Annotated in this window: 53 protein-coding genes; 25 read left to right on the forward strand and 28 right to left on the reverse strand. The window is 67.2% G+C overall.

Annotated features, from left to right (window positions below; all coding sequences use genetic code 11):
• Positions 1-181 precede the first annotated feature (181 nt).
• Positions 182-979 (reverse strand): cytochrome c biogenesis protein CcsA, encoded by a 798-nt coding sequence (gene ccsA, locus RZA67_RS04145; protein ID WP_317211342.1) that lies wholly within the window; start codon positions 977-979, stop codon positions 182-184.
• Positions 980-1,099: 120 nt separating this feature from the next.
• Here ccsA and ffh point away from each other — a divergent pair, with 120 nt between their 5' ends.
• The 8 genes from ffh (at position 1,100) to RZA67_RS04185 (ending at position 7,209) form a co-directional block, all read left to right on the forward strand.
• On the forward strand, positions 1,100-2,476 hold the full coding sequence (gene ffh / locus RZA67_RS04150; protein WP_317211343.1) for a signal recognition particle protein: 1,377 nt from the start codon (positions 1,100-1,102) through the stop codon (positions 2,474-2,476).
• Between the two features lie 192 nt (positions 2,477-2,668).
• Positions 2,669-3,742, forward strand: a complete 1,074-nt coding sequence (locus tag RZA67_RS04155; RefSeq protein ID WP_317211344.1) for a nitronate monooxygenase — start codon at positions 2,669-2,671, stop codon at positions 3,740-3,742.
• Positions 3,739-4,527: an aminotransferase class IV gene (locus RZA67_RS04160; RefSeq protein ID WP_317211345.1), complete on the forward strand. Its 789-nt coding sequence runs from the start codon at positions 3,739-3,741 to the stop codon at positions 4,525-4,527. Before RZA67_RS04155 ends, RZA67_RS04160 begins: the two co-directional genes overlap by 4 nt.
• Before the next feature lie 92 nt (positions 4,528-4,619).
• On the forward strand, positions 4,620-4,880 hold the full coding sequence (gene rpsP, locus RZA67_RS04165) for a 30S ribosomal protein S16 (protein ID WP_005415733.1): 261 nt from the start codon (positions 4,620-4,622) through the stop codon (positions 4,878-4,880).
• 43 nt (positions 4,881-4,923) lie between these two features.
• Complete coding sequence (gene rimM / locus RZA67_RS04170) at positions 4,924-5,436, forward strand: ribosome maturation factor RimM (protein WP_317211350.1); 513 nt, start codon at positions 4,924-4,926, stop codon at positions 5,434-5,436.
• Positions 5,436-6,194, forward strand: a complete 759-nt coding sequence (gene trmD / locus RZA67_RS04175; protein ID WP_317211351.1) for a tRNA (guanosine(37)-N1)-methyltransferase TrmD — start codon at positions 5,436-5,438, stop codon at positions 6,192-6,194. Before rimM ends, trmD begins: the two co-directional genes overlap by 1 nt.
• Before the next feature lie 153 nt (positions 6,195-6,347).
• A complete protein-coding gene (gene rplS, locus RZA67_RS04180; RefSeq protein WP_317211352.1) occupies positions 6,348-6,755 on the forward strand; it encodes a 50S ribosomal protein L19 in 408 nt (135 codons plus the stop codon).
• An 85-nt stretch (positions 6,756-6,840) separates the two neighbouring features.
• Positions 6,841-7,209: a DUF6404 family protein gene (locus RZA67_RS04185; RefSeq protein ID WP_317211353.1), complete on the forward strand. Its 369-nt coding sequence runs from the start codon at positions 6,841-6,843 to the stop codon at positions 7,207-7,209.
• A gap of 558 nt (positions 7,210-7,767) precedes the next feature.
• On the opposite strand, the gene RZA67_RS04190 is transcribed toward RZA67_RS04185, so the two are convergent.
• Positions 7,768-9,225, reverse strand: a complete 1,458-nt coding sequence (locus RZA67_RS04190) for an MATE family efflux transporter (RefSeq protein WP_317211354.1) — start codon at positions 9,223-9,225, stop codon at positions 7,768-7,770.
• 62 nt (positions 9,226-9,287) lie between these two features.
• Between RZA67_RS04190 and RZA67_RS04195 the strand changes: the two genes are divergently transcribed.
• The 3 genes from RZA67_RS04195 to RZA67_RS04205 all read left to right on the forward strand — a co-directional run bounded on the left by RZA67_RS04195 (position 9,288) and on the right by RZA67_RS04205 (position 11,297).
• Positions 9,288-9,527, forward strand: a complete 240-nt coding sequence (locus tag RZA67_RS04195) for a hypothetical protein (RefSeq protein WP_317211355.1) — start codon at positions 9,288-9,290, stop codon at positions 9,525-9,527.
• Between the two features lie 3 nt (positions 9,528-9,530).
• On the forward strand, positions 9,531-9,938 hold the full coding sequence (locus RZA67_RS04200) for a S4 domain-containing protein (protein WP_317211356.1): 408 nt from the start codon (positions 9,531-9,533) through the stop codon (positions 9,936-9,938).
• A gap of 99 nt (positions 9,939-10,037) precedes the next feature.
• Positions 10,038-11,297 (forward strand): cellulase family glycosylhydrolase, encoded by a 1,260-nt coding sequence (locus RZA67_RS04205; RefSeq protein WP_317211357.1) that lies wholly within the window; start codon positions 10,038-10,040, stop codon positions 11,295-11,297.
• 24 nt (positions 11,298-11,321) lie between these two features.
• Here RZA67_RS04205 and katG read toward each other — a convergent pair whose 3' ends face one another.
• From katG to mutS, 4 genes are all read right to left on the reverse strand, one after another.
• Complete coding sequence (katG, locus tag RZA67_RS04210) at positions 11,322-13,559, reverse strand: catalase/peroxidase HPI (protein WP_317211358.1); 2,238 nt, start codon at positions 13,557-13,559, stop codon at positions 11,322-11,324.
• Positions 13,560-13,752: 193 nt separating this feature from the next.
• On the reverse strand, positions 13,753-14,367 hold the full coding sequence (locus RZA67_RS04215) for a DUF937 domain-containing protein (RefSeq protein ID WP_317211359.1): 615 nt from the start codon (positions 14,365-14,367) through the stop codon (positions 13,753-13,755).
• 86 nt (positions 14,368-14,453) lie between these two features.
• Positions 14,454-15,578 (reverse strand): acyltransferase, encoded by a 1,125-nt coding sequence (locus tag RZA67_RS04220; protein WP_317211361.1) that lies wholly within the window; start codon positions 15,576-15,578, stop codon positions 14,454-14,456.
• Positions 15,579-15,684: 106 nt separating this feature from the next.
• Positions 15,685-18,240 (reverse strand): DNA mismatch repair protein MutS, encoded by a 2,556-nt coding sequence (gene mutS / locus RZA67_RS04225; RefSeq protein WP_317213801.1) that lies wholly within the window; start codon positions 18,238-18,240, stop codon positions 15,685-15,687.
• Positions 18,241-18,800: 560 nt separating this feature from the next.
• Between mutS and RZA67_RS04230 the strand changes: the two genes are divergently transcribed.
• The gene (locus RZA67_RS04230; RefSeq protein ID WP_317211362.1) at positions 18,801-19,181 is read left to right on the forward strand and encodes a hypothetical protein; all 381 of its coding nucleotides are present in this window, start codon (positions 18,801-18,803) and stop codon (positions 19,179-19,181) included.
• 299 nt (positions 19,182-19,480) lie between these two features.
• Here RZA67_RS04230 and RZA67_RS04235 read toward each other — a convergent pair whose 3' ends face one another.
• Entirely contained in the window at positions 19,481-20,203 is a 723-nt protein-coding gene (locus tag RZA67_RS04235) for an SDR family oxidoreductase (protein WP_317211364.1), read from the reverse strand.
• A gap of 109 nt (positions 20,204-20,312) precedes the next feature.
• Between RZA67_RS04235 and RZA67_RS04240 the strand changes: the two genes are divergently transcribed.
• Both RZA67_RS04240 and RZA67_RS04245 read left to right on the forward strand, forming a co-directional pair.
• Positions 20,313-21,206, forward strand: a complete 894-nt coding sequence (locus tag RZA67_RS04240) for a LysR substrate-binding domain-containing protein (protein ID WP_317211365.1) — start codon at positions 20,313-20,315, stop codon at positions 21,204-21,206.
• A gap of 60 nt (positions 21,207-21,266) precedes the next feature.
• Positions 21,267-21,596 (forward strand): hypothetical protein, encoded by a 330-nt coding sequence (locus RZA67_RS04245; protein ID WP_317211366.1) that lies wholly within the window; start codon positions 21,267-21,269, stop codon positions 21,594-21,596.
• Positions 21,597-21,710: 114 nt separating this feature from the next.
• Here RZA67_RS04245 and RZA67_RS04250 read toward each other — a convergent pair whose 3' ends face one another.
• On the reverse strand, positions 21,711-23,480 hold the full coding sequence (locus RZA67_RS04250; protein ID WP_317211367.1) for a YbhB/YbcL family Raf kinase inhibitor-like protein: 1,770 nt from the start codon (positions 23,478-23,480) through the stop codon (positions 21,711-21,713).
• A 165-nt stretch (positions 23,481-23,645) separates the two neighbouring features.
• On the opposite strand from RZA67_RS04250, the gene RZA67_RS04255 reads away from it, so the two are divergent.
• Both RZA67_RS04255 and RZA67_RS04260 read left to right on the forward strand, forming a co-directional pair.
• On the forward strand, positions 23,646-24,563 hold the full coding sequence (locus RZA67_RS04255) for an NAD(P)/FAD-dependent oxidoreductase (RefSeq protein WP_317211368.1): 918 nt from the start codon (positions 23,646-23,648) through the stop codon (positions 24,561-24,563).
• A gap of 96 nt (positions 24,564-24,659) precedes the next feature.
• Complete coding sequence (locus tag RZA67_RS04260) at positions 24,660-25,169, forward strand: ferritin-like domain-containing protein (RefSeq protein ID WP_317211369.1); 510 nt, start codon at positions 24,660-24,662, stop codon at positions 25,167-25,169.
• A gap of 66 nt (positions 25,170-25,235) precedes the next feature.
• On the opposite strand, the gene RZA67_RS04265 is transcribed toward RZA67_RS04260, so the two are convergent.
• Genes RZA67_RS04265 through RZA67_RS04275 form a run of 3 tightly spaced genes read right to left on the reverse strand, consistent with a single transcriptional unit; the run spans position 25,236 to position 27,546 of the window.
• Positions 25,236-25,703, reverse strand: coding sequence for a low affinity iron permease family protein (locus RZA67_RS04265; protein ID WP_317211370.1), 468 nt, complete (start codon positions 25,701-25,703; stop codon positions 25,236-25,238).
• Between the two features lie 59 nt (positions 25,704-25,762).
• Positions 25,763-26,644 carry a methylenetetrahydrofolate reductase gene (locus RZA67_RS04270; RefSeq protein WP_317211371.1) on the reverse strand — a complete coding sequence of 294 codons (882 nt, stop codon included), beginning with the start codon at positions 26,642-26,644 and terminating at the stop codon, positions 25,763-25,765.
• On the reverse strand, positions 26,644-27,546 hold the full coding sequence (locus RZA67_RS04275) for a LysR family transcriptional regulator (RefSeq protein ID WP_317211373.1): 903 nt from the start codon (positions 27,544-27,546) through the stop codon (positions 26,644-26,646). Before RZA67_RS04275 ends, RZA67_RS04270 begins: the two co-directional genes overlap by 1 nt.
• A gap of 137 nt (positions 27,547-27,683) precedes the next feature.
• Here RZA67_RS04275 and RZA67_RS04280 point away from each other — a divergent pair, with 137 nt between their 5' ends.
• Positions 27,684-28,667, forward strand: coding sequence for a DUF1852 domain-containing protein (locus RZA67_RS04280; protein WP_317211374.1), 984 nt, complete (start codon positions 27,684-27,686; stop codon positions 28,665-28,667).
• A gap of 26 nt (positions 28,668-28,693) precedes the next feature.
• On the forward strand, positions 28,694-29,728 hold the full coding sequence (locus tag RZA67_RS04285; protein ID WP_317213803.1) for a methionine synthase: 1,035 nt from the start codon (positions 28,694-28,696) through the stop codon (positions 29,726-29,728).
• A 243-nt stretch (positions 29,729-29,971) separates the two neighbouring features.
• Here RZA67_RS04285 and RZA67_RS04290 read toward each other — a convergent pair whose 3' ends face one another.
• Positions 29,972-32,647: a UvrD-helicase domain-containing protein gene (locus tag RZA67_RS04290; RefSeq protein ID WP_317211375.1), complete on the reverse strand. Its 2,676-nt coding sequence runs from the start codon at positions 32,645-32,647 to the stop codon at positions 29,972-29,974.
• A gap of 91 nt (positions 32,648-32,738) precedes the next feature.
• Positions 32,739-33,131 (reverse strand): barstar family protein, encoded by a 393-nt coding sequence (locus RZA67_RS04295; RefSeq protein WP_317211376.1) that lies wholly within the window; start codon positions 33,129-33,131, stop codon positions 32,739-32,741.
• A 140-nt stretch (positions 33,132-33,271) separates the two neighbouring features.
• Between RZA67_RS04295 and RZA67_RS04300 the strand changes: the two genes are divergently transcribed.
• On the forward strand, positions 33,272-33,631 hold the full coding sequence (locus tag RZA67_RS04300) for a glycine zipper 2TM domain-containing protein (RefSeq protein ID WP_317211377.1): 360 nt from the start codon (positions 33,272-33,274) through the stop codon (positions 33,629-33,631).
• A gap of 82 nt (positions 33,632-33,713) precedes the next feature.
• Positions 33,714-34,670 (forward strand): alpha/beta hydrolase-fold protein, encoded by a 957-nt coding sequence (locus RZA67_RS04305; protein WP_317211378.1) that lies wholly within the window; start codon positions 33,714-33,716, stop codon positions 34,668-34,670.
• A 143-nt stretch (positions 34,671-34,813) separates the two neighbouring features.
• On the opposite strand, the gene RZA67_RS04310 is transcribed toward RZA67_RS04305, so the two are convergent.
• The 10 genes from RZA67_RS04310 to RZA67_RS04355 all read right to left on the reverse strand — a co-directional run bounded on the left by RZA67_RS04310 (position 34,814) and on the right by RZA67_RS04355 (position 45,182).
• Positions 34,814-35,872, reverse strand: a complete 1,059-nt coding sequence (locus tag RZA67_RS04310) for an aminotransferase class I/II-fold pyridoxal phosphate-dependent enzyme (protein ID WP_317211379.1) — start codon at positions 35,870-35,872, stop codon at positions 34,814-34,816.
• A 32-nt stretch (positions 35,873-35,904) separates the two neighbouring features.
• Complete coding sequence (locus RZA67_RS04315; protein ID WP_317213805.1) at positions 35,905-37,029, reverse strand: ABC transporter permease; 1,125 nt, start codon at positions 37,027-37,029, stop codon at positions 35,905-35,907.
• Entirely contained in the window at positions 37,029-38,201 is a 1,173-nt protein-coding gene (locus RZA67_RS04320) for an ABC transporter permease (RefSeq protein ID WP_317211380.1), read from the reverse strand. Before RZA67_RS04320 ends, RZA67_RS04315 begins: the two co-directional genes overlap by 1 nt.
• The gene (locus RZA67_RS04325) at positions 38,186-39,202 is read right to left on the reverse strand and encodes an efflux RND transporter periplasmic adaptor subunit (protein ID WP_317211381.1); all 1,017 of its coding nucleotides are present in this window, start codon (positions 39,200-39,202) and stop codon (positions 38,186-38,188) included. Before RZA67_RS04325 ends, RZA67_RS04320 begins: the two co-directional genes overlap by 16 nt.
• The gene (locus RZA67_RS04330; protein ID WP_317213806.1) at positions 39,195-40,547 is read right to left on the reverse strand and encodes a TolC family protein; all 1,353 of its coding nucleotides are present in this window, start codon (positions 40,545-40,547) and stop codon (positions 39,195-39,197) included. The genes RZA67_RS04325 and RZA67_RS04330 overlap by 8 nt, the downstream gene beginning before the upstream one ends.
• A gap of 175 nt (positions 40,548-40,722) precedes the next feature.
• Positions 40,723-43,035 carry a hypothetical protein gene (locus RZA67_RS04335; RefSeq protein ID WP_317211382.1) on the reverse strand — a complete coding sequence of 771 codons (2,313 nt, stop codon included), beginning with the start codon at positions 43,033-43,035 and terminating at the stop codon, positions 40,723-40,725.
• A 47-nt stretch (positions 43,036-43,082) separates the two neighbouring features.
• The gene (locus tag RZA67_RS04340) at positions 43,083-43,790 is read right to left on the reverse strand and encodes a hypothetical protein (protein ID WP_317211383.1); all 708 of its coding nucleotides are present in this window, start codon (positions 43,788-43,790) and stop codon (positions 43,083-43,085) included.
• A complete protein-coding gene (locus RZA67_RS04345; RefSeq protein WP_317211384.1) occupies positions 43,787-44,224 on the reverse strand; it encodes a hypothetical protein in 438 nt (145 codons plus the stop codon). The genes RZA67_RS04340 and RZA67_RS04345 overlap by 4 nt, the downstream gene beginning before the upstream one ends.
• Complete coding sequence (locus RZA67_RS04350; protein ID WP_317211386.1) at positions 44,208-44,744, reverse strand: prepilin-type N-terminal cleavage/methylation domain-containing protein; 537 nt, start codon at positions 44,742-44,744, stop codon at positions 44,208-44,210. Before RZA67_RS04350 ends, RZA67_RS04345 begins: the two co-directional genes overlap by 17 nt.
• 6 nt (positions 44,745-44,750) lie before the next feature.
• Entirely contained in the window at positions 44,751-45,182 is a 432-nt protein-coding gene (locus tag RZA67_RS04355) for a prepilin-type N-terminal cleavage/methylation domain-containing protein (protein WP_317211388.1), read from the reverse strand.
• 399 nt (positions 45,183-45,581) lie between these two features.
• Between RZA67_RS04355 and uraH the strand changes: the two genes are divergently transcribed.
• Positions 45,582-45,917, forward strand: a complete 336-nt coding sequence (gene uraH / locus RZA67_RS04360) for a hydroxyisourate hydrolase (RefSeq protein ID WP_317211389.1) — start codon at positions 45,582-45,584, stop codon at positions 45,915-45,917.
• Positions 45,918-45,935: 18 nt separating this feature from the next.
• Here the strand turns inward: uraH and RZA67_RS04365 are convergent, their stop codons facing one another.
• Positions 45,936-46,991 (reverse strand): aromatic ring-hydroxylating dioxygenase subunit alpha, encoded by a 1,056-nt coding sequence (locus tag RZA67_RS04365; protein WP_317211391.1) that lies wholly within the window; start codon positions 46,989-46,991, stop codon positions 45,936-45,938.
• Between the two features lie 165 nt (positions 46,992-47,156).
• Complete coding sequence (locus RZA67_RS04370) at positions 47,157-48,275, reverse strand: metallophosphoesterase (protein WP_317211392.1); 1,119 nt, start codon at positions 48,273-48,275, stop codon at positions 47,157-47,159.
• Positions 48,276-48,537: 262 nt separating this feature from the next.
• Between RZA67_RS04370 and RZA67_RS04375 the strand changes: the two genes are divergently transcribed.
• The 3 genes from RZA67_RS04375 to RZA67_RS04385 all read left to right on the forward strand — a co-directional run bounded on the left by RZA67_RS04375 (position 48,538) and on the right by RZA67_RS04385 (position 52,611).
• Entirely contained in the window at positions 48,538-49,521 is a 984-nt protein-coding gene (locus RZA67_RS04375; protein ID WP_317211393.1) for a cation diffusion facilitator family transporter, read from the forward strand.
• A gap of 71 nt (positions 49,522-49,592) precedes the next feature.
• Positions 49,593-50,342, forward strand: coding sequence for a 2,3-diphosphoglycerate-dependent phosphoglycerate mutase (gpmA, locus tag RZA67_RS04380; protein WP_317211394.1), 750 nt, complete (start codon positions 49,593-49,595; stop codon positions 50,340-50,342).
• A gap of 169 nt (positions 50,343-50,511) precedes the next feature.
• Positions 50,512-52,611 carry a M13 family metallopeptidase gene (locus RZA67_RS04385; protein WP_317211395.1) on the forward strand — a complete coding sequence of 700 codons (2,100 nt, stop codon included), beginning with the start codon at positions 50,512-50,514 and terminating at the stop codon, positions 52,609-52,611.
• A gap of 43 nt (positions 52,612-52,654) precedes the next feature.
• Here RZA67_RS04385 and RZA67_RS04390 read toward each other — a convergent pair whose 3' ends face one another.
• The 3 genes from RZA67_RS04390 to RZA67_RS04400 form a co-directional block, all read right to left on the reverse strand.
• A complete protein-coding gene (locus RZA67_RS04390; RefSeq protein ID WP_317211396.1) occupies positions 52,655-53,314 on the reverse strand; it encodes a PLP-dependent transferase in 660 nt (219 codons plus the stop codon).
• A gap of 69 nt (positions 53,315-53,383) precedes the next feature.
• Entirely contained in the window at positions 53,384-54,577 is a 1,194-nt protein-coding gene (locus tag RZA67_RS04395; RefSeq protein ID WP_317211397.1) for a YcaO-like family protein, read from the reverse strand.
• Positions 54,578-55,149: 572 nt separating this feature from the next.
• On the reverse strand, positions 55,150-55,689 hold the full coding sequence (locus tag RZA67_RS04400) for an HD domain-containing phosphohydrolase (RefSeq protein ID WP_317211398.1): 540 nt from the start codon (positions 55,687-55,689) through the stop codon (positions 55,150-55,152).
• Between the two features lie 192 nt (positions 55,690-55,881).
• Here RZA67_RS04400 and RZA67_RS04405 point away from each other — a divergent pair, with 192 nt between their 5' ends.
• Positions 55,882-56,025 (forward strand): hypothetical protein, encoded by a 144-nt coding sequence (locus RZA67_RS04405; protein ID WP_317211399.1) that lies wholly within the window; start codon positions 55,882-55,884, stop codon positions 56,023-56,025.
• Positions 56,026-56,030 lie beyond the last annotated feature (5 nt).

Genomic DNA, 56,030 nt, shown 5'->3' on the forward strand with positions numbered 1-56,030 from the left:
GACGACCGTTGGTCGTCATGCTCCGCTTCTGGTAGGTGACGACCGTTGGTCGTCATGCTCCGCTTCTGGTAGGTGACGACCGTTGTTCGTCACGCCTTTGCCGTTTGATGTCCGGGTCGCTCAAAAGCGTGACGACCAACGGTCGTCACCTACCGAGGGCACGATGCCGTCGTTGCGCGCGTCAGCGCGTGGTGTGGCCAAATACCAGCTCGATGGCGAACTGGCTGCCGAAAAACGCCAGTCCCAGCAGCACCATCGCCGTCAGCGTCCAGTGCACCGCCTTGCGGCCGCGCCAGCCATAGCGACGGCGGCCGACCAGCAGCACGCCGAACACCAGCCACGACAGCACGCTGAGCACCGTCTTGTGCACCAGCTTCTGCGCCAGCAGATCATCAACGAACAGTACGCCGGTCACCAACGTCAGCGTGAGCAGCGCAAAGCCCACGGTGATCACCCGGAACAGCAGCGATTCCAGCTCGGTCAGCGGCGGCAGCGCACGCAGCCAGGGCTGGAACTGCCGCCGGCGCAGGGCGCGCTCCTGCAGCCACAGCATGATGGCCAGCAATGCGGCAATGCTCAGCGTGGCGTAGGCCAGCAGCGCCAGCCAGGCATGGCTGGCCAGGCGCCAGCCCAGCACCTTGCTCGGTTCGTGGCCATACCCGTGATAGGCGGCCAGCAGCAGGGCGGCCATCGGGAACACCACTACGCCCAACGCTGCCATCTGACCGCGGACACCGACCAGACTGGTCAGCGCGGCCATGCCGAGGCCGACCAGCGAGAGCGCGGCGAAGAAATGCATGTCCGGTCCGCCGCTGGTGGTCAGGGCCACCTGCACGTGATACCCCGCATGCAGGGCCATGGCCGGCAGTGCCGCCCACTGCCAGCCGTGCTGGCGTACCCCGGGGTCGCTGCCGACGCCGCGCACCAGCAGGGCCGAGGCGGTCAGGTAGAGCAGGGCAGCGATGAGAACGAGTGTCATCGCTGCAGTTTCTCACAGCGGCCCGGCCGAGGCGACGGCCGCCGTGTCGCATCCCGGCAGTCAGGCCCGAGCCGCTATACTGTCAGTCTCTTTGTTCCCCGTTTGCAGACAGGCCACCGCATGTTCGAGTCCCTGACCCAGCGCCTTTCCGGCACCATCGAGCGCCTGCGTGGCCGCGGCCGCCTCACCGAGGACAACATCCGCGAGGCCACCCGCGAAGTCCGTATCGCCCTGCTTGAAGCAGACGTGGCACTGCCGGTGGTGCAGGCGCTGGTCGAGCGCATCAAAGAGCGCGCCGTCGGCCAGGAAGTGCTCAAGTCGCTCACCCCCGGCCAGGCGCTGATCAAGATCGTCCGCGACGAGCTGACCGACGTGATGGGCGCTGAGGCCAGCGACCTCAACCTCAACGTGCCGGCACCGGCCGTGTTCCTGATGGCAGGCCTGCAGGGGGCCGGCAAGACCACCACGGTCGGCAAGCTGGCCAAGCACCTGAAGGAAAAGCGCAAGAAGAAGGTGATGGTGGTCTCGGCCGACGTCTACCGTCCGGCGGCGATCGAGCAGCTCAGGACGCTGGCCGAGCAGGTCGGTGTGCTGTTCTTCCCCTCCACTTCCGAGCAGAAGCCCGAAGCCATCGTGCGCGCGGCCATCGACGATGCGCGCCGTTCGTTCGTGGACGTGCTGCTGGTCGATACCGCCGGCCGTCTGACCATCGACGAAGCGATGATGGCCGAGATCAAGGCCCTGCACAGCGCGGTCAACCCGGCCGAAACGCTGTTCGTGGTCGATGCGATGACCGGCCAGGACGCGGCCAACACCGCCAAGGCGTTCGGTGAAGCGCTGCCGCTGACCGGCGTGGTGCTGACCAAGACCGACGGTGATGCCCGGGGCGGTGCCGCGCTGAGCGTGCGTTACATCACCGGCAAGCCGATCAAGTTCGTTGGCGTCAGCGAGAAGCCGGACGGCCTGGATGTGTTCCATCCCGAGCGCATGGCCGGCCGCATCCTGGACATGGGCGATGTGCTGTCGCTGGTGGAGCAGGTCGAGCAGAAGGTCGACAAGGACAAGGCGGCCAAGCTCGCCGAGAAGGTCGCCAAGGGCAAGAAGTTCGACCTCAACGACATGCGCGACCAGCTCGAGCAGATGCAGAACATGGGTGGCATCGGCGGCCTGATGGACAAGCTGCCGGGTCTGGGCCAGATTCCGGACCATCTCAAGCAGCAGGTCAGCCAGGGCAAGGATGTGCCGCGCATGATCGCCATCATCGGCTCGATGACCAAGAAGGAACGGCGCAACCCGAACCTGCTCAACGGCTCGCGCCGCGCGCGCATCGCCAAGGGCTCGGGCGTGACCCCGGCCGACGTCAACAAGCTCATGAAGCAGTACATGCAGATGGAAAAGATGATGAGCAAGATGGCCGGCGGCGGCATGAAGGGCATGATGCGCAGCATGAAGGGCATGATGGGTGCCATGGGCGGCCGCGGCCTGCCGTTCCGTTGACCTGCCGCAGGGGTGCGGCCATGCCGCGCCGGTAGACCCGTCCCGACGGTCGGCTCACGCGCGCAGCGTGTTGGGGTCAATCGCCTACGGTATGCAGAGCAGCCGACCATCGGGTCGGCTACCCAGCGCTCGACGTTGCCACGCGCGCGGCGCACCATGGGGGCCCCTCGCTGCACGGGTTGACTGCCCACCATGCACAATCGCGCTGTTGCCTCCCGGATAGACGCATTCTGCCAACGCTTCGGCGTCTCCAGCCCCGTCCTGCTGGCTCCGATGGCCGGTGCCTGCCCGGTCGCGTTGTCCGCGGCCGCTGCCAATGCCGGCAGCATGGGCGCGATGGGCGCGGTGCTTTCCAGCGCCGACGACATCGGCAGCTGGATGCAGCAGTTCCGTGCGCTCTCCACGGGTCCGGCGCAGATCAACCTGTGGCTGCCCGATGCGCCGCCGCAGCGTGACCGTGACGCAGAAGCGGCCAGCCGCGCCTTTCTTGCGCAATGGGGGCCACCGGTAAGCGAAAGCGCGGCCGACGCCACGCCAGCGGACTTCGACGCACAGTTTGCTGCGCTGCTGCGCGCACGGCCGACGGTGGCCTCGACCATCATGGGGGTGCTCCGCCACGACCAGGTACAGCAGCTCAGGGACGCCGGTATCGCCTGGTTCGCCACGGCCACCACGCTGGCCGAAGCGCGCGCCGCACAGGATGCCGGTGCCGATGCCGTGGTGGCGCAGGGCGTGGAGGCCGGCGGCCATCGTGGCGCGTTTGATCCGGCCAACGCCGAGCGCCAGCTGGTGGGCCTGTTCGCGCTGCTGCCGCGCCTGGCCGACAACCTGCAGGTGCCGGTGATCGCCGCCGGTGGCATCGCCGATGGTCGTGGCATTGCAGCGGCACTGACACTGGGTGCCAGCGCCGTGCAGATCGGGACCGCGCTGCTGCGCAGCCCGGAAGCCGGCATCGCGCCGGCCTGGGCTGATGCGCTGGCCCGCGCCGAGCCGGAAGATACCTGTCCGACACGTGCGTTCAGTGGCCGCCTCGGCCGTGGCCTGGCCACCGCGTACGTGCAGGCGGCTGCCGCCGAGGGGGCACCGCCGCCGCGTCCGTATCCGGTGCAGCGTGGTCTGACCGCACCGATGCGGGCGCAGGCGGCGCGCGAAAACGATCTCGATGCGCTGCAGGCGTGGGCCGGGCAGTCGGCCTGGATGGCGCCGGCCGAACCGGCTGCCGTGTTGCTGCAGCGCTGGTGGCAGCAGGCGCAGGCGCTGCTGTGAACGTGCTGACCTGCAACGGCTGCATCGCCAACGGCGCCGACCTGGCTCCGGCGCTGGTCAACTACGGCCACTTCACCTCCCTGCAGGTCCGCGACGGGGCGGTGCAGGGCCTGGCCCTGCATCTGCAGCGGCTCGCCTACGGCACCGAGGCGCTGTTTGGATCCACGCTGGATACCGCACAGGTGAGGGCATGGATGGCGCAGGCGGTCCAGCAGGCAGGGATGCCCGCCGCATCGCTGCGGGTGACTGTTTTTTCCCCGTGCTTCAGCTTCCGCGAGCCCTTGGCGGCGGTGCCGGTGGACGTGCTGGTCGCAGTGGCGCCGCCGGTCACGCTGCAGGCCCCAGCGCGGGTGCGCAGCGTGCGCTGGCAGCGCGAGTGGCCGGCGCTTAAGCATGTGGGCACCTTCGGGCTGTTCGCGCAGCGGCGTGCGGCGATGGCCGCCGGCTTCGACGATGCGCTGCTGCTGGACGCGCAGGGGCGGTTGAGCGAAGGCACCACCTGGAACCTGGCCGTGCAGCGTGACGGACAGTTGCTGTGGCCGCAGGCCGACGCCCTGCGCGGCACCACCGAAGCGCTGCTGCAGGCCGGCTGGTCAGGTCCCTCGCGCTGGCAGGCGCTGGGGCTGGACGAGCTGGACAGCGTGGACGCTGCGTTTGCCTGCAACGCCAGCGGCATCTGGCCACTGGCCGCCATCGACGACCACGTGCTGGCCGGCTCGTCCGCGCTGGCCGGGCAGGCGAGGGCGGTGCTGGCTGCGGTGCCGTGGAACCCCTTGCAGCCCTAGCGGCCGGGGCGGTTGCCCGCCGCGCGGGTCGCCGCTATAATCGCCGGCTTACCGCGCCATCCTGGCGACTGGGCAACAAGGAAAACATCACCATGGTCAAGATCCGACTGACCCGCGGCGGCGCCAAGAAGCGTCCGTTCTACCACATCATCGTGACCGACGTGCGCAGCGCGCGCGACGGCCGCAACATCGAGCGCGTTGGCTTCTACAACCCGGTTGCCCAGGGCGCCGAGAAGCGCATCGAGCTGGACCTGGCCCGCGTTGACCATTGGGTCAAGAACGGCGCGCAGCCGACCGACAAGGTTCGCAACCTGATCAAGGAAGCGACCAAGTCCCAGGCCGCTGCGGCCTGATCCTGAAGGGCCGCGCCCGCCGCGGCCCATCTGGTAGACGCAGATGAAAGATACCGAGCGCCGCATCCTGTTAGGCAGGATTGTCGGCGCTTTTGGTGTGCGCGGCGAAATCAAGCTCGAGTCCTGGACCGAGCCTCGTTCCGCCATTTTCCGTTATCAGCCGTGGATCCTGCGCAGCCCGTCGGGCCAGGAATCGACGCTGACCGGTGCCCGTGGCCGCGATGGTGGCAAGGCGCTGGTGGCCACCTTCCCCGGCATCGACGACCGTAATGTGGTCGAAGCGATGCACGGCACTGAAATCTACGTGGCACGCAGCGCGTTGCCGCCGCCCAAGCCGGACGAATACTACTGGGTCGATCTTGAAGGCCTGGATGTCCGCACCGTCGATGGTGTGGCCCTGGGCCAGGTGTCGCACCTGTTCTCCACCGGCGCCAACGACGTGGTCGTGGTGCGCGGTGACCGCGAGCGGATGATCCCCTGGCTGCAGCCGGACGTTGTGGTTTCGGTGGATTTCGACGCCAACCTGATCGTGGTCGACTGGGACCCCGAGTTCTGATGCGCGTCGACGTCATCACGCTGTTTCCCGAGTTCATCGCCCAGTCCGCAGGACTGGGCGTGGTCGGGCGTGCGCAGGAGAAATCGCTGTTCAGCCTGCATGGCTGGAACCCGCGCGACTACGCCGAAGGCAATTACCGCCGTGTGGACGACCGTCCGTTTGGCGGCGGCCCGGGCATGGTGATGCTGATCGAACCGTTGCAGGCCTGCCTGGACGCGGTGCGCATGGCCGACCCGGCGCCGGCACCGGTGATCTACCTCAGCCCACAGGGCCGCCCGCTCACCCAGAGCCGGGTGCGTGAACTGGCCGCGCTGCCGCGGATGATTCTGTTGTGCGGCCGCTATGAGGGCATCGACGAGCGCTTCCTGGCCAGCCAGGTCGATGAGGAAATCTCGCTCGGCGACTATGTACTTTCCGGGGGCGAACTGGGCGCGGCGGTGATCATCGACGCGGTGGCCCGCCTGCAGGAAGGTGCGTTGAATGATGCTGAGTCGGCCGCCCAGGACAGCTTTGAAGGCGAACTGGGGCTGCTGGACTGCCCGCATTACAGCCAACCGGCCCAGCATGCGCTGGGTGAGGTGCCCGAAGTGCTGCGGTCGGGCAACCATGCAGCCATCGCCCGCTGGCGCCGCCAGCAGTCGCTGCTGCGCACCTGGCAGCGCCGCCCCGAACTGCTGGACGAGGCCCGTCTTTCCAAGGCCGACCGCCAGCTGCTGGAGCAGGCCCGGCAAGGCCTGCAGGGTACGCCCACCCCCTAGCACCCCGCTCCGGAGTGGGCTATCATTGCCTGCTTGACGCCAGCCCACGGCTGCGCGCGCTGTATCCATAACAAACGTGCAGCACAGTCCGGTGACTGCATGAGCCCACGTTGTCGAACGACACAACCACCCGAACGAGAATCGGTGTAACCCATGAGCAAGCTGAACAAGTCCATCGTCGCGGAATTCGAATCCGCCCAGATCACCCGCGAACTGCCGAAGTTCAGCCAGGGCGACACCGTTGTTGTCAACGTGAAGGTGAAGGAAGGTAACCGCGAGCGCGTCCAGGCCTATGAAGGCGTTGTGATCGCGACCAAGAACGGCGGCCTGAACTCCTCGTTCACCGTGCGCAAGATCTCGCACGGCTACGGCGTCGAGCGCGTTTTCCAGACCCACAGCGCCATCATCGACTCGGTCGAAGTGAAGCGTCGTGGTAAGGTCCGCGCCGGCAAGCTGTACTACCTGCGTGGTCTGGAAGGCAAGGCTGCCCGCATCAAGGAAGATCTGGCTGCTGCTGCCCAGGCCAAGGCTGCCCGCCTGGCCGAGAAGGCTGCCCAGTAATTTCCAACAACCTCGGTTATTGCCGCAGCGGCCACCTTCGGGTGGCCGTTTGCGTTTGTGCTGCCGACAGCGTTACGTTCGCCTTATGAACGACGCACACCACCGTTATCCGCCGCGCGTGCGCGCGGCGCTGCAGTACCTCGATCAGGCCGGTATCCCCCGCCGGCATTCGGCACCGTTGCTGCATCGCCTGCTGTGGCGGTGCGGGGTGAACCTGCCGCCGCCGATTCTGGCCGGCATGCTTCCCAATGCATTGGTGATGGGCAGCTTCTTCGGCATCACCTGGGGCGCCTTCATGTGGCTGGCGTTCTGGCAGCGCATGCAGATGCCGCCGATGCTCGCGGCCGGCTCGGCGCTGATGGCTGGCGTGCTGTTCGGTGCAGCGATGGCGCTGTACATGCATTTCTGGCGCCGCCGCCGTAAGCTGCAGCGCTGGAGCGATCTGCCGTACTGAGGACCACGCATTCTCACCGACGCCCGGCCAACAGCGGCGCAGCCGTGCCCGGCATTACGTGGCGGGCGCGCAACGCCGCGAGCAGATGCTGTGACGACCAACGGTCGTCACCTACCGGTGCAGATCCTCGCGATATGGCCCCCGCACGCTCGGCTAGCGCTGTTGGTAGGTGACGACCGTTGGTCGTCACGCTCCAGCGGCGCAGCCGTGCCCCGGTAGTGCCGGGCTCTGCCCGGCAAGCGCGCAGAGCGGTCTGGTCGCGATCTGGCCGGAGAGCAGCCGGGCAGAGCCCGGCACTACGCGCCTGGCGCGCGGCGCGCGGCGCGGTGAGCAGATGCTGTGACGACCAACGGTCGTCACCTACCGGCGCAGATCCTCGCGATATGGCCGACGAGCGGCCGCCCGCCGCTGGTGGTAGGTGACGACCGTTGGTCGTCACGCTCGAGCGGCGCAGCCGTGCCCGGTAGTGCCGGGCTCTGCCCGGCAAGCGCGCAGCGCGGTCTGGTCGCGATCTGGCCGGAGAGCAGCCGGGCGAAGCCCGGCACTACGCGCCTGGCGCTACCGGGTGACCGGGTCCGGGTCGGCCACCGGCGAGGGCGGGCACGCCGGCACTTCCGCGGGTGCGGCCAAGGCCGGCTCCGGCGTGGCAGGGGCCAGCATACGCGCGCGGCGCCAGCCGCCCCAGCGGTAATACGCCAGCGACAGCAGCATCGACACCAGCGAGCTGGCCGGGAAGCTCCACCAGATGGCGTCGGCACCCAGATACGGCTGCAGCGTTTCGGCAAACGGCACACGCACGCCCCACAGTGCGGCGGCCAGGATCAGCAGCGGCGGCAGCACCGCGCCGGTCGAGCGCACCACGCCGGAGATCACAAAGCTCACCCCGAAGAACAGGAACGACCACACCGCGATGTGGTTGAGGTGGCGCGCCACGTCCAGCGCCTGGCTGCCGTCGGGCAGGAACAGGGCCAGGCTGTAGCGGTCCAGCAGCACGATCGGCAGGATCAGCACGCCGGTCAGCAGGAAGTTGAACAGCACGCCCTTGCGCGCGGTGCCGCGCACGCGGTCCCACTGCTGGGCCCCAACGTTCTGCGCGGCCATCGAGGAGCAGGCCGCACCGATGGCCATCGCCGGCATCTGCACGTAGGTCCACAGCTGCAGCGACGCCCCGTAGGCGGCCGCGGTGGCGGTGCCGTACTGATTGACCATCGTCATCAGCATGATCATCGACAGCGAGATCAGCACCATCTGCAGGCCCATCGGCACGCCCTTGACCACCAGCGCCTTGAGAATGCGCAGGTCCACCTTGAACAGCGCCATATCGGCACGGCCCAGCCACAGCACATGGCGCTTGTGCCGCATGTACAGCAGCAGACCCAGCAGCGACAGCGACTGGGCCACCAGCGTGGCCCAGGCTGCACCGGCAATGCCCAGCTCGGGCAGCGGGCCTACGCCGAAGATCAGCAGCGGGTTGAGCACGATGTCCAGCGCCACCGACAGCAGCAGGAACCGGAACGGGGTGCGCGAGTCACCCACGCCGCGCAGTGCCGAGGACAGAAACGCAAACGCGTACAGCGTTGGCGTGGCCAGGAAGATGATGCGCAGGTAGGCCTCGGCCAGCGGCAGTGACGCCGCCGGGGTGCCCATCGCTTCCAGAATGGGGTGGGCGATGAACCAGCCCACTGCCGCGATGACCACCGACAGACTGATGAAGAACGTTGCGCTGGTGCCCATCACCCGCCGCGCCTGCGCGATGTCCTGCGCGCCGATGGCCTGGCCGATCAGAATGGTGGCGGCCATGCCGATGCCGAACACCGAGCCGATCAGGAAGAACATGATGTTGTTGGCGTTTGCGGTGGCGGTCAACGCCGCCTCGCCAAGGAAGCGGCCGACCCAGATCGCGTTGACCGAGCCGTTGAGCGACTGGGCGATGTTGCCGGCCAGGATGGGCAGCGAGAACAACAGCAGGTTGCGCCCAATCGGGCCGTGGGTCAGGTCGAGTGGCGCTTTTGCCATGGGCTGGAGATCGGGCGGGGGTGGGCGCACACTAGCACCAAGCCCGTGCGTGGAGTGTGCCAATGCCCGCCAACCTTTTGCTGAAGCGGCTGCCTGCGCTGGCCTTGATCGCGCTGGCGTTGGCCGCATGTTCCAGCACAGGCCGGTTCGATGATCCGCAGGCGCGGCCCAGCGATCGCCCCGAGTGCCAGGTGGGCAGCCAGCGACAGGACCTGTCGGCCGGCGTGCCGTCTCTGCCGGGAGGCACCGGCTGCCGCACCGACCCGGCCAATCCCCGACCCTTGAACAAGCGACCTTATTGATAGATGAGTGATCTGACCCTGCCAACGGCAAGCGTGCGCCTGGATATCTGGCTGTGGGCCGCGCGGTTCTTCAAAACACGCAGTCTGGCCAAGCAGGCCATTGAAACCGGCAAGGTGGCCGTGGCCGGGCAGCGACCCAAGTCCTCGCGCGCGGTACGCGTGGGAGAGCAGCTGGAGATCGACCGTGGCGAAGAGCATTTCCAGGTGCAGGTGCAGGGCCTGAGCGACCAGCGCGGGCCGGCGCCGGTGGCGCAGCTGCTGTATGCGGAAAGCGAGGCCTCCAAGGCGCGGCGCGCAGAGGTGCGTGCGCTGCGCATCGCTGCGCGCGATGGCTTCCAGCCGCCGGAACACAAGCCGGACAAGCGCGCACGGCGGTTGATCCGTGCGCTGGGTGATATCGACGCGCTGTGATTTGCCGATGCGGCTGCAGCCGCGTCCTGTTTACAGTTTTTCGCATTTACCGCCGCCTGCAGCGGCCGCCAGACTTGCGCTTTACACGTGGGAGTCATCATGGAGCGCATGTTCAAGGCGGTCGCCGCCGCGCTGCTGCTGTTGGCCGTGGCCGCCTGCAGCCGCCCGTCGGAGCCGGCGCAGGTAACGGCGGTGCCGTTGAGCGCGCCGGAGGGCAACCTGCAGCTGGCATTCTGGACCCTGCCGCAGCGCGGGGCCAACAGCATGAACGTGCAGCCACCGGACCGTGCCTACTTCGACGCCCTGCGCGCTACCGGGGCCACCTGGGTGCGTCTGGCGCCGGACAAATGGAAGGGGCATGGCGGACGCGACTTCCTGATCGGCAATGCGGACCACTACCAGGGTCTGGTCGCACCGGATCTGGCGGTGCTGCGCCGGGTACTCGACGACGCGCACGCAGCGGGCCTGCGCGTGGTGCTGGTGCCGCTGTCGCTGCCGCTGCTGCGCTGGAAACAGCTCAACGATGACCGCCCCGACCAGCGGCTGTGGCAATCGCTGGAGAACCAGCGGCCCGCGCAGGCCTTCTGGCGCGACCTGGCCCGGGCGCTGCGCGGCCACCCGGCGCTGGTGGCCTACAACCTCATCAACGAACCAGCGCCCGAACTGGGCAGTGGCCTGGCCGAGCATGCGTCGGCTGCGGCCATGCAGCAGTGGTACCAGCGCGAGCAGGACGGACCGCGTGACCTGCGCCGGTTCTATGCCGGCCTGATCGCGGCGGTGCGCAGCGTCGACGCGCAGACGCCCTTGATGCTCGATGCGGGCTGGTACGCCGCTGCCGATGCCTTCGACTACTGGCCCGAACCGCTGGACGACGCCGCGTTGCTGTACGCGGTGCACATGTACGAGCCGTATGCGGCGACCAGTGCGCCGAACCAGAAGCGCGAGGTGCCCTGGCGCTACCCGGCGGTGGTGCCCTATGCCGGTGGCGAGCAGCGCTGGGACGCCGCACAGGTGGCGCGCTACCTGCGCCGTCCCGTGCAGTGGGCCCAACGCCACGGGGTACCGACGAACCGGCTGGTAGTGGCCGAGTTCGGCTGCATGCGGCAGTGGCCGGATTGCCCTGCCTACCTGCGCGACGTGCTGGCGGTGGCCGAGCAGGAGCGGCTGCACTGGGCGTTCTATGCCTTCCGCGAGGACGGCTGGGACGGGATGGACTACGAGATCGGGAACAAGCGCCTGCCGTGGTCGTACTGGCAGGCACAGGCGCAGGGTGAAGTGCCACAGGCTCCGCGTGGCCCCAACCCGGTGTTCGCGCCGATTCTGGAGCGGCTGCAGGCAGGCATCGCCGCCGGCGAGTGAACCTCGCCGGCGGAGCCAGCGTGCTTATGCGTGCAGGTCGTAGCGGTCCAGTTCCATCACCCGGCTCCAGGCGGCGATGAAATCCTGGACGAACTTCTTCTGGCCATCGGCGCTGGCGTATACCTCGGCCAGCGCCCGCAGGATGGCGTTGGAGCCGAACACCAGGTCGGCGCGGCTGGCAGTCCAGCGCGTGGCACCGGTGCTGCGGTCGATGCCAATGTAGCCATCGCCTCGCACCTGCCACTGCGTACCCATGTCCAGCAGGTTGACGAAGAAATCGTTGCTCAACCTACCCACGGTGTCGGTGAGCACGCCCTGTGCGTTGCCATCGACCGTGGCGCCCAGCACGCGCAGGCCACCGACCAGAACGGTCATCTCCGGCGCGGTCAGCGTGAGCAGCTGCGCCTTGTCCACCAGCAGCACCTCGGCGGGGACGCTGTAGCGGCCTTTGACGTAGTTGCGGAAGCCATCGGCCACCGGCTCAAGCACCGCGAACGAGGCCACGTCGGTCTGTTCCTGCGTGGCATCGGTGCGTCCGGGCGTGAAGGGCACGCTGACCTCGAAACCGGCCGCCTTCGCTGCCTGCTCCACGCCGACGCCGCCGGCGAGCACGATCAGATCGGCCAGCGACACCTGGAGACCACCGGCCGCGTTGAAGTCCTGTTGCATCTTGCCGAGTACGGCGAGCACGCGCGCCAGCTGCTCTGGCTGATTCACCGCCCAGTGTTTCTGCGGAGCCAGCGCGATGCGTGCACCGTTGGCGCCGCCACGCTTGTCCGAGCCGCGGAACGTTGAAGCCGAGGCCCACGCGGTACTCACCAGCGCGCTGACGCCCAGGCCGGTGGCGGCAATCTGCTGCTTCAGCGTGGCGATGTCCCGCGCATCGATGAGCGGTGTTGCGGCCTTGGGCAGCGGGTCCTGCCAGATGAATTCCTCGGCAGGCACTTCCGGGCCGAGATAGCGCGAGCGCGGCCCCATATCACGGTGGGTCAGCTTGAACCACGCGCGGGCAAACGCATCGGCAAATGCCTGCGGGTCGTTCAGGAAGCGGCGCGAGATCTTTTCATAGGCCGGGTCCATGCGCAGCGAGAGGTCGGTGGTGAGCATGGTGGGGCGGTGCCTGCGGCTACTGTCGTAGGCGTCAGGAATGATCGCCTCGCTGTCCTTGGCCACCCACTGGTGGGCGCCGGCCGGGCTGCGGGTCAGCTCCCACTCGTGGCCGAACAGAATCTCGAAGAAGTCGTGGCTCCATTGCGCCGGCGTCCGCGTCCAGGTCACTTCCAGACCGCTGGTGATGGTGTCGGCACCCTTGCCGCTGCGGTAGGCGTTGGCCCAGCCCAGGCCCTGGCTTTCCAGCCCCGCCGCCTCAGGCTCCACGTCCACATTGTCGGCCGGACCGGCGCCATGGGTCTTGCCGAAGCTGTGACCACCGGCGATCAGCGCGACGGTTTCCTCATCGTCCATCGCCATACGACCGAAGGTGTCGCGGATGTCGTGTGCGGCCAGCAGCGGGTCCGGGTTGCCGTCCGGGCCTTCCGGGTTGACGTAGATCAGCCCCATCTGCACGGCGGCCAAAGGGTTTTCCAGCGTGCGCGAGTGCACATCGCCGTCGGCAACATCGTCGGCCACCAGCACGCCGCCGGCCTTGGCCACGCCCTCCGAACCATGCCGGTAACGCGCATCGCCGCCCAGCCAGGTGGTCTCCCGCCCCCAGTACACGTCCTGGTCCGGTTCCCAGGTATCGGTGCGGCCACCGGCAAAGCCCAGCGTTTTGAAGCCCATCGACTCGAGCGCCACGTTGCCGGTCAGGATCAGCAGGTCAGCCCACGAAATCGCCTGCCCGTACTTCTGCTTGATCGGCCACAGCAGGCGGCGCGCCTTGTCCAGGCTGACATTGTCCGGCCAGCTGTTGAGCGGGGCGAAGCGCTGCTGGCCACGGCCACCACCGCCGCGGCCATCGCCGATGCGGTAGGTGCCGGCGCTGTGCCAGGCCATGCGCACGAACAGGCCGCCATAGTGGCCGAAATCGGCCGGCCACCAGTCCTGCGAATCGGTCATCAGCGCGGTCAGGTCCTGCTTCAGCGCCGCGTAGTCCAGCCCTTTGAAAGCAGTGGCATAGTCAAAGCCGTCATCCAGCGGATTGGAGCGCGACGAATGCTGGTTGAGCAGATCCACGCGCAGCTGCGTGGGCCACCAGTCCTGGTTGCGCGTGCCTTCACCGGCGGCGGCATGGTGGAAGGGGCACTTGGATTCGCTTTTCATGGGTGTCTACCTGTGGACGGACGCGAGGTGGCGATGTGGGTTTCTGCCCACAGTAGAGACCGCAGTTACAACGGTAAATTCGATTTATCCAACTATTCTGATAGTCAAGGGCTATGGCGAGGCGCAGGCTTAGGCGCTCCGATAGCCTGCCTCAATGCCAAGCGCCGCGACATCGCGCAGCGTCCCAGGCAGCTCAGCGCCGTCCACCCAGCAGGCTGCCGCCAAGCTTGATCACATCGCCCAGGCCCAGCTTGCCGTCGCCGTCCTGGTCGAGCAGGGCAGCCAGCCCGCCGCCGGCCATGCCCGCGCTCTGCGCTTCCTGGCCCAGCGCCTGGCCCAGCTCGCCGGCATTGCCCTGCTGGGCGAACCGCTGGGCCAGGAACGACATCACGATCGGTGCCAGCAGCGTCAGCAGTTCGCCTGCCTTGCCGCTGCCCAGCCCGGTCTTGTTGCCGAGCAGCTGCGCGGCCTGCGCGTTCTGGCCGCCGAAGACGTGACCGAGGATGCCGGCACCGTTGGTGGCACTCCCGCTGTCACCGCCGCCGAGCACGCTGCCCAGCAGCCCACCCAGGTCGAAACCGCCGCCCGCAGCGGCGCTGTGGTCACGCTGCAAGGCGTTGAGCAGTGACTGCGCACCCTGCGGCTGGCTGGCGTTGTTGCCCAGCGCGCCCAGCAGCAGCGGCAGGGCGGCGCCGACGGCCTGCTGGGTCTGGGCAGTGTCCAGCCCGAGCTTCTGCGCGACCTGCTGCAGGCCCTCACCCTGCTGCAGCTGCTGGAACAATGAGGCGGCAAGCGATGATGTGTTCATGGTCGGCTCCGGTTGGGTGATGACCGGCCGAGCATAACGCTGCATGCAGAAACAAAAAGAGAACTGCATGTGCCGATTGGCGCAGCCTATCCGACGTCGAGCAGCCCGATCAGTGCCAGACTCACCGCCACGGCGGCCAGCGTGGCCCCGAACACGCTCCAGGGGGCGCGTTGCCAAGGCCAGTGCCCGTAGCGCAGCGGCTGTTCGATGAGGTGATGTCCCAGCATGGCCAGTCCCAGCACCAGCGGTACGTAGACCGGCAGTGCCGAAAGCGGCAGTGGCTGGTCGCCCCGCATCAGCACCAGCACCGGCCAGTGCACCAGATACAGCGCGTAGGCGAGCCGGCCGAGGTAGCGCAGCGGGGCACAACCGAGCCAGCGCACCAGCCGGGGCGCAGCGCCGTTTGCCGTCGTGCAGGCGGCCAGCAGCAGCGCTGCGCCCGCTACGACGATCACCCCGTCCGGGAAGGGCAGCGTGGTCGGCCGCGCCATCGCCAGTCCGGCCAGGACCAGCGCCAGACCGGCCCAGCCCTGGTGGCGGCGGCCACCCGGCAGCGTGCGGCGGTGCAGATGCTGGTACAGCAGGACGCCAGCAGCGAACTGCCAGAACCGCGCGGGCAGCAGGTAGTAGGCCGAGGCCGGTGTGGCCTGGGTCTGCCATGCGGCTAGCAGCAGCGAGGCCAGTGCCAGCACCGGCAACGCCCAGCACGCCGGGCGCCGGTGCAGCCAGGCAAAGATCAGCAGCGGCAGCAGCAGGTAGAACTGCGCCTGCACCGCCAGTGGCCAGGTCTGCAGGAACGGGTTGGCGTCGGCAAACGGGGTCAGGTGGCTGGCCAGACTCCAGGCAAGCACGAGATTGCTGGCCCCGGCCATGGCGGCAATGCCCGTGTTTTCGTAGGTGCCGTCAAGGATGCCGCGGGGCAGGTGCCAGCTCACCGCAGCGAAGGTCGCCACCACCACGACCAGCAGCAGCGGCAGCAGGCGCAGCAGGCGGCGGCGCAGAAAATCCAGCAGCCAGGGCCACAGTTGCGGGCAGGGCACGGCGGCCAGCGAGCGGCAGATGACGAAACCGGAAATCACGAAGAACAGATCCACCCCGGCCAGCCCGCCGGGCAACCAGCGCGCATCAAGGTGGAACAGGATGATGGCGACCACCGCGACGGCCCGAAGGCCATCGATTGCAGCGTTGTAATCGGGGGGTAGACGGCGCATGGACAGGGCCCAAGGCACGGGGGGCCAGCATCAGGTGCTGGCGGTTGTGCCGACAAGCGGCATCAGCGGCAGCGCGTGTCGCCCGCGCGCGAACCGCCCGGCGTGCCTACAACAGCGCCTTGAGCCGATACAGCGCTTCCAGTGCCTGCTTGGGGGTCAGCTCGTCCGGGTCGATGGCTGACAGGGCCTCCTGCGCCGCGCTGGAGGGGGCGGTGAACAGCCCGAACTGCTGCGGCGCGTCCAGCGCCTGCGGGGTGCCGGAAGCGGCGTGGCTGTGCTCGCTGCGGTGCTCCAGCTCGGCCAGACGACGCCGCGCCTGGGCCACCGTGGCCCGCGGCAGGCCAGCCAGCGCGGCCACCTGCAGGCCAAAGCTGCGGTTGGCCGGGCCGTCTTTCACCGCATGCATGAACACCAGATTCTCGCCGTGCTCCACCGCATCCAGATGCACGTTGGCGATGCCGCTGGGGCCGCCCTCATGCTGCTCGCCGGCCAGCGCGGTCAGCTCGAAATAATGGGTGGCAAACAGCGTGTAGCAGCGGTTGTGCCAGGCCAGATGACGCGCCACCGCATCGGCCAGCGCCAGGCCGTCGTAGGTGGAGGTGCCACGGCCGATCTCATCCATCAGCACCAGCGACTGCGCGGTGGCGTGATGCAGGATGTAGCTGGTCTCGGCCATTTCCACCATGAAGGTGGACTGCCCACGCGCCAGATCGTCGCCAGCGCCAATGCGGGTGAGAATGCGGTCGATGGGGCCGATCACCGCGCGGCTGGCCGGCACGAAACTGCCGATGTGGGCCAGCAGCACGATCAGCGCGTTCTGACGCATGTAGGTGGATTTACCACCCATGTTCGGGCCGGTGATGACCAGCATGCGGCGGTCGCTGTGCAGGTCCAGGTCGTTGGGTTCGAAGGGCTGCTCGCGGACCGCTTCGACCACCGGATGGCGGCCACGTTCGATCTTCAGGCAGGGCGCGTCCTGCAGCTGCGGGCGCGACCAGTCCAGCGCCTGCGCGCGTTCGGCAAAAGCAGCCAGCACGTCCAGTTCACTCAGCGCGGCCGCGCACTGCTTGAGCGGCTCCAGATTGGCACCGAGCTCATCAAGCAGCTGCTCGTACAGCGCCTTCTCGCGCGACAACGAACGCTCGCGTGCGGAAAGCACCTTGTCCTCGAAGGCCTTGAGTTCTTCGGTGATGTAACGCTCGGCGTTGGTCAGGGTCTGGCGGCGGGTGTAGTGCACCGGCGCGCGCTCGGACTGGCCCTTGCTGATCTCGATGTAGTAGCCGTGGACGCGGTTGTAACCGACCTTGAGCGTGGCGATGCCGCTGCTTTCGCGCTCGCGCAGCTCAAGGTCGACCAGGAACTGGTCGGCGTTGGTGGAGAGCCGGCGCAGTTCGTCCAGCTCGGCGTCGAAGCCATCGGCCAGCACGCCGCCATCGCTGAGCTTGAGCGGCGGCATCTCGGCGATGGCCGTGGCCAGCAGATGCGCACATGCATCGTGCTCGCCCAGCCGCTGATGCAGCTGCTGCAGGCGCGGCGAGTCCAGCGGGGCGAGCACCTCGCGCACGGCCGGCAGCAGTGCCAGACCATCGCGCAGGGTGGAAAAATCGCGCGGTCGCGCCGAGCGCAGCGCCACGCGGGTAAGAATGCGTTCCAGATCACCCAGGCGACGGAACTGCTCGCGGATGTCGGCATCACTGCCGCGGTCGATCAGCGTTTCCACCGCATGGTGACGCTGCACCAGCACCTCGCGCAGGCGCAGCGGGCGGTGCAGCCAGCGTCGCAGCAGACGCCCGCCCATCGGCGTCACCGTGCTGTCGAGCACACCGAGCAGGGTGTTACGGGTATCGCCATCAACGCGGGTGTCCAGTTCCAGATGGCGGCGGGTGGCCGCGTTCATTGCAATGGCCTCGCTGGCCGTCTCCATCGCGATCGAGGTCAGGTGCGGCAGGCGCTGCTTCTGGGTTTCCTCGACGTAGCCGAGCAGGGCGCCGGCCGCTGCGGTGGCACGCGGCTTGTCATCGATGCCAAAACCGCTGAGGTCATGCAGCTTGAAGAAGGACAGCAGCTGCCGGCGGCCACTGTCCGCATCGAACAGCCACGGCGCGCGACGGCGCACACCGCTGCGCTGGCGCAGGAACGCGGGCCAGTTGTCCTCGTCGGGCACCAGCAGCTCGGCCGGCTCCAAGCGGGCCAGCTCCGCTTCCAGCGCATCCTCGCTGTCCACTTCGTTGACCAGGAAGCGGCCACCGGCCAGGTCGGCCCAGGCCAGGCCATAGCCATTCTTGCCGCGCGAGAGCGCCATCAGCAGCGTGTCGCGGCGCTCATCCAGCAGCGCCTCATCGGTGACCGTGCCGGGAGTGACGATGCGCACCACCTTGCGTTCGACCAGACCCTTGGCCAGCGCCGGGTCGCCGATCTGCTCGCAGATGGCCACCGACTCGCCCAGCGCCACCAGCCGCGCCAGGTAGCCCTCGTAGGCGTGCACGGGCACACCGGCCATCGGAATCGGCGCCCCCCCGGAGCTGCCACGCTGGGTCAGGGTGATGTCGAGCAGGCGCGCGGCCTTGCGCGCATCGTCGTAGAACAGCTCGTAGAAATCGCCCATGCGGAAGAACAGCAGCAGGTCCGGGTACTCGGACTTGGCTGCGAAGAACTGCTTCATCAGCGGGGTGTGTTCGGGCTGTTTCTGGGTCACGCGGCGGCCATCATCTTGAGCGGCGCGCAACGCAGCGCCGGGGCCGCCCATTGTAGCCGGAGGGGTAGGGCAGGGGCCGCGGTCGCCAATGCAGCGGGTTTGCCGCGGCCTGGCCGGAGAGCCTCCGACCCCACGCAGCGCGTACCGCCTGGCGCTATCATGGATGTCGTTAATGGCATCCCGGTTTGCGCCACGCCAGCCTCACCCCTACGGACTGACGGCTGTCGAGGTCTCGCAACCGCGCTGCTCTTTGACGCTGGTGAAGTCGCTCCCGTAGCGTTCTGGCTGTCGCCGACTCCTTCGGCGACCGGGTTTAGCAGCCCGTTGAGTAGGCGCACCAGCGGCCATCGGCCGATATCCGGCATTTCGGTGCCGGGTATCGGCGATGGCATGGCTTGCCATGTTCCATGGCGGGCGGTGCGCGGAGGCCGCAAGGCCTGCCGGTCCTATTCCCGGTCTGCTAACCGCGCATCGTCCGCCGCCTTGGTTTCCGAGGTGGCACTCATGCCTGCCTTCGAGGACCTTCCATGCGCCCAGCGCTCGACCTGCCTTGCCTCTCTGTTTCTTCGCCGCAGCGCCAGGCGGTATACCGCGCGCTGGATCAATGTGCGCAGGTAACCGCCGCGTTGCGCGCGGTGGCTGGTCTGCTGGCACCTGCCGAGGCGTTCTGTCCGGTCAGTCGCGACGATCTGGCGATGCTGCTCACCCTGTTGGCCGAGCCGCTGCTGCCGCTGCATGACAAGACGCCGGATGTGGCAGCAGCGCGCAGTGCGGTGACCGACATCATGGGCTGCAGGCAGGAACTTGAAGGTTTGACCCGGCAGGACCTGCGCGCGCTGTTGGGGACCTTGGCTGAGCTTCAGGCGAGCAGTGTGGCGACGCTGTCGCGGTTGTTGGCGGAGCGGTGATGCCGCGAAGGTGCGGCGCGCGAAGAGCCGCGTAGTGCCGGGCTCTGCCCGGCAACGCGCGCAAGCGCGGTAGGTTTGCCGCGACGTGGCCGGAGAGCCGCCGACCATGGGGTCGGCGCTACAAGGGCGGCGCGCAAGCGCGGGTGGGGTGTCGCGATCTGGCCGGCGAGCCGCCGACCGTGGGGTCGGCGCTACAAAGGCGGCGCGCGAGCGCGGCAGGTTTACCGCGATCTGGCCGAAAGGCCATGTGGGCGGCGTGCAAGCGCGGCAGGTTTGCCGTGAATTGGCCGGTGAGCTGCTCAGTTCGGAGACCGGGTCGGGCGAATCGTCACTTCGGTGGTGTCCACACTGTCCGGCGCTTCGATCACGTGCCTGACCGCGACGGCGATGTCGTGCGGTTTCAGCGCGATCGCGCGGTAGGCGTCCATCGCCTCGCGTGTCGGTGCATGGGTGATGGTCGCGGCGAGTTCGCTCTCGACCACGCCGGGGTTGAGGCAGGTGACGCGGATGCGGTCGCTCTCCTGGCGCAGTCCGTCGGAGATGGCGCGCACCGCGAACTTGGTCGCGCAGTACACTGCCGCGGTGGGGACGACCTGCAGCGCGCCGATCGAGGCGATGTTGATGATCTGGCCGCTGCCCTGCTGCTCCATGATCGGCAGCGCCGCGCCGATGCCCCACAGCACGCCCTTGATGTTCACATCCACCATCTGCTCCCACTCGTCGAGCTTGCCGGCCGACAACGGCGAGAGCGGCATGACGCCGGCGTTGTTGATCAGAACGTCGACTCTGCCCCAGGTCTCCAGCGCCGCGTGAACCAGAGCGTGCACTGCGTGGCGATCGGTGACGTCCACGTCGCGGCCTTCGGCGATGCCCCCGGCCTGCCGGATGTCAGCGACCACCGCGTCGATCTTCGAGCGTCGACGCGCGCCCAACATGACCTTGGCGCCTGCGCGGCTGAGCTCCCTGGCGATGGCTTCGCCAATGCCACTGGATGCGCCGGTAATGACTACGACCTTGTCCATAGCTGCTGCCTCTCGTTGGTGTCCAACAAAGATAGGCACTGTCGATCGGTTATGACATTCTCCTGCGATTGGACAAACTGATTAGCGCTGGTAACCAATGGCGATCGATATGAACCTGGTGCCGCTGTTCCTGGCGGTGGCTGAAGAGCGTAATTTCCGCGCGGCGGCGGATCGCCTGGGGGTCACCCGCTCGGCCGTCAGCCAGGCGGTGCGGAAGCTGGAAGATGCGCTGGGGGTCGCACTGTTGACCCGGACCACGCGGTCGATGCACCTGACGGAGGCAGGCATGGCCTTACGCGATTCCCTGTCGCAGCCGTGGGCCGATATCCAGAGTGCGATGGAGCTGACCGCGCTCGACGATCGCCCCAAAGGGCTGCTGCGGATCGCCGTATCTTCCATCGCGGAGAGTTTTCTTTCCGGTCCGCTGGTTGCCTCGTTCGCCGCTGCGCATCCGGGCATCACGCTGGACATCACGGTGACCGACGAGGAAATGGACATCGTGGCGGCCGGCTTCGATGCGGGCGTCAGGCTGGGCGAGGTGATCGAGCAGGACATGGTGGCGGTGGCCGTGACCGGCGAGCAGCGCGAGATCGCCGTTGCCTCGCCCGCCTACGTGGCCACATATGGCCGGCCCAGCCATCCGCGTGAGCTGATCGGTTTCCGGTGCATCGGCTGGCGGCCGTCACCCCACGCGGCGCCGTACCGGTGGGAGTTTGTCGAGAACGGAACACCCTTCAGCGTGGCAGTTGATCCGCAGATCACCACCAATGATCTGCGGTTGATGATCCGCGCCGCCCTGGCCGACGGCGGGATTACCTTCGCACCGGAGTCCACGTTTCTGCCGTACATCGAAAGCGGCGATCTGGTCCCTTTGCTCACCGACTACCTGGCCCCGTTTGCCGGATTCTTCCTGTATTTTCCGCAGCGCCGCAACATGGCGCCGAAACTGAGGGCGTTGGTTGAGCATGTCCGCCAGCGGCAGGAGATGGATCGACGCGCGTGAGCCGGTGCCAGACGTAGCGCATCCGCGCGACGCTCACCGGCATCGCGCTATCGTCGGTGCATGCCTGCTCTTCTCACTCCAGATCGCCGTTACCTCATAGTGCGGGCCCGTCTGTGGCGCACGTCCAATCCCGAACTTTCCGAAGCGATGAGACAGCACTTGGTCAATGAGCTGATGGATGCGCGCCGGGCGGTAAAGGACGCCAAGGCCTCGGGCGACGCGGAGGCGATGGTCGCGGCCCGCAAGGCCGTGGACCGTGCGAAGAAGGGGTTGGGCGAGCGCGGCCCGGTGTGGTGGACCGATGGCGCGCCGGACTACAACCGTCATATGGTGAAGAACACGCCGTATGCGGCATGGTTTGCTGCGCTGTCGGATGACGAGGCTGCGTGACGCCGACCGTGGGGGCGGCGCCGGAACAAAGCGCGGCGGGGTTTGCGTTGATCTGACCGAAGGGCTGTGACGACCAACGGTCGTCACCTACCCAAGGCATGGCGCTGAGGCGCGCTACTTCAGCGGGGCGTCGGTCTGCTGGTAGGTGCCGATGGTTTCGCCTACCGCAAGGATGTGGCCTTTGGCGGCGTCCAGCACCTCATCACGGGTGGCGCCAGGCTTCAGGTCCAGCACCGTGTCCAGCGCCAGCAGCTGGAAGTGATACGGGTGCGGAGGGTCGCCCACCGGGGGCCTGGGACCGAAATAGCCGACCGAGCCGCGGCTGTTGCTTCCCTGCAGCATGCCCTCGGGCTTCAGCAGACGCGGGTCGACGGGAAGACCTTCAGGCAGTCCGAGCGTGTCAGCGGGGATGTTGTACGCCACCCAGTGCACGAACGGTTTGACGTTGGCCGCGTTCGGGTCTTCCATGATCAGCACGTAGGAGCGGGCACCGGGTACGGTGGCCCAGGTCAGCGCCGGCGAGGCATTGTCGTGGTAAGCGCTGAAGCGGGGCGACAGCGGCTGACCGCTGCGGAACGCGGGTGAGCTCACCTGCAGCGCAGCTGCCGGGCCGATGCGTTCGCGCACCAGTGGCACGCCATTGCCCCGGGTCACCTGCGCCTTCAGCACATCATCGGGTACGGCCGGTGCGGGTACGGCCGAGGCTGGCGCTGCGCCATGGCTGACCCGGTAGATGACCCCGTTGGCATCGTCGCCCACCAGCAGTGCGCCGCCCATGGTGATTGCCAGGCCGACCGGCCGCGCGATGTGGGCGCGTCCATTGTCGACCAGAAAACCGCTCAGGAACGGCTCAAAGGCTACTGGCCTGCCGTTGTCAAAGCGCACGCGGACCACTTCGTAGCCGGAGGCCGGCTTGCGGTTCCACGAGCCGCGCATGGTCACGAAGGCATCGCCCCGGTAAGTAGCCGGAAACTGCATGCCGGTGTAGAACACCAGCTGCATCGGCGCGGCATGGGCGGTGTAGCCCAGCACCATGGGCTCGCTCATCGCTGCCCATTGCTGTTTGGTGATCTGGCCAGGCGGGGTGCTCTGCGGGTTCACCCCGTCCTTGCCCCAGATATGCGGCCAGCCGTACTGCCTGCCTTTCTCGATGCGGTTGAGCTCTTCGGGCTGCTCGTCGTTGCCAAGGTAGTCGATGCCGTGGTCCATGCCCCACAGTTCACCGGTGCTCGGGTCCCATGCGAAACCGATCGTGTTGCGAAGACCGCTGGCGAAGATGGAGCGGCTCTTGCCATCGGGCGTTGCGCGCAGCAGCGCGGCATGCTCGGGATTGGTTTCGTTGCAGGCATTGCAGGACGAACCGACGCTGATGTAGAGCATGCCGTCGGGGCCGAAGGCGAGGGTGCGGTTGGGGTGCTGGCCGCCGTCGGGCAGGTCGTTGATGATCCGCTCGGCTGGCCCCAGCGTGCCATCCGGGCGCATCGGCGCGCGGTACACCTCGGTGGCGGTGGCCACATAGAGCTGTCCGTTGGCGATGGCCAGGCCATGCGCGCCCGGACGGGAAAACACCACCTTGGGCGCGCGATCCAGATTGCCATCCTCGTTGGCGTCCTCCAGCAGCAGCACGTCCCCCTGGTCGCGGCGGGAGACATAGATGCGCCCGTCCGGTGCCACCGCGATGATGCGCGGGTTCTGCAGGCCCTGGACCAGCGGCCGTACCTGGAAGCCGTCCGGCACCTTGAGTGCGGCCATGCGCTGCGGGCTGGCCTCGACCCTGGCCGGTTTGAACGTATGCACGTTGGCCTGCACATCGGTTCCGTCGCCCTGTTGGGCTTGGCCGAAGCAGGGCGTCAGCAGAAGGAGCAGCAGGGCTGATCGGGACATGGAGCGGCCTCGCAGGTTGGGCAGTCAGCGTGTGCGCGGCCAGATCAAGGTGCCGCGAACAAACTGCATGCACAATGTCAGTGATGCGGTCGTCCGCGTTGACGCGCCTGTGCCGCTACAGCGGCCAGAAAGGCGTTTCACCGACGCTTTCATCAAGAGGTGCAGATGGTTTCCACCACAGCAACGCCGGCCCGCGTGGACGTGGCTGTGATCGGCGGCAGTTTTGCCGGCATGTCGGCTGCGCTGCAGCTGGCGCGTGCCTGCCGATCGGTCACGATCATCGATCAGGGGCGGCCGCGCAATCGCACGGCCGAGCGGGCGCATGGCTGCCTGGGCTGGGATGGCTGTGCGCCCGATGCGCTGCTGGCAACCGCGCGGCGGCAGCTCGATGCTTATGAGGGCGTGCATTGGCTCAGCGATGAGGCCATCGCAGCAGAAGCGATGACCGGCGGCGGCTTCAGAGTGCGGTGTGACTCAGGTGCGCAGGTGGCGGCCAGACGGCTGATTCTGGCACACGGCGTGGTCGACCAGCTGCCCGATCTTCCGGGACTGGCGCAGCGCTGGGGAAAAACGGTGCTGCATTGCCCGTATTGCCACGGCTACGAGATCTGCGGTGGACCGCTCGGATTGCTCGTGGGCCCCGATGAGGACGCAGTGGCGCATGCCAAGGCGCTGTCGCAGTGGGGCACGATTACCGTGTTCCACCGCAATGATCGCGATGCGCGAGCACTGGATGCGTTGGCAGAACAGCTGAAGGACGTGGGTGCTCAGCTGCAGCGTTCTGCGCTGGTGGGCGTGACCGGCGAAGCCTGCGCCGAGCTTGCCGACGGGCGCAGCGTGGCGCTGCGTGCGCTGTTCCTGCACCCGACTACGACACTGTCGGCGCCGATGGCGCAGCAGCTGGGTTGTGAAACCGAAGCCGCCGGTTGCATCAGCACTGACTCGGCCAAGCAGACCACGGTGGAGGGAGTGTTCGCCTGCGGCGACGCCGCGCGGTTTGCGGGCAACATCGCCTTGGCCATCGGCGAAGGTGCGCTCGCCGGCGTGGCCGCGCACCGCTCGTTGCTGGGCCTGCTTGACTGAGCGGGCACACGCGTTCGCCAGACCTTCACGAAGGCATCGCTCCCCGCGCATGCGCGCGCCGATACGGTGGACGTCCATTCACCAACGGAGCTTCCCATGGCGGAAATCAAAGAAAACCTGCTGGACTGGCTGCGCGATGCGCACGCGATGGAGCAGCAGGCCGAGACCATGCTGAAGGGACAGGCCTCGCGCATCGAACATTACCCTGTGCTCAAAGCGCGTATCGAAGAACACATCCAGGAAACCATCGGACAGCGCGAGCTGCTCGAGGGCTGCATCACGCGTCTTGGCGGCTCGCCTTCGACGTTCAAGGACGTCATGGGCAAGATGGCAGCCTTCGGCCAGGCCGTTGGCGGCATGACCGCCTCCGATGAGATCGTCAAGGGCGCCATGGCCGGCTATGTGTTCGAGCAGTTCGAGATTGCCTCCTACACCGCGCTGATCGCTGCCGCCAGGACCGCTGGCGACGCGGAGACCGCACGTGTATGCGAACAGATACTGGTGCAGGAAGAAGCGATGGCCGATTGGCTGGCCGCGCACTTGCCGGAAGTCACCGAAGAGTTCCTGGTACGTGACGCCACCCCGGGCGTGGAAGCGAAGAAGTAACGCGGCGACCTCGCGCGAGCAGGCGCCGGCCTGTCCGCGCGTTCAATGCTGCCTGGTTCCAGCAGCTCAGACCTTCGATCTGGCATCAGGCGGCATTGGCGCAGCCGCAACCTCATCGGCATGGTCCGGCGTAGCAGCACACGGCATGCAGCGTTCTTTTTTCGACTTGAGGTCGGCTGCGGTTCTGGCCAGCGCCTCGTAGCGCTGGCGGATCTCCTCCAGGTGCGCCGGGTCCATCGACTCAAGGTTCAGCAGTTCCTGGTTGGCGCCCTTGCTCACCCGGATCAGCTCGTCGAGTTTGATGTGCAGGGCGGCGGTATCGCCGTTCTGTGTGTGCTGGATCAGGAACACCATCAGGAAGGTCACGATGGTGGTCAGTGTATTGATGACCAGCTGCCAGGTGTCGTTGAACTGGAAGAACGGTCCACTGCTGGCCCAGACCAGCACAACCAGCAACGCCGCAACGAAGGCGCCGAGACTGCCTGACGCGCGTGCGGTGATGGCGGCGATGCGCGCAAATGATGGGGCGGGCATGGTTGCTCCTGTGCACTGAAACTGCGTCCCAGCCTAGCGGCCGCGCTGCGCCCGTGCCGTCAACGTCGCGGAGCTGCCACGTCAAGGTGCTGCTCGATCCAGGTCAGGCAGGGTGCGATGCCGCCGAACGGAAAGAAATGCAGATGTACGCTGCCCTGCATCTGCGCAGTCTGTGCACCCACCTGCGCAACAAAACGATCCGGTCCTGTCCTGTCCAGCAGTCTGCCCAGTGAGACGCCGTAGCGCGCCAGAATGGCACTGCTGGCGCTCACACCGCACAGCGCCGCATAGCGCAGAAGTGCGGCCATGGTTGCCGGGCCGGGCACACCAATCCGTACTGGATGGGCGAGGCCACGTTCGCGCAGCGCACGCAGCCAGGCCAGCACGAGTTCCGCGTCGAAATCGAACTGGGTGAAGATCGTCGGCGTCATGCCACGGCTCTGGATACTGCTGCACTTGCGTTGAAGCACTGCCCACTGCTCAGCGCTGTCCATGGCCGGGTGCTGGCGTGGGTGGCCGGCAACACCCAGCGTCCGCACCCCGTGCCGCTCGAACACACCTGTCTCGATCAGAGCATGGCTGTCGGTGAATGGACCCAGCGGCTGGCCGGCGTCCCCCGCGATGAGCAGGAAGGCCTCGACGCCGGCGGTACCGGTGGCCTGCTCGACGAACCGGTGCAGGACATCGAGCGAGGTCACACGCCGCGCTGCGAGATGGGGCATCGGCAGGAAGCCGAGCTGCTGCACGGCCTGTGCAGCTGCCAACCGCTGCGCGTCGCTCTGGCCCGGCAGCCACGGAATGGAAACGCGCGTGCCCGGCGCAATGCGGTGCGCGACCGCAGCCAGACGTGGCAGATCACGCGCACTGATCTCCATCGACCAGTCGCTGCCGATAGCGGAGGTACGGGCCCGTGCGCCCACGCCGTTGTCGATTGCCTCCATCACTGTGCCGCTGCGACCATTGCGGGCGAACGGGCGAGTTCGATGAAAGCGCGCAGATAATCGATGCCGGTGTCGGCCTCGCGCGCACCCAGGAAGATCTGCTTCTGGATGCCGCGCGCGCCCAGCCGCACCGGCACCACCGCCATCCGCGCCGCGTACTCGTCGACCAGCCAGCGCGGCATGGCGGCCACACCGCGACCGCTGGCCACCATCTGCATCATGATGTCGGTGGTCTCGATGGCCTTGTGGCGGCGCGGCGTGACACCCGCCGGCAGTAGAAACTGGCTGTAGATGTCCAGCCGCTCCAGATCGACCGGGTAGCTGATGAGTACCTCGCGGGTGAGCTGCGTGGGCTTCACGTAGGCCGCGTTCGCCAAGGCGTGGTTGCTTGCCACCACCAGTACCTGCTCGTAATCGAACACTGGCTCGAACTGCAGCCCCGGCTTGAACAGGGGATCGGGCGTGACCAGCAGATCGATTTCATAGCCGAACAACGCACCGATGCCGCCGAACTGGAACTTCTGCTTCACGTCCACATCCACGTCCGGCCAGCGTGCCAGATAGGGCGAGACCAGCTTGAGCAGCCATTGGTAGCAGGGATGGCATTCCATGCCGATGCGCAGTTCGCCACGTTCGCCCTGGGCGAACTGCTGCAGGCGCGTTTCAGCCAGGTCCAGCTGCGGCAGCACGCGATTGGCTACCGCCAGCAGGTAATGGCCGGCCTGCGTCAGCCGCAGGCTGCGCCCCTCGCGCAGCCACACCGCCGTGCCCAGTTGCTGCTCCAGCTTTTTCATGCTGTGGCTCAGCGCCGACTGGGTCAGGTTGAGCACGCCTGCAGCGGCGGTAAGCGAGCCCTGCTGCTCGACCTGCTTGACAATGGTGAGGTGGATGCGCTCAAGCATCGGTATGAGCCAGATTCATGGAATGGTGAAATATAACCATTTTACGTCATTGTTGCGGCCGCCTAGGATCGAAGGTCAAAGCCTTGCCGCGTGCCGACGCGTCGGGTCGATCATTCCGTATCACAGGCCTTTGAACCATGAGCCCAGCGTTTACCTTCAGCCTCACCCGCCAGCGTTTCGATGAGCACTACTGCCCGGCGGACAATACCCGTGTCACCACCAATTTCGCCAACCTGGCACGCGGCGAACACCGCCAGCAGAACCTGCGCAACACGCTGCGGATGATCGACAACCGTTTCAACGATCTGGCGCACTGGGATAATCCCCGGCGCGACCGCTACGCGGTGGGTCTGGAGATCATTTCGGCCGCGCTGACGGTTGAGCACGGCATTGATGAGGAGGCATTTCCGCTGATCGAGGTGCTCAGTACCGAGATAACCGACCGTCGCACCGGGGAACGCATCGACGGTATCGTGGGCAACAACTTCTCCTCCTATGTTCGCGATTACGACTTCAGTGTCGTGCTGCCAGGTCACAACCGCGACAAGGCCGGCTTCAGCACGCCGGCCGATTTTGGCGAGCTGCACGGCAAGCTGTTCAAGCACTTCATCCGGTCGCCGGCCTACACCGCCAGCTTCGCCAAGCCGCCGGTCATCTGCATCAGCGTTTCAACGGCCCGCACCTACCATCGCACGGGCAACCAGCACCCCGTGCTGGGCATCGAGTACCAGCAGGATGCATTCTCGTCCACCGACGAATACTTCGCCAGAATGGGCATGCAGGTGCGCTTTTTCATGCCGCCCAACAGCGTTGCACCGCTGGCGTTCTACTTCATCGGCGACCTGCTCGGCGATTACACCGACCTGGAGCTGATCGGCACCATCAGTACGATGGAGAGTTTCCAGCGCATCTATCGGCCGGAGATTTACAACGCCAACGCAGCAGCTGGCCATGTTTACCAGCCCAGCCTGACCCATCAGGATTTTTCGACCACCCGCATCGAGTATGACCGGCGCGAGCGCAGCGAGCTGGCGGTCAAGCAGGGTCGGTTCACCGAGGAACACTTCATCAAGCCCTACCAGCGTCAGCTTGCCCAGTGGGCGGCCGGGTGCGCGCTGTGACCAGCAAGGACAAACGGAACCGGACCATGACACCTCTGCTACCCACCTCAACCGCGGGCAGTCTGCCCAAGCCGGGCTGGCTTGCTACGCCTGGGCAGCTCTGGTCGCCCTGGAAACTGCAAGGCGAAGCACTTGCCGAGGGACGGCAGGATGCGTTGCGGATCGCGTTGCAGGAACAGCAGCAGGCTGGCATCGATATCGTCAGTGATGGTGAGCAGACGCGGCAGCACTTCGTGACCACCTTCATCGAACATCTCGGCGGCGTTGACTTCGACAGGCGCCGTACCGTGAGAATCCGCGACCGCTACGAGGCCAGCGTACCCACGGTGGTGGGTGCGGTGGATCGCCCCAACGCTGTGTTCGTGGACGATGCCCGGTTCCTGCGCGCGCAGACCGCACAACCGATCAAGTGGGCCCTGCCGGGCCCGATGACGATGATCGACACGCTCTTCGACGCGCACTATCGGAGCCGGGAGAAGCTGGCGTGGGAGTTTGCCCGCATCCTCAACGAGGAGGCGCGCGAGCTGGAGGCAGCCGGGGTGGATATCATCCAGTTCGACGAACCCGCGTTCAACGTGTTCTTCGATGAGGTGAACGATTGGGGCATTGCCGCGCTGGAGCGTGCGGTGGAAGGGCTGAAATGCGAGACCGCCGTACATATCTGCTATGGGTACGGGATCAAGGCCAACACAGACTGGAAACAGACGCTTGGTGCGGAGTGGCGGCAGTATGAGCAGTCGTTTCCGAAACTGCAGCGTTCCAGCATCGACATCATTTCGCTGGAGTGCCACAACTCGCAGGTGCCGATCGATCTGATCGAGCTGGTGCGTGGCAAGAAGGTGATGGTGGGTGCCATTGATGTGGCGAGCGATGAGGTGGAGACGCCGGAGGCAGTGGCCGCGACCCTGCGCAGGGCGCTGCGCTTTGTTGATACGGACAAGCTGTATCCCGCGACGAACTGCGGCATGGCACCGCTGTCGCGCGAGGTAGCGCGAGGAAAGCTCGCGGCCCTGAGTGCAGGCGCTGCGCTGGTACGCGCCGAACTTGCCCAAGGGGCGTGACGACCAACGGTCGTCACCTACCGCGGCAGGGCAGGGTGAACTTGCTTTAGTTAAGTGACGACCGTAGGTCGTCACGCTCTTGCTTTGGCCTGGTCGGTGGCCTGGAAGCGTGACGACCAACGGTCGTCACCTATCGGGGCAGAGCAGCTTGCTTTTGCTTTGGGTAGGTGACGACCGTTGGTCGTCACGCTCTTGCTCTGGTCTGGTCGGTGGCCTGGGAGTGTGACGACCAACGGTCGTCACCTACCGGAGCAGGGCCGGGGTGCGGGGTTTGTATTCGCAGCGCGGGTAGCTGGAGCAGCCGACGAACGGGCCGTACTGGCTCTGCCGATGGACCAGCACACCGGTGCCGCAGGCCGGACAGCGCTGCTCCACCACCGGCTTGCCATCGCCACGGGTAACCTGCACGGCACCATCGCGTACCAGCTCGTCGAGGAACGGCGAGTGCCGCCCCTGTACGGTGAACAGCGCCACGCTCTGTCGCGCGCGGGTGAGCGCGACGTAGAACAGGCGGCGTTCTTCGGCCAGCGGGAAGGTATCGCCTTCGGGCATGGCCAGTGCAAGTACTGGATCATCGGCGCGCAGATTCGGAAAGCGCCGCTCGAGCAGGGCGGGGATGATCACGTGATCGGCTTCGCACCCCTTGCTGCGGTGGATGGTCAGGAACTGCACCTGCATGCTCTGGCCGAAGCGCGCCTGCCAATCGTCCGGCAACAGGCTGCGGTCGCTGTTGTAACGACCCAGCACGAACACCTGCAGCTTGCCACCATCGCGTGCACTGCGCTGCCCCGCCAGCAGTTGCCGATGCAGGTCGGCCAGATGCGCGGCAATCACCGCACCCAGCTGCTCGCGGTTGCCGGCCTGCACGGCCTGCAGCACCGGTACGTGTTCGGCAGCCAGCGAGCGGACCTGCTTGGGCAGCTGGGCAGGGTTGCGGCTGATGAAGCGGCTGGAGACATCGCACAGCGTCTGCGGGCATCGGAAGGTCTGCTGCAGATGCAGGCGCTGTCCGGTCCTCCCGTCGTCGAAGAAGCCCGCCATCACCGACAGGTCGGCGCCGGCAAACCGGTTGATCGACTGCCAGTCGTCGCCGACCACGAACAGGTGGCGACCGGGCGGTGCCGCCAACGCATCACACAGGCGCGCGCGGGCCCGCGAGGCGTCCTGGAACTCGTCGGCCATCACCAGCTGGTAGGGCGAGCGATAATGCCCCTGCTCGATCAGGTCGGCGGCGCGGTTGAGCATGTCCTCGAAATCAATGCCGCCGCAGGCATGCAGCGCGTCATCCCACGCCTGCATGACCGGGGCGGCCAACTGCAGGAAGCGCCGGTAGCGTTCCTTGAACCGGTCCTCGGGCAGCTGCCGCAGCCGCGCGGCCATGGCGTCGAGGTCCATCGCGTTGCTCTTGGCATGGGCGATGAAGCTGCGCATCAGCCCGACCAGCTCTTCATCCGGCATGGGTGCGGCAGCCTGCGCGGGCAACTCGCGGTCGGGGTTCGGGTCAAGCGCGATCCCGTGCTCGTCCAGCCTGTCGGCCAGCAGCTGCAGCGCCTGACCATCGCGCAGCTGCGCCGAGGTGGTCTGCAGTACACCGCCATGCGCGCGCGCGATGGTTTCGCCGCGCGCCCGATGCTGGTGGCGCAGGCCGGCCTGCGGATAGTGGAACTCGGCCGCCTCGGCGTGCACGGTGTCATCGGCGGTGCGCAGCTGCACCGCCTCACGGTACTGGTAATCCACGCCGTTGTAGAACAGCCAGTCGGCGATCACCCGCTGTTCGGTACAGCGCATGCGCTCGCCCTGCAGCGTGCCCACCCACGGCCGGCCGTCGCGGTCGTGACCTTCGGCAGGCAAGGGCGCTTCCAGCGGCGGCAGGTCGCGGCCAAAGACCAGCCGGAACATGTCCCACTGTGTGCGGAACGCCACGGACCGGTCCTTGAGGTCATCCACCAGTTCGGCCAGACGCTCGATGCCGGCGGCGGCGTCGATGGCCCAGCCAGGCACGTGCGGCCGGTGGCCACTGGCCTCGCTGATGATCTGCAGGCCCAGAGCGTGGAAGGTGCGGGCCTGGATCTGCACACCCTCCATCTCCAGCCGCTCTAACGCCTGCGTGCTGCGCGCCTGCAGCTCGTTGGCGGCATCCTTGTTGAAGGCCAGCATCAGCACCTGCGCCGGCGTGACGAAGCCGCGCTGGATCGCGTAGGCCGCCTTGGCCACCAGCGTGGAGGTCTTGCCTGAGCCCGCTGCGGCCACCAGCTGCACGCGGTTGTCGAAGCAGACCACCGCCTGCACCTGCTCGTCGGTCAAGGGGCGACGTTCGACCCGCGCAAAGAACTCCGCTGCCAGCGCGCGCTCCTCAGCGGCCATCTGCTGGTTTCCCTGCGCCCATTCGCTGGGCCAGTCCAGATTCCAGTCGTGCAGGTCCCGCTGCGCGTCGTCGTCGCCGAAGCGCGCAAACAGCGCCTCCAGTGCGGGCGCCTGGTCCAGCAGTGCCTGGCGTCGTGCAAGCAGCCGCGCCTGCTGCTGCGTGGTGATCCAGCGGCGCTCTGCGCCACCTGACTCGAGCAGACCGGCAGCGTCGCGCAGCCACTGGCGTAGCTGCGTATGCAGTTGCTCGAAGGGAAGTGCGCCCGGTGAAGGCATGGGCGGCAGGCGCAGGTCGTGCAGAACGTCCCGCAGATGCCGACCTTGGGCGGCGGGCAGGCCGCCCAGCGCCAGTGAACGGCCATCATCGAAATGCACCTGCAGCGATGACCACGCCGGACCGCGCACCACCTGCAGTTGCCGGTCGTGGACGAGCTGGAACGGCACACGTTCGCCGTCCACACCCAGTTCGGCCTGGATGCCATCGAGCCTGAGCCACCAATGTGGGCTGCGGGTCAGCAGCCGCCCCCAGCTGGAGGGGTACCACTCATCTGCCATTGTTGCGTTGTGCCGGTTGCCATGGAACGCGGCGCCGGGCCGCTGCCCGCCCGAGCGGGGCGACCATGATAGGCCAGCGCTGGACTTCGGGTCAGGCCAGTTGCAGCGTCACGCGCGTGTGGTCGGCGAACACCTGCACAATGCGCTCGAAATAGGTTGGGCCGCCGTGCTCGAGCAGCGTCTGCAGCTGCCGCTGGATGTTTTCGGTGTTGAATACCGCTGGTTGGGCCAGCTTGGCGCGCAGCCACTGTGCGGTGGTCTCCACGCCCAGTGCCCGGGCGCTGGCGGCGCTGTGCTGCCAGAGCAGGGTGGCGTGGTCGATGCCCGCCAGCGCGCCGTGGCCTGCATGCAGCAGGTCATCAAGCGCGTCGAGGCTGGCACCCAGCTGCCATGTTTCCTGTTGCATGAAGAGCTGGTTGAGCTGCGCGTAGAAGCTGGTGATGTCAACGACGGCGCGCCCGTCGAGAGTGAATACGGTTGTCATGCCCCATCATCGCGCTGCGCGACGACCAACGCCAACCTGAACGCATGGCGGGGGCTTCATCTGCCTTGCACGTGTTTTCACCCGTGCTTGCCGCCGCAAGGCAAACACTGAGGCCACAAAGCATGAGACAGGAGCCACCGATGAAAAAGTCGATTCCATTGTTTGTTGCCGTCGCCCTGCTGGGCAGTGCCGGGCTGGCAACCGCCCAGACCTACGGGCCGCAGGACGAGGGCCGACGCTTCAATGATGGCACCCGGGTTGTCTGCGAGAACGTGGAAGTCCAGCGCAACAGCCGTGATCCCAACCGCGTGACCGGTACGGCTACCGGTGCGGTCGTGGGTGGGCTGCTGGGCAATCAGGTGGGCGGCGGTAACGGTCGCAAGCTGGCAACTGTTGCCGGTGCTGTTGCCGGCGGCGCGGCTGGCCGACAGATCCAGGGTAATCACCAGCAGAAAAGCGGCGACCGCGTGGTAGAGCGTCGCTGCGTTCGTCGCCGCTGATCCCCGGGCCTCTGCATTGCCGCGAGGGCGCGTGTCGCTATGATGGTCGCCATCATGTGCGCACGCGCCCTTGGAGCAAGCAGTGATCAGGAAGATATCAATATGGGCAGCCGCGCTTGCGTTGGGCGGCTGCAGCACAGGCAGCGTCGTCCACCACGGCGTCGGTGCAGCCAATAACCAGCGCATTGCGGTCTCCACGCCGGCGGCTGCCACCCCTCTGGGCGGTCAGCGCGGTGGTGGCACGCCCTACGAGGTGGTTGGCAGCGAGGTGTGGAATGTCCCGGACCCGGCCAGCGGCCGCGATTACCAGATATTCGTGGTCCTGCCTGCCAGCTATGCGGATCAGCCCGACAGGCACTACCCGGTGCTGTACGTGACCGATGCCGACTATGCGTTTCCGCTGATCCGGCAGATGGCCCGGCGCTTGAACGGTGAGGGGCCTGCCATCGAGGACTTCATTCTGGTCGGGTTGTCCTACGCACTTGGCGAGGATGGGGTCACCAGTCGACGGCGCGATTACACGCCGACACCGGCGGGCACGGGCGGCTCGTCCCAGGCCGTACACGGACAGAGCAGGCAGTACACCGCGTATCTGCGTGACCAGCTGCTGCCCTTCGTAGCGTCGCGCTACCGCAGTGACGAGACGCGCCGACTGTTCCTGGGCCATTCCTACGGGTCACTGCTGGGCACGCAGATTCTGCTGGAGCAGCCCGCGTTGTTCTCTGGCTACGTGCTGGGCAGCCCGTCGTACTGGTATGACGACAAGGTGCTGCTCAGGCAGGAGCAAGCCCAGGCGTTGCGACGCGCTGACCTGGCGGCGAAGGTCTATCTGTATGTGGGCGAGTACGAAAGTCCGCAGCACGGCATGAGCGTGGACATGGTGGCCGATACCCGGGCAATGGCCGCGTCGCTGCAGTCGCGGCCGTTGCCCTCGTTGCAGATGAAGCTGGACGTCTTCAACGACGAGGACCACCTGAGTGTGGCACCGCGCGGTTTCATGCACGGCTTGAAGTATCTGCTGGGTGTGCCGAAGGGCTGAGGGCTGCCACGGGCAGCAAGTGCGTGACGACCAACGGTCGTCACCTACCGGAGCAGCGAAGGGCTGAGGGCATCCACGAGCAGCAAGTGCGTGACGACCAACGGTCGTCACCTACCGGAGCCGCGGCGGTTGGTCGCGCGCGCTCATCGCTGCAGCAGCGCTGCTACGGCCTGCACATCGGCGGCAGTGGAGGCCCACGAGGCGACAAAGCGCACCGGCAGTTCACCTTCGTGCAGTTCAAAGCCAGGCGCCAGGCTGGAGGGGTACCAGTCGTAGCACTGCACGCCTGCCTCGTTGAGCTGCGCAAGCAGGGCCGCCGGCATCACCGCGAAGACCTGGCTGGCCTGTACCGGCCAAGCCAGGCGGATGGAAGGGTGCCCCTGCAGCACCTGGGCCAGCTGTTGCGCGATGGCGTTTGCGTGGGCGGCCATGGCTACACCGTGGTCGTTCTGCAGCCAGGCACAGAACTGCGCGCCGAGCAGGCGGCTCTTGGACGCCATGTGACCGGCCCGCTTGACGCGGTGCTCGAAGTGACGGGCCAGTTCCAGGTTGAAGAACACGACGGCCTCGGCGTTGAGCGCGCCGCTCTTGGACGCGCCCAGCGAGAGCACATCAACCCCGGCCTGCGCGGTGATACGGGCCGGCGAGCAGCCCAGCGCGGCGATCGCGTTGGCCAGCCGTGCGCCGTCCATGTGCAGGTGCAGGCCGTGCTGATGGGCCAGCGTGCTCAAGGCACTGACCTCGTCAACGCTGTACACCAGGCCGTTCTCGGCGGACTGGGTGATGCTCACGGCAGCGGCTGACAGGGTATGCGGGGGTGCACTGGGCAGGTGCGCCAGCGTGCGCTCAAGATCCTCGGCCAGCAGCTTGCCACTGGCCGTTGGCACCGGCAGCAGACGCGCGCCGCCGGTGAAGAACTCCGGCGCACTGGATTCATCGGTGGCCAGATGGGCCTGGGCGTGACAGATCACCGCCTGCCATGGCTGCGCCAGCGCAGAGAGCGAAAGACAGTTGGCGGCGGTACCCGTAGTGAGGAAGAACGCGCGCACCGGCTGCCCGAACCAGTCCGCCAGCTGCTGCTCTGCGCGCTGGCACCACACGTCGTTGCCGTAGCTGCTGGCCACGCCGCTGGCGCAGGCCTCGGTGATCGCGGCCAGGATCGGGGCTGAAACGCCAGCCTGGTTGTCACTGCCAAAGTTCATTGCGCGCGCGCTCGCTTCTGCTGTGGAGCCGATCAATCTAGCGCAGCCGTCCGCGGCATGTCGCGCAGCCGCCATGCCGCCAGCGCGCCGTAGAGCAGCACCAGCCCTGCCAGCGTCCACAGTTGCGGGGCAACGTCGGCCAGGCGGGCGTCCATCTGGTTCAGGCGCACCATCACATTGATGCCCGCCGTGCTTGGCAGCAGCTGCGACAACACGACCAGCAGCGGTGGCGAACTGACCGCTGGCCAGGACAGGTTGGCCAGGAAAAACAAGGGGATGGAGCTGGCAATGACGTACTGGAAGGCGCGCTCGCGGCTGGCCAGGAAGCTGCCGATGAACAACCCGAAGCAGACCGTGGCGGCAATGAAAAGACTGCCACCGAGCAGCTGGCCCCATGGGTTGCCGCCGCGCGGGTAGTCCTGCACCCACGCGGTGAAGCCGGCATAGTAGAGCAGGCCGAGCAGGCCGATGGCGCCAAAGCCCAGCGCCATGCCGAGCAATGCGGGCAGGTCGAAGCGCAGCCGCCGACCCAGTGCCAACCGGCGCGTGCCCAGCAGCACACCGATGCCCATCAGCAGGGTCTGGTGCACGATCAGTTCGGCCACGCCGGGCACGATGGCACTGCCGTAGCCTTCGGCGGTGTTGAACAGCGGTCGCTGCACCAAAGTCACCGGTGGTGCCTGCGGCGGCCCCATGAAGGCCGACTGGGTGACTGCGGCCTCGCGGGCGAAGGCGGTCAGCGCGTCGGCTACGCCGCTGAGCACCCAGCTGGCCCGCCCGAGATAGGCGCCATTGCCGAGCAGCACCAGCTGCCCGGCGCGGCCACGCAGGATGTCGCGTTCCAGATGGGCCGGAATGAGCAGGATGCCCTCTGCCTGACCCTGTTCAAGCGTGGCGCGCGCGCTGGCCAGGTCCGGCGGCTGGCCGACCACCCGCGCGGCACGCAGGCCGTCGAGCCGTCGCAGCAGTTCGCGGCTGGTGGCGCTGTGGTCCAGATCCACCACCAGCAACGGCAGGTTGCCGGCCACCTGATGACGGTAGGCGGCCGGATAGAAGAACGAGTACAGCACCACGGCGCCGATCATCAGCACCACGGCATAGCGGTCACCGAGCACGGCACCGATGGTGGCGCGCAGGCTGCTGAAAATACGCGCGATCATGGCGCCCCCGCAGGAGCTGGAGAGCTGCGCATCAGCCGCCACCCGCCAACCGCGCAGGCTACCGCGACCATCAGCAGCAGCGTGAGCAGCGGCCACAACGAAACATTCCAGGGTGCACCGACGAACAACTGCTGGGTCTGCAGCTTCACATAGGCGGTGAGCGGCAACAGCAGGTTCCAGACCCGGGTGAACAACGGCGCGTCGATGACCGGGAAGGTGGCGCCGGAGAAAGCCAGCGCGGTACCCAGGGTCAGGCCCACGGTGGACAAGGCCGTGCCCATGTCACGGGTGAGCCCGACGAACAGCACGGCATAGGCCGCGCTGGCCGCGTGCAGCAGGGGTTGGGCCAACACCAGCAGCACCAGGCTGCCGGCCACACCGTCACCCCGCACAAAGGACACGTAAAACAGGCCCAGCAGGCTCCACAGCGAGCCCGCCACGATATAGGGCAGCAGCTTGCCGAGCAGCGCCGCCCACGGTGCATGGCCCAGCCAGCGGCGCACGGTGCCATCGCGGACTTCGCGCCCCACTGCGCAGGCGCAGGCCAGCGCGGTCAGCAGAGAGAGCAGGGCAGGGAAGATCAACGGCAGCAGAAACAGCTCGTAGCTGCGTGCCGGGTTGTAGAGGATGTCCGATTGCACGGCGATGGGCGCGGCGCGCAGCCGCCCCGGCCCGACCTGCAGACCGATGCGTTCGGCGAGCAGACGCGCATTCCATGCGGCCACTGCGTCGGCGATATCGCGCGCGGCCGATTGACCGGTGGTGAGGTAGGTGGCGTTGTAGAACGAAAACACCGTGGCCTGCTGGCCGCGCAGTGCCTGGCGGGTGGCATCCCGTGGCACCAGCACCACGGCGAATACCTCCAGTCGGCGCAGCTGTTGCTGTGCCTGCTGCAGCGTGGCCGGTTGGCTGGCCACGCTCACCCCGGCGCTCGCATCAAGCATGCGCGCCAGCTGCCGGCTCTGTGCACTGTTGTCCAGGTCGACCACGGCGATGGGGACCTCGCGCATGACCGATGCGGAGAACAGCCAGGCCATCACGGCCAGCATCAGCAGCGGCACCAGCGTGATCAGCAGGCGGTCACCGCGGTCGCCACGCAGATGGTGCAGCTCGCGCCGCAGCGCTGCAGCTGCGGCGCTGCCATGTCGGCGCGTCAGTCCTGCGGCCACGGCAGCAGCACACTCATGCCGGGACGGAAGCCTTTGATTGCCGTCACCGGACGCAGGCGCACTTCAAAGCTGCGCACATCATAGCCGGACGATTGACGTGTGCTGCGCCAGGTCGCGTAGTCGCCAGCGGGATTGATGAAATACACCTCCAGCTCGATCTGTGCGTCCAGTGCAGGCACGGTGCCGCGCACGCGCTGGCCGACCTGCAGGCCGTGCATCTGCGACTCGCGCAGATTCACGCCCACCCACATGCGGTTGATATCCACCAGGGTCAGCACCGGATAGCCGGCCGGCACAAGTTCGCCGATATCGGCCATGCGCTTGTTCACTTCACCGTCCAGTGGTGCGCGGCCATTGACCTCCTCGCGTGCGGCATCGACCTCGGCCACCGCACCGCGTGCCTGTTCCACCTGGCCCTGTGCCGCCCGCTGGTCCTGTTCGCGCGCGCCCGCCTGGGCCATGTCGTACTGCGCGCGCGCGGCCTTGGCCAGCTCGCGCGAACTGCGTGCCTGGGCCAGGGCTTCATCACGCTTCTGCCGGGTCATCACCCCCTCGGCGAACAGATTCTGCACACGCTGGTACGTGGACTCGGCCAGTTCGGCCCCGGCCTCGGCGCGGCGCCAGTTGGCCTCGGCGGCGCGTATTTCTTCGCTGCGCGCACCGGCCACTGCCTTGTCGGCCACCGCCTGTGCCGCCTGCAGCGCGCCCTGCGCCTGCTGTTCCTTGGCGTTCACCTCGGGGCTGTCGAGCACGAACAGTACCTGGCCGGCACTGACGCGCTCGCCTTCGCTGACCTTCAGCTCGGCCAGCCGCGCGGTGATCTTGGCCGATACATTGACGGTGTCCGCCTCGGCCATGCCCTGCAGCTGATCGTCAGGCGTGCGCCAGGCCAGCCACAGGCCCAGTGCGACCACCACCGCCAGTGCGGCCAGCAACAGCAGCCCGAGCCGACGCCGACGCGGCGGTGGCACATCGTCAGGCGATTGCAGACGGTCAGTCATGGGTGATCACCTCGTCGGCACGCCGCCGGAATTCGTCGAAACGGTCCATCTGTCCACTGATCTCCAACAACTGCGCCAATGCCACGTCGTACTGGTAGGCGGCCTGTGCGCGCTCCACCTGGGCGGCGCCCAGCGACAGGCGCGCGTCAATGACATCCAGCGAGGTCGCCTGGCCCTCACGATATGCCAGCTCCTGCAGACGCAGGTTCTCTTCGCTCTGGCTGATGCTGCTGGCCAGCAGCAGATACTGCTGGCGCGCACTGTGCAGCTCGTTCCAGGCCTTGCGCACCCCCAGGCTGACCTGGTTCTGTGCTTCGCGCAGGCCGGCTTCGGCCTGCTCCTGCTGTGCACGTGCGGCACTGATCTGCGCCGGGCGCGAACTGGGCGAGAGGAAGGTGTACTTCAGCCCGATGCCGAAGGCCCAGTCGGGGTCGTTGAGCAGTTCGTCGCGGCGGCGGAAATCGTACTGGCCGAACAGGTACACCTGTGGCTTGAGCTTGGCCTGCTGCACACGCACGCCCTGTTCGGCCTGCTCGACCAACGCGCGCAGGCGGGCGATCTGCGGCTGCCGTCCCTGCGCGGCGCGCTCGAAGGCATCCAGCTCACCCGGTGCCATGCGGTGCACGAACAGCGGCGAACTGGCGCGCACCTGGCCGCCGCTGCGCAACAGGGTGGACAGGGCGGCCTGCAGCGTGGACAGATCGTTGAGCGCCTTCTGATACTCGCGCTCGGCCTTGTCGCGCGCCACCGTGGCCTGCAGGCGTTGGGCGCGGGTGGCAAAGCCTTCGCGTTCAAGCTTGCTGGCATCGTCGAGGTGGCGCTGCAGGCCGTCGCGGACGTTGGCCCGTACCGCCAGCGCCTGTTCGGCCAGCTGCTGGCCGAAGTAGGCCTGCACCAGCTGCACGTCAAGCGACTGCTTCTGCAGGTCGCGCTCGGCGCTGGCCTGCGCGGTTGCCGCGGCGGCGGCCTGTTGTGCCGCAGGTATGACGCCACCGGTGTACAGCGGCAGCACCGCGGTGACCACCGGGCGGGTACGCCAGTCCCGTTCTACGAACTCCAGCGGCGAGCCGATGCCAAACGCTTCGGCAACCGGCGCGAGCGAGCCAAGCGGCAGGGTGAGCGTCTTCTGGAACTGCATGCGGCGCACTTCGCCGGTGATTTCCGGCAGTCGCAGCAGCGCGGTGGCGTCCTGCAGGTCCTGTTTGTTGCGCACCGAGGCATCGGCGGCCTGCAGGGCATCGGACACCTGCTGCAGGCGCTGCTGGGCCTGTGCCCATTCCAGTGCGGGTGCGGGTGCAGGCGGTGCAGCGGCTGCGGTGCTGATGGCGAGGCTGGCGGCCAGCATCACACTGCATGCGCGCCACGCGTGCACAGGACGGAACTTCAGGGGGGCGGTCACGGCGTCGCCGGTCCTTGGTAAAGACGTCGGCAAAGCCTAGTGCGCAGTACGTGAAGCCGCAGTGGCGACGGCGCGCTGGACAGCAGCGGGCAGGCCTGCCACGGGCGCCGCCCGGCGGTATTTACAGGTAGCGGCTCCAGCGCACGCTTGCCGAGGCCGGGCCGCCGGGCGTCGGCGTGGGCGCTTCGCAGATGCCGGGCAGGTAGGTCTGGTCTTCGTTGGTCGGCACATGCACTTCGGCACCGCCCTGGCTGATGCTGGTGGTACTGCCGCTCTGGTTGGTGCCCACGGTGAGACTGCCGTGGATGACCGTAGCGTTGGCGTTGTTGCTCAGCTCGCGGCCCAGGATCACGTTGCCGCGGATGTTCCAGCCGCCGAGCGACCCCAGACCTTCGGCCACCACCGCCATGTTGCCCACGGGCAGGCCGCGACGGGTGACCCCGTTGCTGTCTTCCCAGCTGGCGAACTGCGGATTGGCGCCGGTGGTATCACACAGGTTGGTGGGTCGGAAGGCGCCGCTGCACAGCAGCCCGAGGGTACTGAAGTTCGGTGCGGTCAGGTCCTTGTCGCTGCTGCCGGTGGTCAGGGTGATGTTGCCTCTGGCTACCAGGGTGTTGACCAGGGCACGGCTGCCGTCGTTGCTGCCAAGCTGGATGCCGTTGATCGACACTGCGTTGTCGAACCATGCCACACCCCGCGGGAAGGCGGTCAGGCCGGTGACGCTCCATGCCGCGCCCGAACTGGTCTTGTTGCGGAAGCAGTGACCGCGGTCCTGGCCGCCGTCCTGCCAGTCACAGACGAGGAAGCGCTCGCCATTGGCCGGAAGCCGACGTACGTCGCTGGTGGCCAGGTTGTAGGTGCCGTCCAGTGCGGTGCCGTTGGCCGCTCTCACATTCTGGATGGTCAGCTGCGGAGCGTTGTCGACCCACTCGAAGATGTAGTTGGCTGCAGCGCGGTAGCTGCTGACATCGATGCGGTTGACGCGGGTGTCGCAGAACGGAATGCCCGGCAGGCCCGGGGTGGTGCCGGTCTGTTGCTGGCGCAGCCCGGTGGGCGCGGCCTGGGTGCCGGCGGGCACCTGCTGGCCGTTGCCGTAACGGAGCACATTGGCGATGGTGCCGCTGACGATGTTGGGGAAGTTCGACCACTGGTTGGCCTGGCGTGCGATGACGTCGCGACCGCCGACCAGGCGACCGACGCGGCCGCTGACCATGTCCAGATCACCGTTGGCATAAAGCAGTTCGTAGCTGCCGTTCCAGCCGGCAACCACCACCGTGTGGCCCCACATCAGCCGGGTGGTGGCATCGGTGACGCCGACCCGCCCGCCGGCAATGCCGGTGGCGGCGAAGGACAGCGGGGTGGGCAGGGCGGTGGTGCTCTGGCCAGCAAGATGCTCGGCGCCGCTGGTCGGGGTGAAGCTGCCGGTGGCCGCGTCGACATCGCCTTTGGACAGGTCGACCAGCCAGGTGTCGCCCGAGGCCAGGGTGATGGTGATGCGCCCGGCAGTGGCCGGTACCACGGTGCCGACCGTCCACGGCAGGCCACCGCTGACCGAACCGGCCAGCAGGTGCCCTCCGACCTCGGTGGTCCCGATCAGCCGGCCGTCGCCGAAAACGTTCGCGGTGTAGGCACCGCCCTGGATCGCGTTGTAGGTGCCGCCATGCTGGTTGACCGTCACGTTGCGGCCCCACAGCGTGGTGTTGTCCGGCGGGGACATGTTGCTCACCGTGATGTCGCCCTGCGAGTGCAGATGACCGCCGGCGACGATGCCGCCGCCGCTGAGGGTGACATTGCCTTTCGCGCAGCCGGAGATGCGCGCGCTGCTGGCACTGCTCAGGTCGATGTTGCCGGTGACGGCGATCTGCTCGAAGCCGCTCGCGTTGCTGACCGACAGGGAGCCGCCGCGGATCACCAGGTCGCCGTTGAAGATCATCGGTGCGGCCGGGATGACCGCGCAGGTGGGGCCGCCACCGCCGCCGCTGCCCCCGGCGGTGAGGTCGTACAACACTTCCACCGTGGCCTGGGTGAGCGTGCTGCCACTGCCGGCCTGCGCGGTGACCAGCGCACCGATCTGGAAGCTGCTGCCGCTGCCGGCGATGCTGGTCAACCGGGCGTCGCCGTCGGCGATGCCCAGCGCTTCCATGCCGCTGACCGCAGCAGGCAGGGTCAGTCCGCCGCTGCCATCTGCCCAGCTGGCGAGCGTCGCCTGGTCTACTTCCAGCAGGTAACGGCGCAGCACTTCCACCCCGCGCCATGCCGCCGCCTGTGCGGCAGTGACCGAGTGCGTGGTGATCTGCCGCTGCTGGTCGCCGCGCAGGGCGTAGAACGAGGCAGCCACGGTGACCGACACCGCCAGACCGACGGCGAGGACGATGTACAGCGTGGCCATGCCGCGTTGGCGCGATGGCGCCGACCAGGAGCGGTTCTTGGGCATCGTTGTTCCCCGGGCTCGACGAGGCGGCGTGGAAGCGTGGCGTGCGGTCATGGTGCGGCGACCTCGACCAGGTTGGGCAGACAGACCGAGAACAGGACGTCCTGGCTGGACTGGCGCAGACTGACCCGACGCCCGCTCTGCAGCACGTCGTCCTGCTGCTGGAACGGCATGCAGCTGGCGCTGCTGGCGACGAAGCGGTAGCCACTGCCGGCGCCGGCAGGGGCGAGGGTCAGTGCACCCACCTCGCGGTCGTTGCCGGCATAAGCGCTGCCGTCTTTCTGTGTGGGTTCAAAGAACGCCGCATCGGCGGCGATGGGTTGCATCTCACTGGCATCCCAGGTCACGCCGGCAGCGCTGGTGCAGCTTCGCGGCGGCAGGCGATACAGGCCGCGACGCTGGGTGCCGCTGGGCTGGTCGAGCAGGTGCAGGCCCGCGCACTGGTCGGCCTGGTCCAGCGCCGGCTTGAAGCGCCAGACCAGCCGACGACCTGCTTCGTCAATGCGCAGGCGGCTGTTCAAGGTGTCAGTGGCGGGGATGCCGAAACCGGCCTGCTGCATCTCGATCTGTGCGGCCAGCAGGGCCGAGGCCACCTGGCCGTCGCGCAGAGCCGAGCGCGACGCATTGCCGGTGGCTTCGATGATGTTGCGGTAGGTGACCAGCATCGCGGCAATGGTGAGCAGCGAGATCAGCAGGCCGATCATCATGCCGACCAGACTCTGGCCGCGCTGCAGGTGGAGGGAGGCGGGCGGCTTCATTGGTGGCTGGATACCAGCAGGTCGGCCGCGCGCTCACCGGGGCTGTCGCCGTCGAGCTCGAGGTCGGCCGCCGTGACACCCAGGTCGACCCGCAACGGTGCGGTGACCGAGGCGGTGACGCCGGCCACGCCGACGTTGAGCTGTTCCACTGCACCGCAGCTCACGCTGGCGCTGCGGGTGAGCGTATCGGTCAAGGCCAGCTCCACGCTGTCGGTGCTGCACAGGGTGGTGCCATGGGTCTGCATCCGGTCACGCAGCTGGGTGACCACCAGGCGTTCGACCTTGGTCGCGCGCTGGGTGGCCATTACCCGTGCCTGTACATGCGCCAGGCCGCCGGCGATCAGCCCGGTGATCAGCACGGCCACCAGCGCCTCCAGCAGCATCTCGCCACGTTGCCGACGGCGCGGCACGCTGCGCTCAGAGCAGATCGACATACAGCAGGTCCTGGGTGGAAACGCCCACCGCGACGCGGTCCAGCGCAGGGTCGGTGTCGCTGCAGCCTTCGGCGCCGGGCAGGCGGATGCCGGCCGGGTCGAAGTTCACGCAGTCAAAGCCGGGGGACGGGCTGTCGGCCATGGCTGCGGCATCGGCGAAGCCATTGCCATCGCTCAGCTTGAGACGGACATCGCTGCGCAACGCAGTGCTCCACAACGGCGTGGTATCACCGGGCACAAGAACCTCCAGCTGGCCGGCGCGCAGCTGCAGGCGCGCGGCGGGGCTGCCGATGCGCTGTGCGGCGGGATTGCGCAGCGCGACGGCACGGGCCTGCGACACGCCCTCCCAGAGCAGGCTGCGTGCATGCATCTGGCGGTTGCCGTCGACCCAGCGCGCCCCGAACGGCAGGGCCGCCAGCAGCAACAGCACCATGATGAGCAGCCCGATCATCAGTTCGATCAGGGTCACACCGCGCTGTCGGTGCGCGGAAACAACGACGTTGGGGGGCAGGTGCGGCATCGCCGATTACCAGCTGTCCACGCCTACCGTGCCGCAGGCACTGCCGACCGTGCGCTGATTGGCCGCATCCAGCTGCAGCGTGCAGCCGGCCGCCTTGCCCAACGTGTCACCGCCGGTCGCAGTGAGCGCGTAGCCGGCGCTGGTGGCTTCGTAGGTGAAACTGAAATCGGCCGCCGACGCAGGGCTCCAGCCGCGCTCGGCCTGGTCCTGGTCGTCGGGGTAGGCGAGGGTGCGCTGTCGGAAGTTCTCGATGTTGGCCGACAGTGCCAGCAGGTCACTCTGCGCAAGCCGGATCTTCGACCGCAGCACATGGTTCTGGTACGCCGGCAGGGCGATGGCAGCGAGGATGGCCACGATGGCCACCACGACCATGACTTCGATCAAGGTGAAGCCACGCGGGTGACGCGACAGGCCAGCAGCGGTTGCGGTAGAGCGCATCGTTCTGATTCCCCGTGAACCCTGTCGCCGCTCGATGGCGGAGAAAGAGCGTCGGATCGATTCCCTTCGACCGAACGAAGCACCTGACGTCAATGCAAGACATTGATTTCAAGGAGAACGCGTCGACCCATCCGCGTTCCATAATGTGAAGTCTATCACGCTACATTCACAATTCCATCACGTGGCGCTGGCGCCGTCGAAGCCCGGTTGAGCCCCGTCCGATGGTTCTCGCCGCATCCCGTCGCCAGCATGGTCCTCCTGAACTGTGATGGAGGTCCCATGCGAAAGCTGCGCAACACGTTTTTTGCCGTCCTGGCAGGTGTGGCCTTGCCTTGGGTGGCAACTGCCTCAGCGCCCAATCCCGGGTCCGCGCCAGCGGAGTCGCCCGCCCGCAACCCGATGAGCGTCCACGTGCTGGACATGCAGACGGGCTTGCCGTCGGTCGGCGTCGAAGTGGAACTGGAACGGCGTCAGCCGGGCGGGCGGTGGGAGCGGATCGGCAGCGGCGTCACCAATCACGACGGACGCATCGAGGCGCTGTATCCGCAGACGCAGCCGCTGGAACAGGGCGAGTACCGCGTCACCTTCCAGACCGGTGCCTGGTACCAGCAGCAGCATGTGGATGCCTTCTATCCTGTGGTGCAGCTGGTGCTGCGGGTGGACGGCAGGCTGCCGCATTACCACGTGCCTCTGCTGCTGAGTCCGTTCGGCTATACGACCTATCGGGGCAGTTGAGGCGGCGGCGGGGCGCGCTCAGTCGTCGAAGAAACGCAGGTAGCCCTGCGCCCTGAGGGCGCGGCGGTAGGCCAGCCCGTTGCGGTCGGCGGGAAAGTGCGCCTCCTCCCTGGGGTCCAGCGGCAGGCGGCGCGGACGCTGGCCTTCCATGAACGGTTTGTCCTCGCCGAACACGCGCAGATTGAACGCGTGGATGTGCTCGTCGCTGACCGGCGGGTCGAAGCGACGTGCCACTGGTACGAACATGTGAGTGCGGTTGGCCGAGACCGGGCTGGCCAGGTTGAGGATGACCAGTTGCTGGTCGCCCGGGAAATCGATCGTCAGCCGCGCCGAGAACGGAAGGTGGACGTGGAAGCTGCGCGTCCACAGGAAACCGGGCGGCGAACGCAGGGTTGACTCGAGTGGATAGTTGGAAATCGGGCTGCGGTAGGACGAGGTGAAGCCGTTGCGGCACGGGTGGACGCTGTAGTCCGCTACCGCGTGCACGCTGGCGTCGGCGAAAGTGGTGTTGTGCACCCATGGAAAATGCGCAACGTCGAGAAAGCCCTCCATCTGCCGGCCGGCAAAACAGTCCAGGTCGTAGCGCGGGCAGACCGTGGCCTGGAAGGCGGGGTCGTCCCAGGGTGGCATCGGCGGCAGGTCAGGCGCCTGGCCAGGCTGCGGGTCCAGGCACGTCCAGTACAGGCCGTATCGCTCGATGACAGGAAAGGTGGTGAGGTTGAAACGGCTGCCGATCGGGCACCCGGGTACGCTGGGAACCTCAGTGCACTGTCCCTGCGCGCCAAAGCGCAGGCCGTGGTACGCGCAGCGCAGGCCTTCGGGGTCTGGCAGGCCCTTGCTCAGGGCCATGCCGCGATGCGGGCAGCGGTCGGCGGCAATCACCACCTCACCGCCCGCGCGATACACCACCAGCGGCTGGTCCAGCAGGCGGCAGGCGACGGGCGCGTTGCCGAGCCGGCTGACTTCCAGGACCGGAAACCAGCAACGGGCCATCAGGTACCAATCGTGTGCGTCAAACGTGCAGCCGCTGGGCAGTGAAGCACCGCGCGGTGCGCTGGTGTCTTGGGCGTGCATGGGGTGTGCTCCGTCCGGGATTCCAGTCTCGCCATGGGTGCGGATCGGTCGCCATGCAGAAAGCTGCAACATGGCGGCAGCCGTGCCTGGGTGCATGGTCGATGACGGGCTTCGAAGGGCGTAATGACGGGCATGGCCCGTCACTACCGGTGCTGCGGCGTGGTGTCAGGGCTCGATAACACCGGGCGCCAAGGGGTGACGGCTGCCATCGATCAGGCCCCGGCTGAGCTGGCCGTCCTCGATGAAAAGCAGTTCGCCGTTTTCACCGTTCTTGATGCTGCTGTCGATGGCGATCACCCGGTCATCGTGGAAGCTGCTCACGTGGGGCATCGAGGTGTGTCCGACAACGATGCGCTTGATGCCCAGTGCTTCAAGCACCTGCTGCACGCCGGCCGTGTCGAGCTGGCCGTTGAAGTAGCCGCGGTACCAGATCGGGCTGGTCTTGCCGTCGTACAAGGGCGCGATGGCCGGGTCGGCCTTGACCTGCTCACGCGGGGTGCCGAGCGAGGCGTGGTAGGCGGCATTGGTCTGGTCCGGCGCAAGCGCCAACGCCAGCGCCTGCGGCGCGATGCCGCCGTGCAGGAACAGCGTATCGCCAATCTGCAGCAGCACCGGACGCGTGCGCAGCCATTGGCCGATTACCGAGTCCGGACCATACAGCTGTGGGTAGCTGCGGCCGAGCAGCTGTGCGCTGCGCAGGTACTTGGGATTGACGTAGCGCAGGTCGTCGTAGAGCACCATGGTTTCATGGTTGCCCAGAACGAAGTGCACCGCACCCCCGGCGGCGGCAGCCTGCTGTTGCAGGCTGTACAGCAGCCAGAACGCCTCGGTGACCTGCGGCCCGCGGTCGAACACATCACCGGCCACCACCAGCGTGGCAGTGCCCAGCGCCCAACGGTTCTGCGCGTCGATCACCCCGTTGGCGCGCAGCAGACGTACCAGCAGACCGTACTGACCGTGGATGTCGGAAAGGGCGACGATGCGGTCGGCCGCTGGCAGTACGGCTGCTGTCGGGTGGGCCGGCGGCAGCACGTTCACCGCAAACGGGAAGCCGCACTGCGGTGCGATGGTGGCCGTCGCGTCCGGGGCTGCCGCAGTGCTGCGCCGGACCTTGTCATCGCAGATCCACGCGGCCTGCAGATGGCCGCCGTCGCGGAACACATATGGACCGTCCGCATCGACATGCGAAGCCGGTCGCGGTATCTCGCGGGCATGGGCCTGCGGCAGGCTGGAAAACAACGGCAGCAGCGCAAGGGCAGTGCAGAGATGCAGAAGGCGCGACATGTAATCCTCGGTCCAGAAGAGCAGGCAGGCAGTGGCCGTCCCGCATCCTACGCCTGTCCGCCACGTGCGCGGCTGCACGTAACCCAGCGAAGCCGCTGGCGGCGTGGCAGACGTGCGGGCGGCGGCCGCTGGCAGTGCCCACATCCGGGTGCATCGAAGCCGCCACCTCCAGAGTGAAGGCGAGCGCAATGTTATAAACAGCGTAATAGTTTCCCAGAGCTTGCCGGCGTAGCCTTTGCGCAACGCTTTGGAGAGTTCCGCGATGGGCCACGACCACGACCACCTGCCTGCTGTCATCCGCCACGAAAAGCCGCTGTGGTGGGCGCTCGCGCTGACCGCCACCTTCCTGCTGGTGGAGATCGTCGGCGCGTTTGTCACCAACAGTCTGGCGCTGTTGTCCGACGCGGCGCACATGGCCACCGACACGCTGGCGCTGATGATCGCGCTGGTGGCCGTACGTCTGGCGCGCCGTCCGCCGGATGCGCGGCGTACCTACGGGTATGCGCGGCTGGAAGCGCTGGGGGCGATGTTCAATGGCGGCATGCTGTTCGTGGTGGCCGGCTACATTCTATGGGAGGCCATCGCGCGCTTCCGTCAGCCGCAGGAGATCGCCTCCACCGGCATGCTGGTGATCGCGTTCTTCGGCCTGTTGATCAACCTGGTCTCGATGCGCCTGCTCAAGGCCGGCAGCGGCGAAAGCCTCAACGTCAAAGGCGCCTACCTGGAAGTGTGGGCCGACATGCTCGGTTCGGTGGCGGTGATCATCGGCGCGCTGCTGATCCGCTGGACCGGCTGGAAGATCATCGATCCGATCCTGGCGGTGCTGATCGGCCTGTGGGTGCTGCCACGCACCTGGACGCTGATGCGCGAGGCGATCAACGTGCTGCTGGAAGGGGTGCCCAAGGGCATCGTCCTTGACCATGTGCGGCAGACGGTGTCCGGGCATCCGCAGGTGCGCGACGTGCACGACCTGCACGTGTGGGCGCTGGCCTCGAGCACGCCGGCATTGAGCGCGCACGTGGTGATGGTCGACGGCAGCGACGCCGACGCGCTGTGTCGCGCGCTGGGCGCTCAACTGCATGAACGGCACGGCATCGACCATGTCACCCTGCAGATGGAAGCGGCGCCCTGTGGCGATGTCTGCGCGCTGGAGCCGGGGCAGGCCAAAGGCAGCCATGCCGGACACCCGCCTGGCGCTCACGCGCACGCCGATGCACACGGTCATCACGGTCATGTGCACCGCTGAGCGCGGCGGCACGGACGGTGGCAGCTGCCGCTACAATGGGGGCCTGCCTTCCCTTCGTTGGAGTTCCCGCAGTGACCCGTAAACTCGTACTGTTGCGCCACGGCCAGAGCCAGTGGAACCTGGACAATCGTTTTACCGGCTGGGTGGATGTGGACCTGACCGAGCAGGGACGTCGGGAAGCGGCGGCAGCTGGCCGGATGATGCGCGAGGAAGGTCTGCAGTTCGACGTGGCCCACACCTCGGTGCTCAAGCGCGCCATCCACACGCTGCAGGGGGCGCTGGCCGAGCTGGACCAGGACTGGCTGCCGGTGAGCAAATCCTGGCGCCTGAACGAGCGCCACTACGGTGGCCTGCAGGGCCTGGACAAGGCAGAAACCGCAGCGAAGCACGGCGAGGACCAGGTCAAGATCTGGCGCCGCTCGTATGACATTCCGCCACCGCCGATGGACCTCGAAGACCCGGGCCACCCGGTTCACGACCGCCGTTATGCCGGGCTTGACCGCCAGGCGCTGCCGGGCACCGAATCGCTGGCAACCACGCTCGATCGCGTGCTGCCGTACTGGCACGATGCGATCGCACCGCAGTTGAAGCAGGGGCGCACCGTGCTGGTGACCGCCCATGGCAATTCATTGCGCGCGCTGTACAAGTATCTCAACAACGTTTCGCAGGAAGCGATTCTTGAACTGAACATTCCCACCGGCATCCCGCTGCTGTTCGAGCTTGATGACGAGCTGGCCGTGCAGTCGTTCCGTTATCTCGGCGATCCCGAAGCGGCGCGCAGGGCTGCCGAGGCCGTGGCCAACCAGGGCAAGGCCCGGTAACAACGACGGATGATGGGCCGCGCCTGTCGCGGGTGCGGCGCGGCCGGCATGGTAGAGCCGACCCCATGGTTGGCTCACGCGCAAGGCGCGGCGACGGCCTGTGACCTTTGGCCGGTCCTTGCCCCGGCGCCGGCGCGTTACCCTGAGGGATTATCCGCCGGAGAGTCCCATGAACATCCGCACCCTGGCCCCGCTGGGCCTGACCGTCGCCATCGCCGCTTCGCTGGCCGCCTGTGGCGGCAGCAACGACGCCGCGCCGGCTGCCGGCACCGATGCTGCCAAGCCGACCTTCGATCTTTCGCAGATCAAGACGCCGCTGATCTCGCTCAACAGCGCCGACCTCGATACGTCCATTTCGGCGTGTACCGACCTCAACGCCTTCGTCAACCAGAAGTGGCTGCAGGCCAACCCGGTGCCGGGCGATCAGACCACCTGGGGCAGCTTCGAGATCCTGCGCGAGCGCTCGCTGGAAGTGCAGCATGCGCTGGTCGAGCAGGCTGCCGCCAGCCAGGCCGCCGCCGGTTCGGTGGAAGCCAAGATCGGTGACATCTGGAAGACCGGCAGCGACGAGGCCGCCATCGAGAGCGCAGGTCTGGCGCCGTTGCAGCCGACCCTGGAGCGCATCGCCGCGTTGAACGATACCGCAGCCATCACCCAGTACCTGCGCGAGAGCCAGGCACAGGGCCAGGGGGTGCTGTTCTCGCTGTTCGCCAACGCAGATTACAAGGATTCGGCCAACGTCATCGCCTACGTAGGCCAGGGCGGGCTGGGCCTGCCGGAGAAGGGCTACTACTTCGACGCGTCGCAGCAGAAGATCCGCGAGGCCTATGTGGCCTACATCACCACGGTACTGGCCGCCTCCGGCATGGAGCAGGCCCAGGCTGCCGATTACGCGCAGAAGGTGATGGCGTTTGAGACCCGCCTGGCCAACGCCTCGATGTCGCGCATCGAGATGCGCGACCCGGCCAAGCGTTACAACCCGCTCAGCGCGGCCCAGGCCGATGCCCTGACCCCGAACTTCAGCTGGACTGCGCTGTTTGACACCCTGAAGGTGCCGGCCGCGCAGAAGTTCTCGCTGGCCCAGCCAGACTTCTTCAGCGAAATGGACAAGATGCTCGCCGAGGTGCCGGCCGATGTGTGGCAGGCCTACCTGCGCTTCCACACCATCGATGACGCTTCGCCTTATCTGAGCAGCCAGTTCGAGAAGGCCAGCTTCGACTTCTACGGCAAGACCCTGCGTGGCCAGCAGGAAATGCAGCCGCGCTGGAAGCGCGTGCTGGATGCGGTTAACGGTGGCATGGGTGAGGCATTGGGCCAGCTGTATGTAGATGCGGTGTTCCCGGCCGAGTCGAAAGAGCAGATGCAGCACCTGGTGGAGAACCTCTCGGTCGCGCTGAAGGCGCGCCTGGAGAAGCTGCCGTGGATGGGCGAGGAAACCCGCAAGAAAGCACTGGAAAAGTGGGCCAGCTTCACGCCCAAGATCGGCTACCCGGACAAGTGGCGTGACTGGTCGGGCCTGCAGACCACCGGCGACAGCTACCTGGGCAACATGCAGGCGGCGCGCGCGTTCAACTACCGCTACATGCTGGACAAGATCGGCAAGCCGGTGGACAGGACCGAGTGGGGCATGACGCCGCAGACGGTCAATGCGTACTACAACGCGACCAAGAACGAGATCGTGTTCCCGGCGGCGATCCTGCAGCCGCCGTTCTTCGACGCCAAGGCCGATCCGGCGCTGAACTATGGCGGCATCGGGGCGGTCATCGGCCACGAGATGATGCACGGCTACGACGACTCGGGCAGCCAGTTCGCGGCCAACGGCAACTTCGACAACTGGTGGACCGATGCCGACCGCAGCGCGTTCACCCAGCGCACCGACCAGCTGGTGGCACAGTTCGATGAGTACGAGGCAGTGCCGGGCGTCAACGTCAAGGGCAAGCTGACCCTGGGCGAGAACATCGGTGACCTCGGCGGCCTGACGGTGGCCTACGACGCGCTGCAGATGGCGCTCAAGGAAGATCCGAGCCGGAACACCGAGGTGGACGGCTATACGCAGGACCAGCGCTTCTTCATGAACTGGGCCACCGTGTGGCGCCGCAACTTCACCGATGGCGAGCTGCGCGTGCGCTTGAATACCGATCCGCATGCACCGGCCAACTTCCGCGCCAACGGTGCACCGTCGAACATGCCCTCGTTCGCCGCAGCGTTCGAGTGCAAGCCGGGCCAGCCGATGGTGCGGGCCGACGACAAGCGTGTGGTGATCTGGTAAGCAGGTGACAGGCCGGTCGAAGGCCGGCCTGTCACGCGCCGTGTCAGCTGACGCGGCGCAATGCCGGGACGAGCGCGGCCAGCAGGTCGCGCGGGTCCTCGATGCCGACCGAAAGCCTGACCAGGCCTGGGGGTATCTCGCAGGCCGCCAGGGCGTCGGCGTCCTCGACCACACCACCGTAGTGGAAGACGCCGGTCTCCGGGTTGCCGAAACTGGGCAGCACGGGAATATCCTGCAGCGCATCGACAAATGCGCCGCCCTGTCCACGATGCGCGAAGTGCAGCGCCATGAGCCCGGTATGCAGCCGCGTCCGAACCCGGTTGCGGCGTGCGTCAGCCCCGTTCCATGCCCCGGTCCAGTCCAGCCAGGCGAACTGACGGCGCAGCATCGCCGCGATGGCATGCGCGTTGGCGGCATGGCGTCGCAGCGCAGCGCCAGTGTGCGCAGTCCGCGCAGCGCCAGCCAGACCGAGAATGGGTCCAGCGCATTTCCCGCGCAGATGGCAGGCGGCAGCCAACGTGCGCAGGTCGAGCGTGGCCAGACCCGGATTGGCCGGGCTTTCGACCAGGATCATGCGGGTGTTGGGCCGGCAGCCGGCCAGCAGGGCGGGCACGCTGCCGCCGGTGACGCGCGTCAGGCTCACGCCCATGCTGCTGGCCAGATGCTGGAACTGCGCGCCGGTTTCGGCTGCAGGGGTGCACATGCCATTGACGGCCGCGCCGGCTGCGGACCACCGCGCGCCAGTACGGTGGCAACGTGTAACGGCCCCCGCTCAGGCATACGAAGGCACGACCACGCCGCCCAGTGCCGCCACCGCGAAGCGCTCCATGCGCGGCATTACCGCGCAGGCCAGTACCGCACCTGCCGTCTCCTGGCGGAGCACGCGCATCCACACCGGGCGCCCTGCCGTACGGCAGCATTGCAGCAGCAGCTGCAGGTGGTCTTCCAGCGGCAACGTGACAGGGTGTCCGCCCAGCCGGGCGAACGGTATGGCAGCGCCGTCGCCCGGCGGCAGCGCCAGGCACGGCTGCAGGCGCGGCCAGTCGCGCAGGCGCGCCTGGCAACGATGCCAGTGCGCGCGTGCTTCGGCCTGTCCTTCGGCGACCATGTACTGCTGCACCAGCTCGTGAACGGCACGACGTGCAGCGTGCTCGGCGTAGAGCGATGCGCCGGAGCCGGCCACGTGCAGGCCGCTGATCCGGCGATCCCGGCAGCGTGCGACCACCACCGGGCAGTCGATGTCCGAGCGCGCGTGGCTGAGCACGATGTCACTGCCAAGCTGCTGCTCCGCCCGGTGTACCAAAGCGGTCAATGCGGGCGGCAGCGTGTCCGGCGCGATGCGGTGCTCGTGATTCGGGTTGCCGCGGTAGTAGGTCTGTGCGATCCACGTGCCGACGGCATGGCGCTCGATGACCTCGCTCACCGCATGCAGCAATGCCTCGGTGGCGCCCACGCCGGCGGCGATGCCGGTCCCGCAGGCATAGCGGCGCGCCTGGTGGTAGTCGACATCATCCGCGTCAATCGGTGCGCTGGCGTAGGTATGGTCGACCAGGAACACCGGGTAGTCCAAGGCAGCCTGCTGGGCGCAGGCACTGAACTGCACCACGCCGATCGTGCGGGCCGGCTGCGATGCCAGCATGCGTAATGGCAGCACGTCGGTCAGCGGGGGCTGTGCGAGCGTCTCGTGGAAATCGGCCAGCTGTGTCGCTGCGCGCAACGCGCGTACACCCTTGAAGTGCTCGTACGCTTCGAACTTGGCACCGACGCGCGCCTGCTCGGGGTTGCCCTTGCCGCAGCCGACGCGTTCGCCCGCCTCGGCCGGATGGCCGCTGAGCGTGGCCACGGTACTGGACAGATCCGTGCCATGGCGGACCAGCGACACCTGCAGGCCAAGCGCTGCCAGGGTGAGGTCGATGCACGCTTCCGCTTCAGCCAGCGTGTGGAGACGTTCTGTTTCTAGGTCCATGAGATGAGTTCGGTAAGAGCGACGGAGGCGCGCGTCGCCTCCGTCGCGGACAACGGTCAGGCGTCCTGACGCTCGATTTCCTCTGCGCTCAGGCGCTGGTCGAGGTCGGCGCTGGCTCCTTCGTTCTGGATCTGGTCTTCGTTGGTGTACATGCAGCAGAAAGCACCCATTTCGTTCTCCATCTCTCGTTGCGGTGTCAGGATTTGCCGCGTTTGCTTGTAGCCAAACCGGCAAGTCGAGTCTCGCGGAGGCCGCAGGTGTCGAAGATTGACGAAGTTCAAAAAACTGAAATGGATATAAGAGCCAGATGACACTGACACTGTTTAATCAATCTGCTATTGCCTGGCCGCCGGGCGCTGCTGGCGTCGCCGCATGTCGAGACAGGCCGGCGCGTGTGAGCCGGTGGTGAAGGTGGATCGCCGACGGCGCGGGCGCGCTTACACGCCTGGCGGGCATCGCCGCGCCGTCGCTGCGCAGATGTGGGTCGCCGTAGAGAGGTGCGCCCGGAGAGGCGCGGCTGCTGGCGGGGCAGCTACGTCAATGCGATGCGGATAAAACGGTCGGGATCCGGCTTACGCCACGGGCCAGCGCCGCAGCATCGTCATGAAACACTGCAGAACGTAGGGGTCGACCAGGCCGCCGGCGGCGTCGTCGAGAATGCGCAGTACCTGGGACTGTTCCATCGCGGGGCGGTAGGGGCGGTCGCTGAACATCGCATCGAACGCATCGGCCACGGTGACGATGCGCGCGCCAAGCGGGATGTGCTCTCCAGCCAGACCATCGGGGTAGCCGCTGCCGTCGAAGGCCTCGTGGTGCGCGCGGATGACCTGCGCCACGGCGATCGCATCATGGCGGCCGGTGGCCAGAAAAATCCGCTCACCGTGCACCGGGTGTTCGCGCATGATGGCCTGCTCGTCGGCAGTGTGCTGGTTCGGGCTGCGCAGGATGGCGTCGGGCGTGCCGATCTTGCCGATGTCGTGCATGCAGGCGGCCAACGCAATCTGGTCGCACTCGGTGGGGGAGACCCCACAATGACGGGCCAGCGCATGGGCCAACTGACCTACGCGGTCACAGTGCTGGCGTGTGTAGCCGTCACGGACCTGCAGGGACATTGCCAGGGCTTGGATCAGACCGCCGGGCGCGCCCGCCGGGGGCGGAAAGTTGGGGCTTTCGAAAGAGGCAGGCTGCGACATCCTGTCTATGGTCGGTGAAAAAGTGACGGGGAACAACGCCTGTTGCCTGCGCTGGCGACAGAGTGCGTGTGTCCCGGGCGGCCTCCCGTCTGCCCGTCGCCGGAGTATCTGATGAGCCGTTACTGGTGTATCTACGACGAACGCGATCAACAGCCGTGTGACGAGAGCAGCACAGCGATGGAGCGCGCCGGCGTCAGCGGCGAATGCGGCTGCGACGCCGGCCAGCCGCCGCCGGAATCACCCGGCGACGCGTGAGCTGC

The sequence above is a fragment of the Stenotrophomonas sp. C3(2023) genome, assembly GCF_032911385.1.
In the GTDB taxonomy this organism is placed as follows: Bacteria; Pseudomonadota; Gammaproteobacteria; order Xanthomonadales; family Xanthomonadaceae; genus Stenotrophomonas.

Bases quoted from the DNA above. Each gene is read 5' to 3' on its own strand.
- ccsA (WP_317211342.1), bottom strand. From the start codon at position 979: ATGACACTCGTTCTCATCGCTGCCCTGCTCTACCTGACCGCCTCGGCC.
- ffh (WP_317211343.1), top strand. From the start codon at position 1,100: ATGTTCGAGTCCCTGACCCAGCGCCTTTCCGGCACCATCGAGCGCCTG.
- RZA67_RS04155 (WP_317211344.1), top strand. From the start codon at position 2,669: ATGCACAATCGCGCTGTTGCCTCCCGGATAGACGCATTCTGCCAACGC.
- rpsP (WP_005415733.1), top strand. From the start codon at position 4,620: ATGGTCAAGATCCGACTGACCCGCGGCGGCGCCAAGAAGCGTCCGTTC.
- rimM (WP_317211350.1), top strand. From the start codon at position 4,924: ATGAAAGATACCGAGCGCCGCATCCTGTTAGGCAGGATTGTCGGCGCT.
- trmD (WP_317211351.1), top strand. From the start codon at position 5,436: ATGCGCGTCGACGTCATCACGCTGTTTCCCGAGTTCATCGCCCAGTCC.
- rplS (WP_317211352.1), top strand. From the start codon at position 6,348: ATGAGCAAGCTGAACAAGTCCATCGTCGCGGAATTCGAATCCGCCCAG.
- RZA67_RS04185 (WP_317211353.1), top strand. From the start codon at position 6,841: ATGAACGACGCACACCACCGTTATCCGCCGCGCGTGCGCGCGGCGCTG.
- RZA67_RS04190 (WP_317211354.1), bottom strand. From the start codon at position 9,225: ATGGCAAAAGCGCCACTCGACCTGACCCACGGCCCGATTGGGCGCAAC.
- RZA67_RS04195 (WP_317211355.1), top strand. From the start codon at position 9,288: ATGCCCGCCAACCTTTTGCTGAAGCGGCTGCCTGCGCTGGCCTTGATC.
- RZA67_RS04200 (WP_317211356.1), top strand. From the start codon at position 9,531: ATGAGTGATCTGACCCTGCCAACGGCAAGCGTGCGCCTGGATATCTGG.
- RZA67_RS04205 (WP_317211357.1), top strand. From the start codon at position 10,038: ATGGAGCGCATGTTCAAGGCGGTCGCCGCCGCGCTGCTGCTGTTGGCC.
- katG (WP_317211358.1), bottom strand. From the start codon at position 13,559: ATGAAAAGCGAATCCAAGTGCCCCTTCCACCATGCCGCCGCCGGTGAA.
- RZA67_RS04215 (WP_317211359.1), bottom strand. From the start codon at position 14,367: ATGAACACATCATCGCTTGCCGCCTCATTGTTCCAGCAGCTGCAGCAG.
- RZA67_RS04220 (WP_317211361.1), bottom strand. From the start codon at position 15,578: ATGCGCCGTCTACCCCCCGATTACAACGCTGCAATCGATGGCCTTCGG.
- mutS (WP_317213801.1), bottom strand. From the start codon at position 18,240: ATGAAGCAGTTCTTCGCAGCCAAGTCCGAGTACCCGGACCTGCTGCTG.
- RZA67_RS04230 (WP_317211362.1), top strand. From the start codon at position 18,801: ATGCGCCCAGCGCTCGACCTGCCTTGCCTCTCTGTTTCTTCGCCGCAG.
- RZA67_RS04235 (WP_317211364.1), bottom strand. From the start codon at position 20,203: ATGGACAAGGTCGTAGTCATTACCGGCGCATCCAGTGGCATTGGCGAA.
- RZA67_RS04240 (WP_317211365.1), top strand. From the start codon at position 20,313: ATGAACCTGGTGCCGCTGTTCCTGGCGGTGGCTGAAGAGCGTAATTTC.
- RZA67_RS04245 (WP_317211366.1), top strand. From the start codon at position 21,267: ATGCCTGCTCTTCTCACTCCAGATCGCCGTTACCTCATAGTGCGGGCC.
- RZA67_RS04250 (WP_317211367.1), bottom strand. From the start codon at position 23,480: ATGTCCCGATCAGCCCTGCTGCTCCTTCTGCTGACGCCCTGCTTCGGC.
- RZA67_RS04255 (WP_317211368.1), top strand. From the start codon at position 23,646: ATGGTTTCCACCACAGCAACGCCGGCCCGCGTGGACGTGGCTGTGATC.
- RZA67_RS04260 (WP_317211369.1), top strand. From the start codon at position 24,660: ATGGCGGAAATCAAAGAAAACCTGCTGGACTGGCTGCGCGATGCGCAC.
- RZA67_RS04265 (WP_317211370.1), bottom strand. From the start codon at position 25,703: ATGCCCGCCCCATCATTTGCGCGCATCGCCGCCATCACCGCACGCGCG.
- RZA67_RS04270 (WP_317211371.1), bottom strand. From the start codon at position 26,644: ATGGAGGCAATCGACAACGGCGTGGGCGCACGGGCCCGTACCTCCGCT.
- RZA67_RS04275 (WP_317211373.1), bottom strand. From the start codon at position 27,546: ATGCTTGAGCGCATCCACCTCACCATTGTCAAGCAGGTCGAGCAGCAG.
- RZA67_RS04280 (WP_317211374.1), top strand. From the start codon at position 27,684: ATGAGCCCAGCGTTTACCTTCAGCCTCACCCGCCAGCGTTTCGATGAG.
- RZA67_RS04285 (WP_317213803.1), top strand. From the start codon at position 28,694: ATGACACCTCTGCTACCCACCTCAACCGCGGGCAGTCTGCCCAAGCCG.
- RZA67_RS04290 (WP_317211375.1), bottom strand. From the start codon at position 32,647: ATGGCAGATGAGTGGTACCCCTCCAGCTGGGGGCGGCTGCTGACCCGC.
- RZA67_RS04295 (WP_317211376.1), bottom strand. From the start codon at position 33,131: ATGACAACCGTATTCACTCTCGACGGGCGCGCCGTCGTTGACATCACC.
- RZA67_RS04300 (WP_317211377.1), top strand. From the start codon at position 33,272: ATGAAAAAGTCGATTCCATTGTTTGTTGCCGTCGCCCTGCTGGGCAGT.
- RZA67_RS04310 (WP_317211379.1), bottom strand. From the start codon at position 35,872: ATGAACTTTGGCAGTGACAACCAGGCTGGCGTTTCAGCCCCGATCCTG.
- RZA67_RS04325 (WP_317211381.1), bottom strand. From the start codon at position 39,202: ATGACTGACCGTCTGCAATCGCCTGACGATGTGCCACCGCCGCGTCGG.
- RZA67_RS04330 (WP_317213806.1), bottom strand. From the start codon at position 40,547: ATGCTGGCCGCCAGCCTCGCCATCAGCACCGCAGCCGCTGCACCGCCT.
- RZA67_RS04335 (WP_317211382.1), bottom strand. From the start codon at position 43,035: ATGCCCAAGAACCGCTCCTGGTCGGCGCCATCGCGCCAACGCGGCATG.
- RZA67_RS04340 (WP_317211383.1), bottom strand. From the start codon at position 43,790: ATGAAGCCGCCCGCCTCCCTCCACCTGCAGCGCGGCCAGAGTCTGGTC.
- RZA67_RS04345 (WP_317211384.1), bottom strand. From the start codon at position 44,224: ATGTCGATCTGCTCTGAGCGCAGCGTGCCGCGCCGTCGGCAACGTGGC.
- RZA67_RS04350 (WP_317211386.1), bottom strand. From the start codon at position 44,744: ATGCCGCACCTGCCCCCCAACGTCGTTGTTTCCGCGCACCGACAGCGC.
- RZA67_RS04355 (WP_317211388.1), bottom strand. From the start codon at position 45,182: ATGCGCTCTACCGCAACCGCTGCTGGCCTGTCGCGTCACCCGCGTGGC.
- uraH (WP_317211389.1), top strand. From the start codon at position 45,582: ATGAGCGTCCACGTGCTGGACATGCAGACGGGCTTGCCGTCGGTCGGC.
- RZA67_RS04365 (WP_317211391.1), bottom strand. From the start codon at position 46,991: ATGCACGCCCAAGACACCAGCGCACCGCGCGGTGCTTCACTGCCCAGC.
- RZA67_RS04370 (WP_317211392.1), bottom strand. From the start codon at position 48,275: ATGTCGCGCCTTCTGCATCTCTGCACTGCCCTTGCGCTGCTGCCGTTG.
- RZA67_RS04375 (WP_317211393.1), top strand. From the start codon at position 48,538: ATGGGCCACGACCACGACCACCTGCCTGCTGTCATCCGCCACGAAAAG.
- RZA67_RS04385 (WP_317211395.1), top strand. From the start codon at position 50,512: ATGAACATCCGCACCCTGGCCCCGCTGGGCCTGACCGTCGCCATCGCC.
- RZA67_RS04390 (WP_317211396.1), bottom strand. From the start codon at position 53,314: ATGTGCACCCCTGCAGCCGAAACCGGCGCGCAGTTCCAGCATCTGGCC.
- RZA67_RS04395 (WP_317211397.1), bottom strand. From the start codon at position 54,577: ATGGACCTAGAAACAGAACGTCTCCACACGCTGGCTGAAGCGGAAGCG.
- RZA67_RS04400 (WP_317211398.1), bottom strand. From the start codon at position 55,689: ATGTCCCTGCAGGTCCGTGACGGCTACACACGCCAGCACTGTGACCGC.
- RZA67_RS04405 (WP_317211399.1), top strand. From the start codon at position 55,882: ATGAGCCGTTACTGGTGTATCTACGACGAACGCGATCAACAGCCGTGT.